Genomic DNA, 57,671 nt, shown 5'->3' with positions numbered 1-57,671 from the left:
GCGGAGGAAACTGCCGAATCCTCCGGCTGGCTCCGCAGGGAGTGGAAACCGCTGACCAGCTTCATAACCGCTTGGAGAAAGAGTGCAAATCGAGCCTGATTTGCGCTCTTTTTTTGCCTTTTTAAGCTTGGATGTCCAGGCTCTGAGCCATGAGAATTTCATGTGAGTTTTATATTTAAAAAGTCATATTGACTTGGGTCCGATGCGGTGTAGAATGAGGTCAAAAGGAAGTTTGATCAGCCCATTTCCGGATTGGGTAGCCCAATATGGTTTTCAAACCGCAGTGGGCATGCTGATGATACTCATCGCTTGGACGGTAGGGCGGAGAGTGCTTCGTGCTGCATAGAAGAACGGGGGCTGCAGAAGCCTTTCATGTCATTCATATTTTATATCATGAACTGAGGGAGGGGGAGAGGTGGGAATGGTTGCACTCGTAGTCGGGGCTACAGGGCTTGTGGGGCGTATGGTAACCGAAGAACTGCTGGGGCGCGAGGAGCTTGAAGAGGTTCGCGTGCTGGTACGAAGTCTTCCTGATATTGCGCATCCCCAGCTGAAGCCCATCTTGGTAGAATGGGATCAACTGGATCGATACAGCGCAGCATTTTCTGGCGTCCATAGCGTGTATTGCTGCCTGGGAACCACGATCAGGAAAGCAGGGTCCCAGCAGCAGTTCCGTAAAGTGGATGTGGATTATGTCATCAAGACAGCGGAGTTGGCTAAGCGGCACGGGGTGAGACAATTTATGGCGGTCAGCTCCGCAGGCGCGAATCCGAAGGTGCGTAACTTCTATCTTCGTACCAAGGGTGAGGTTGAAGAAAAGCTGGCCGGGATTGGCTTTCGGGGGCTGCATCTGTTCAGACCGTCATTATTGCTGGGCGAGCGGCCCGAGCGGCGGTTTGGAGAGCGGGTGGCATCGGTTCTCATGACTTCCCTCGACTTTGCATTCAAAGGTCCGAAGCTGGCTCCATACCGGGCCATACCTGCGCGGAAAGTAGCCAAGTCGATGGTGAATATCGGCTTAACGGATATGAAAGGCCACCATGTATACACCAATGAAGTCATTCATGTTCTCGGAGAGGCCGCTGAATAAATTTGCCAGAGCACCCGTGGCAGATTACAATGTACACAGATAGGAATACATAGAAAGGGTGACAGACCATGAGTAAACATATCATATCGACCAACAAAGCACCGGGGGCTATCGGACCTTACAGCCAAGCTGTAGAAATCAACGGATTCGTTTATACCTCAGGCCAGCTCGGCCTGAATCCGGAAACGGGTGAATTCGGCGAGGGAGTTCAGGAACAGGCGAAGCTGTCTCTTAGCAACGTGAAGGCGATCCTTGAAGCAGCCGGGACAAGCCTCGACCACGTCGTGAAAACCACCGTATTTTTGAAGGATATGAATGATTTTGCAGCGGTTAACGAAGTGTACGGCAGCTTCTTCTCCGAGCCTTACCCTGCTCGCAGCGCCGTTGAGGTTGCTCGTTTACCGAAGGACGGACTGGTTGAGATTGAAGTCATTGCCGTTAAACCATAAGCGAAATTATCACATGTAAAAGGTAGCTTTGCCTGCATTGGTAAAGCTCCCTTTTTTATGTTTAATGGAAATCGTGCGGCATTGAATAATACGAACTTACGTTCTATAATACACATAGAAGCTAGTATGTAGGTCAAACTAATATGGAGGGTATCTCTTGGGGATCGAGCCTAATATTAACAAGGAAATTCGAGGATGGATGAAGCAATATCAGGTACCCGGTTTAAGCATGGTACGGATTGTTGAAGGTCATATTCAGGTGGCAGAAGGCTACGGTACTTTGGAAGCTGGAACCGGCAACAAGGTAACCGGACATTCAATATTTAACGCTTGTTCTATCAGTAAATTCGTTACCTCAATGCTCGTTATGAAGCTGGTTGGTCAAGGGCTGCTGAATTTGGATGAAGATGTTAATGTTAAACTCTCTACCTGGAAAGTTCCGGAGAACGAATTCACCCGGCATAGCAAAGTGACCCTTCGAACATTATTGTGCCATCAGTCTGGAATCATGGACCCTGAAGGCAGCTTTAGCGAATGGGACTCCGCGCATGGTTTCCCCTCTATGGTAGAGCTGTTGGAGGGACGGACGCCATATTGTAATGAAGCGATTCGTGTCACGTATGAGCCCGGGAGTGAATTTGCATACTCGGACGCCGGTTTTTGCATCATTCAATTGTTGATTGAAGACGTGTTCGGTAAGCCATTTCAGATACTGATGAAGGAGCAGGTATTTGAACCGTTAAATATGAGAGGCAGTATAATAAATCCGACCATTTCACAACCCATGAGCGGACAGTTATCATGCGGCCATCACAAGAACGGGGAGTTGGTTGACGGCAAATATCCGATGTACCCCTACGCGGCTGCATCGGGTCTATGGACCACACCATCCGATCTAGCCCTCTTGGCTATCGAATTCATTGATTCTTTAAATGGCAGAAGTAGAATAGGGTTATCCGATGACAGGGCGAAGGAATGGATCACTCCTCAAGGGAGCAAGGAATGGACTGGGCTTGGTGTTTTTTTGGGCGGGTCTGATCAAGAGGTTGAGGTTTCATCACTCGGATGGGGCGTAGGATTTCAATGCATGATGACCATTCGGCCGTATTCAGGGAAGGGCACAATAATTATGACAAATACAGATCAGGGCGTTCATCAATCCAAGGGGATTATAGGAGATATTCTGAGAACTATGGAATAGAACCCTTTACAACCCCCTGGATTAGATCAACAACAGCCTTTATCGTTTAGATCGAGTAGGAAACGAATCGAAAGCAAGAAACTTCTCTTTTGCGTAAGAGCCGGACATGGTTTAATATCGAGATCTTCTCCGATTGCGCGTAAAGAAGAGCCATATGGCATATACAAACAGGACGATAGAGAGTACAAAGGCGGTCATTAAGATGCTGTCGGTCTCCCGATGCTCGGCCGCGATGGCGATGTAAGCCCAGGTGAAGACCAGCGGCACGATGCTGTCCCGGTAGCGCTGGCCGATCCATATGGCGAGTACTGCACCGATGCAGAGCAGCACAATCCCTAAAGTGGTTTCGCGCAGGCCAAAGAGGCTCCAGTCATTCTTCTGAAACACGATCCCGACGTTGACGATAAAGGCGGGGCACACCCAGCCGATATAGAGGCTGAACGGCAATTTCAGACAGAACTTCTCGCCTGACGTCGGATAGTCGATCGTATGCGTGCGGACATATAGAACCCATAGGGTTAACAGCAGCAGGAACATCACCACGACAGACCATTCAATATACAAATAGTGCCACAATATAAGCCATGCCATATTGAATACGCAGCTGAGGATAAACCATGGTCCGATGGATTTTACCGAATCGCGGCTTCCGGTATTACGACGCAGCTGATAGATGACAAAAAAGAACAGCAGCACATAGATGACGGACCATATGGAAAAGGCATATCCTGCGGGAGTGATCGCTGTATAATACATATCCGATATCTCCCCGGTTGTTCTGCCGCCAAGCGGCAGCATGCCTGATAACACATTCACGGCAATTACACCGGCGAAAAACAGCAGATTCCACCAGCGGTACGGGTTGTTGCGGTACATATAATCTCCTCCTGATATCAGTCTGGAATATATAGAATATACCCAAAAGAATGAATATCGAGCCAGCAGCCAAGAAAGGGGCACGGCCCCTTCACTTAACTCATAGGTTTCTTGCGGTATTCGTTCGGCGTGAAACCCTCCATCTTTTTGAATACTTTGCTGAAATATTTCTCATCCTGGTAACCGACCATCTCCGCGATTTGGGCGATCCGGATCTGGGGATTGAGCAGCAGCGTTTTGGCTTTATCGATACGAATCCGCCCGAGAAAATCCGATAGCGTTACGCCGAATTCCTGCTTGAATTTTCGCGAAATGTACTCCCTGCTAAGAAAGAACTTCCCCGCAATTTGCTGAAGGGATATCTCTTCATGATAGTGCTGCTCCAAATAGTGGGCAATATCATGAATGATGTGATTGTCCTTGGAATGAATCTGGGTAAGAACCCGGGATGCTGCATACAGTCTTCCGCTGATCTGTTCGCGCCAGCGATCCCAGCAGATCATTCCCTCCTCGCTGTAAGGAAGCGGGGAGGGAAGGTCCTGCGAGATTTCAGCGTCTTCGACGGGCTCCTGCGTGCTTTTCACTTCATTTTCCGTCCAATGATACTGGATCCAGTCCCACTCCGAATTCCATCTCGCCAGATGCTCCGGCGATACGAGATCTCTCTCTCTCACATCGTGCAGCCATTCTTCCGTGGCTGCCTCAATGCGCTCCTTGCTCCCGCTAAGTGCAGCCAGCTTGAATTTCTCCTCGTAGGAGGAGAGCCGCAGGGTCCGAGAGCCTTCGCTTTCAACGGCACGTTCGCGATGGATACGGGATTTGCCGGTTAATAGATTGCGGCCGCACAAGGCTTGGACGGCATTTAGATAAGCCTTCGGCAGATCATCGGGAAAGGCGCCTGCTCTGGCGGCACCGAAATGGCTACGCCTGCGAAGGGTGGAGAAGAACCCGTCATTGATTCGATCCAGTACGTCGTTAAAGGGAAGCCGCGGATTCCAACAGAGGATCATGATTTCCCCGGGCTTGTCGATATGTCGAAAGGCCACCCCCTGATCCATCAACAGCTCATTGCAAATATTGATGAGCGTGAAGGATAGCAGATGGCGCCTGTTGCGGAATTTGGACAGCAAAGCTTCGTCAAATTGATCATCACGTAGGACGGCAACGTTATAGATCATGCCGGTTACCGGCAGCATCATTCTGTTCCGCAATTGGGAAACCACGCTGTCCCTGTTCCCGTAGCCGTTAACCAGATCCGATAGCAGGCGGTCCATATAGAAAGGGGTCATCTGATTCATTTCGATATTCTGGTTAGTAATCTGCTGCCGCTTCTCTTCCTCGAGCTGCCAGGTTTGAACGGCTTTGGCCAGCGCTTCGTTTAAGCTGTCCGGTTCAACGGGCTTGAGGATATAGTCAATGCCTCCCGAACGGATCGTATGACGCACATATTCAAAATCATCATATCCGCTAATGACGAGCACTTTAATATCGGGTTTCGTCGTATGGAGCCAGGTAAGCAGCTCCAGTCCGTTTTTACGGGGCATTCGCATGTCGGTCATGACGATTTGCGGTTTGTTCTCCTCGATTAAGCGGACCGCTTCCTCCCCGTCAGCGGCCTGATCGATTTCCGTGATGCCATGCCGCTCCCAGTCTGCCAGAAGCCCTATAGCCTCCCGCACATGCTGTTCGTCATCTACGATCAATACTCTCATTCTACTGTTCACTCTCCCATGCGTTGATATCGAGCGTGACCTTGACGCCGTGTGGTACTACATTCTCTATCGTTAATCCGGCCTTGTTGTCGGAGTATAAGTTCAATCGCATCAATACATTTAAGAGCCCAATCGATTCATTGCCGGCATCGTTCAGGTCAGGGTGGCCGTATGCGGTCGCAAGTTTGCTGCGAATCAAAGCGAGCTCGGCCTCTTCGATGGATGACCCGTTATTTTCAACGACGACGATCAAGCGGCGTTCATCCGAGATGCGGGAAGATATGGATATATGGCCGACGCCGGCGTGCGTATTCATGCCATGCTTAAAATAATTCTCAACAATCGGCTGCAGGATCATCTTTGGAACCGGAGTCGTAAGGCTCTCCGGATCCAAATCCCATGTGATGTCCAGTTGGTCACGGAACCGCTGCTTCTGCAGCTCAAGGTACAGCCGCACATGATTGATCTCATCCTGCAGGCTCACTTTGCCCTCGCTGTTGCGCATATTGTAGCGCATCATATTCGCCAGCGATGAGAGCAGGGAATAGATGCGCGGCACATTATGCTGCAGGGCCAAGGTACCGATCGACTGGAGCGAATTGTACAGGAAATGCGGATCAATCTGCGCCTGGAGTGCCTTCAGCTGATTGGTCTTATTGGCGATTTCCAGCCGATACTCACGCAGGATCAGGTTGTTGATGGTGTCCATCATCGTTCGGAAGCGGCGGGAGAGAATCCCGATCTCGTCCGGGCTTGTAACGTCAATGTCCACGTCAAGCCGCCCGGTTTTCACCTGATTCATGTAGCTTGTGAGTTGTTTAATGGGTCTTGTAATCCGAATGGATATCCATAGGGTGCCAAATATGACAACGAACAGTGCTAATATCGCAATAATCGCGTTAATACTCGTGAGTTCTGTCGACTGTTTGTACAACGTTTGATGTGGGATTTGTTTGACAAGCGTCCAAGGAGCGTAAGGCAAGTCGAGCTTCTCGTAGACGATCATCGCGTCTTCGCCGTCATAATATCCATTATCCGCTTGAGCGATTTCGCCCATGAGCACAGGGTCGTCCAAACTTTGCCCTCTCTGCTGCGGATCCGGACCGTAGATGATGCTTCCCTCGTCATCAATCAAGTATAGCTGTTCTTCCCCTTTGGCATACAGCTGATCGCAAATGGCCAAAATACTGTCAAGTTTCACATCGATCGCTATTAGGGCATATTGGTCGGGTGACGGCACGTTGGTGATGGATCGATAGAAGGTGAAAACTTCAAAATTCAGAATGTCCGCAGGCCGCGGAGGGAACCCGTAACTGTGCACCTGATGGACGGGCTCGATGGCCGTATTGCCCGGGCCGAATTCTTCTATTTTACGGTAGGGTGCCTGACGGAATTCCCTTCGAGGGAGATTACTAGATATTTGGGTGGACTGTCCCGTTAAATTATTATGCAGATAAATTTGATGCACGTCCTGCGTGCCCGTTTGAATGGCCTGCAAGGTCGTATACAGCTCGGCTACAACCCGGTGATTATCGGGATCTAAGGCAAGATTGCGCAGAAAATGGGGATCGGAATATACGGACAGGGAGGCGCGGTCGATGCCGCGCAAATAGTTCATCAGATTGGTGGCTCCTTGATAAATCAACCGTATATTTTCATCCACCGTCTGCTCCTTCACGGACTCGCGGGTATGCGTAAACGTAATGAACAGCGAGAGCAGGAGCGGAATGGTTGTGACAGCGAGCATGAACGTGATCAGCCGGGTCTGGATGCTGCGGTACTTCATGTAGGATCACCCCCTGGATTATCGAATGTGCAGAAGCGCGTATGGTCAATATTTTACACCTAACGGTTCATGATTCTCCGTGTTTATTGTTTACAGGTTACCGCATAATGGCTGTACATCATACAACAACTTAACGAAAAGGGGAGATCAAGGGATGAATCGAAAAAAATCTTCGGCGCTGCTGCAGCAGTTTCTTTTCGTGGGACCCTCCACTATTTTTTTCATCCTGATCATGATCATTCCGTTCCTTCTGGGTCTTTATTATTCCTTCACGAACTGGAATGGCGTGTCAAGCAAAATCGACTTTGTCGGCTTTGATAATTTTGTTACCATCTTTACCAATGATGATAAATTCCGTGATGCCTTCTGGTTCACAACCCGGTTTACGGTGCTTGGCGTCATCCTTACGAATCTGCTCGGATTTTTACTGGCGTACTTTCTGACCAAGCCGCTTAAAACACGGAACGTGCTCCGGACGATTTTCTTCATGCCTAACGTGATCGGCGGTCTGCTGCTCGGTTTTATCTGGCAGTTTATTTTTGTCAAAGGGTTTGCAGCGATCGGTAATGCGACCAACCTGGGATTCTTCAATCTGCCGTGGCTCGGCACGAAGGGAACTGCCTTTTGGGCAATTGTAATCGTTTTCGTATGGCAGACGGCCGGTTACCTGATGGTCATCTACATCTCCTCGCTCAACAACGTGCCGAAGGATATTCTGGAGGCAGCCGAAATCGACGGCGCGAGCAGAGGGCAGGTACTGCGGTCTATCATTATACCGCTCGTTATGCCAGCGGTTACGGTATGTTTGTTCCTGGCGATTTCCTGGTCCTTCAAAATGTTCGACTTGAACCTATCCTTAACTAAAGGCGGACCGTTCGGCTCCACGGAGTCGGTGGCCATGAATATTTACAACGAGGCTTATACGAATAACCGTCTCGGGCTCGGAACGGCGAAGGCGGTCATCTTCTTCATCGTGGTTGCCATCATAACAAGTCTGCAGGTTCGATTCACGAAGAGCAAGGAGGTTGAAGCGTAATGGAGACCACGAGAAAATACCGGCTGAACACCATGGCCACCGAGATCATCATGATTATCGTAGCCTTGCTCTTCCTGGTCCCGTTCTACTTCCTGTTCGTGAACTCTGTCAAAACCTTCGGCGATCTGTTGACGGACTCGGCAGGACTTCCGACCACCCTTGAATGGAGGAACTATTCACGGGCGTGGGATATCACCAACTTCCCGCAGGCGTTCTGGAACTCGCTGGCCGTTACGGTAGCCAGCAATCTGCTGCTGGCGATGTTAAGTGCGATGACCGCTTATCAGATGGTTCGCCGGAACACGCGCTTTAACCAGATCATGTTTGCACTGTTTGTGGCGGCAATGGTCATTCCGTTTCAATCGATCATGATTCCGCTCGTGAAAGTGACGGCAACGCTGGGCATTAACAACAGCTTGTACGGGCTCATTATCTGTTACCTGGGCTTCGGAGTTCCGCTAAGCGTATTTCTGTTCCATGGCTTCGTGAAATCGATCCCGATGGAGATCGAAGAAGCCGCAACCGTGGATGGATCCAGCGGATACGGCGTATTCTTCCGGGTGGTATTCCCGCTGATGAAGCCGATGTTCGTTACGGTCATCATCCTGAACACCCTATGGATATGGAATGACTATCTGCTGCCATCCTTGATCCTGCAGTCCGCAGAGCTTCGGACCATTCCGATTGCTACCTTCGCCTTTTTTGGGCAATATACCAAGCAGTGGGATTTGGCTCTGCCGGCGCTGGTGCTGGGGATCATGCCGGTCATTATTTTCTTCCTGGCCATGCAGAAATACATCATTGAGGGCATTACGCAAGGAGCGGTGAAGGGATAGCCGCCAATCGGTCAATTCCTTCCCCCTCACAGATCAATATAATCCCTGATTTAACGAAAAAAGGTTGATTATACTGGAAAAGTAAACGCTATCAACAAATGCAGTACACGATCCTTATAGAAGAAAAAAAGGGAGGATTCACAATGAAGAAATACGGTAAGCTGCTCCTGGTCATGGTTCTGGCTTTCTCTACGCTGCTTGCAGCCTGCGGCGGCAAGAATGAGGACAATCAAGGCGCTGATGGTGGTGCCGAAGGCGGAACGAAAACGATTAAGATTTTTCAATTTAAAGTCGAAATCGCCGAGGCTCTGAATAAACTGAAAGCCGAATACGAAAAAGAGCATCCCGGCATTAAGCTGGACATACAAACGGTTGGCGGCGGCTCGGATTATGGCGCGGCGCTGAAAGCGAAGTTCGCTTCCGGCGACGAGCCGGACATTTTCAACGTTGGCGGATACCGCGATCTTGAAACGTGGTTCGAGAATGTCGAGGATCTCTCGGACCAGCCATGGGTGAAGGATGTTGTTGACGTTGCCAAAGAGCCTATGACCAAAGACGGTAAACTGTACGGACAACCGATGACGATCGAGGGTTATGGATTTATTTATAATAAAGATTTGTTTGAAAAGGCGGGAATCACCGAGCTTCCTAAGACGCTCACAGAGCTTGAGGAAGCAGCCAAAAAACTGCAAGCAGCCGGTATTACACCATTCGTGAACGGATACCAAGAGACCTGGATTTTGGCTAACCACTTGCTGAACATTCCGTTCGCCCATCAGGAAGATCCGAATGCATTCGTCAAAGGAATGAATGAAGGCACGGAGAAGCTGGTAGGCAACGCGAAATTCGACGAATGGATGAGACTGTTCGACCTCACCGTCCAATACGGCCAGAAGAACCCGCTGACGACGGATTACAACACGGAAATCACGACCTTTGCCAGCGGCGAAGCGGCCATGACCCAGAACGGGAACTGGACGCAAGTGCAAATCGACGGCATCAATCCGGATCTGAACATCGGCCTTCTGCCGATGCCGATCAATGAGAATGCCGAAGAGAATGACAAGCTTCCGATCGGCGTGCCAAACAACTGGGTCGTGAACAATAAATCGCAGGTGAAGGATGAAGCGAAGGAATTCCTGAACTGGCTCGTCACTTCGGAGACCGGTAAACGTTACATTACGGAAGAGTTCAAGTTCATCCCAGCACTGACCAGTATCGAAGCAAACAGCGAGACGCTTGGTGATCTGGGGAACGATGTCATGAAATACAGCAAAGAGAACAAAGCGCTCAGCTGGGAGTTCAACAAATTCCCTGACGGCGGCATGAATGAATTCGGCAGTCAGATGCAAGGTTATGTGGCTGGCAATGTGGACAAGAACCAATTGTTCGAAGGCATTCAGAAATCATGGGAAAGCTTGAAGGCGAAGTAAGCACGAGGGTGGCGTTTATAGCAGCGCTATGCCATCGAAATGATCCATTGGCGTAAATAGGCTGTCCCCAAGGAACAGCTTATGCATTATAAAAGGTCGAAGACAGACTCGTTTAGAGCGCTGTTCTTCGACCTTTTTATTTCTTGGTAATCACTACTTTAGCTTTGTGGCACCGTCTCTATCGTTGATAAGCATGCCCTGTGGTCAAGGGGAAGAAGCAGCGGAGCATGCTTATGACTAATAATTATTTCGGATCAGCAAATAAATAATGAGACCAACAACAGGGAAGAACAACAAGCCCAGCACAACCAGAATCGCAAATTCGGGGCTGCGGCCTTTTCGCCGGGCGTCATTATAACCCCATACGCAGACGGCAATGTGAAGAAGGAAGAAGAATAATCCCAGTAATAATGTCAAAATCCCGATAATACCAACGCCAATAAAACTCATAATGAAATACCCTCCCGAACTCTAATCGTATGATCTACATACGGTCGATCGGCATTAGGGTCGCATAAAAACGAAAAAATTTGGAATTTTCCTACTGGTGGTAACCGGAGATTGCATAAGATTAGAGATATTTTATTAACCTATATAGGAGAATTCTGCAATACATAGATCACTACGAAATAGTAAATACATGGTATGATAAAGGTTGACGTTATTTTGGCGTGAGAACGATTTCGCATTCGTTTTGAAATGTTGAAGCTATCGTATAAGATAGTAATAATATCTATAAAGCAGGAAAAGACGGGAGACAACGATGAATCAACCGCTCTATGGCGTATGGTTAGGTGACGTATTCTTTTGTTTTTCCGGTGAGGTTTCGGAACCGAGAGTGGATGCTTGGAGCCGCGTGGTCCGTACCTTTCGCAGACCGGATGGAATCCGTCCCTTCGCTAACGCTTCCCTCCGGCTTGCCGAGCTCCGATATCCGGCCAAAGTTCTCGGATCGAAAAGCGCACGGCGTCCGGAACGGAAGACACTTGGCGGACGGACGATGGAAGGGCTTGCTCTGACACCGGGAGACGCATTTCAATTGCTGATCTCGCTGGATCCTGAGTATTACCAGACTCAGGGCCTAAGCGTTGGCGAAGAAATGGAATATTGGGTACAAGCAAGCAGATTCGCATTGGAGCTGCTCCTGCAAGGGAAGATTGCACCAGGGACGGCCGAGGTGCCTTCCGTAGGCAGGCGCCGGACAACGATGCAAAACATAAAGGCGGTATGGAAGCCGCAGCTGTCTGCCGAGGATGGAGCGCGCTTTCTGCAGCTGGCAGCGAATATCCCGCCCATTGCGATCGGGACGCCGGCAGCTCTTGCCGGATTCGATCCTTCTACCCGTGAGGAAGCAGGGGCTATTGTGCTGTATTCTTTTCTGTGCGGCGTGATCGACAGCCAAGTCCGGGCGGCTGTCCGCGAATCGGAGGATAAGCTGCGGACCTATCTGGCGAACTACCGGCGGGGACAATCTCCGCTGGCCGAGCTGTGGTGGAACAGCCTGTTGACCGTCAGTCGGGACATTCCCATTCAAGGGACGGCTGAGGAAGTGAGCGAGCTGGAGGAAGCCGTTGAACGTGTTGGAGGGACGGCGTTTCCATATGACAGTGGGGAGGATCAGCCTCCCGAGAACGGGACCATTGGACTTGGGCTGCGGCTTGAGCCACCCCTGGATGAGAGCCGGAAGGACTGGAAGGTGTCCTTCTGGGCACGCAGTCAGGAGGATGAAGGCTTATTGATGCCCGTCCGCAGCATTTGGGGAAATCCGGAATCCGATCAGCTGATCCGTGGACGGATGTATTCTAGGGTTCAACTGCAGCTGTTAATGAAGCTGGGAGAAGCGGCAGAGTTGGCACCGGAGCTGGCCGCTGGCTTGTACGGGCGTGCTCCCGAGAGCGTATCGCTGTCGCTTGACCGCTTATCCACATTTATGAAGGAATCGGTTCCGAAATTAACGGCAAGCGGAGTCACGATTCAAATGCCTTCACGGTGGAGCAGGGAAGGGCGCCGCCGCGTCGGCTTATCTCTCAAAATGATGCCGGATGCAAGACCATCCGGTGAAGCGCATCCTCTGCCGGTGCTCGGCATGGAGCATCTGGTCAGCTTTCAAATCTCCGCAGCGATGGGAGGCCAATCTCTGACGCGCGAAGAATTGAAGTTTCTGGCCGAACAGAATCTGCCCTATGTCCAGTTCCGCGGAGAATGGGTTGAGGTGGATCTGAAGGAGATCAACCAAGTGCTCCGGTTCATGAAGCGCCATGAAAAGGGCGAGATGGAGCTTGCGGAATGGATGCATCTTAGCGCTGATATGGATGGAGAACGCATGTGGAAAGGTCTCTTTATCGAAGAAGTGGAGACAACCGGTCTGCTATCCTCCTTACTGGATGGCGAAACGGCCCGCAAGCTGCCGTCTCGCCCGATTCCTTCCTCGCTTCACGGCGAACTGAGACCGTATCAGGAACGGGGGTACCAGTGGCTTAGCGTGATGCGCGATTTAGGATTTGGTGTTTGCCTTGCCGACGATATGGGACTTGGAAAAACGGTACAGGTTATTACCTGTCTGCTGGAGCGTCTCAATACGGAATCGGCTGGCGGTCCGGTGCTGATTATTTGTCCGACTTCGCTTCTGGGTAACTGGCAGCGGGAAATTCAGCGATTTGCACCGGATCTGACCTTGCATGTGCACCATGGCGTTCGACGTCTACGTGGAGAAGACTTCCTGCAGGAAGCAGCCAATCATGATATCGTGCTGACCACCTATCATTTGGCGGGAAGAGACGGCGGTGATTTATCCGCAATCCAGTGGTCGAGTGTGGTGCTTGACGAAGCGCAATATATTAAGAATTACCGTACGAAGCAGGCGCAGAGCGTCATGAAATTATCCGCGCCTCACCGTATTGCCATGACCGGAACACCGGTGGAGAACCGTTTGGCGGAGCTGTGGTCGATCTTTCATTTTCTTAATCCGGGATATCTCGGCTCCTTTAACACCTTCCGTCAGCGATATGCGCCGGGAGAGGGGCAGCAGGAGAGATTCCGCGAGCTTCATAAGCTCGTATCTCCGTTCATGCTGCGCAGACTCAAGAGCGATCCGGATATCCGCAAGGATCTGCCGGAGAAACTGGAATTGAAATCGTATTGCCCGCTTACCGAGGTTCAAGGTGCGATGTACCAAGCGGTTGTCGATGAGATGATGGGACAGATCGAAAGCCGGACGGGCATGGCGCGCAAGGGACTTGTGCTCTCATCCCTCACCAAGCTGAAGCAGATATGCGATCATCCGCAGCTGCTTCGACGCGACGAAGGACGCGCGGTGCGTGCGGAGTCCTCGGGCAAAATGGAGCGCATGCTTGAAATTCTCGACAGCATTGCGGATGTTGGAGAATCCGCACTGATTTTTACCCAGTATGTGGGCATGGGTGAATTGCTGGTAAGCATGCTTGGGCGTAAATATGGGAAGGAGCCGTATTTCCTTCATGGCGGGGTGCCCAAACGGGAGCGGGATGAGATGGTGCGGGCGTTCCAGGCAGGCGAGGGGACCGAGTTTTTTGTTCTGTCGTTAAAAGCCGGGGGCGTAGGTCTGAATTTGACCCGTGCAAACCATGTGCTCCACTATGACCGTTGGTGGAACCCCGCAGTTGAGAACCAGGCGACGGATCGTGTATTCCGGATCGGCCAGCATCGCAACGTTCAGGTGCACAAGCTGATTTCTCAGGGAACGCTGGAGGAACGGATTGACGAGCTGATTGATCAGAAGAAGGCGTTGTCCGAGCAGGTGGTCGGGTCGGGCGAAACATGGCTGACGGAAATGTCGGACGGTGAGCTTCGCCAGTTGATCGAGCTGCAAGAGCAGGATTGGATGTAAACGGATTGCATACGGCGCGTGAAGCAGCGTAAAAAGGCATACAAAAATGGACGCCAGGAGGTGTGGGTTATGGAATCTGCGGAATCGGCCGAACGGATCGGGTTGGTGATCGAACCCGGATGGTTAAAAGGGAAAGTGGATGGAGCGCCCGAATCTTCGGGGACCTATGAGGTCAGCGTTCAGGTAAAGACGCTAAGCCCTGCTGCCCGCGAGGCCGTGCTGGCTTATCTGGAGGAGGACCCGCAGGCGCTGTACCGCCTGCTTGCAGGGCAGGACGCCCCTTGGCTGGCCGAGCTGGCGCCGTCCCCCCTGCATGGCGAAGAGCCGGCCGCCGCTGCCCGCTGCACCTGCGGCCAAGCGGCCTGCGGGCACGCCGCAGCCTTGCTGGCTGCTGCGGCCCTGCGGCTTGCGGTTGAGCCGCTCCAGCAGCTGACGCTGCTGGGGCTGCCGCAGGAAGCGCTGCTGGCCGGCGTGTTCGACGCCTGGGCCAAAGCAGCTCCGCCGCAGGCAGGCGGCTCTGCCGCTGAGCAGGCCGCCCGCGCGAAGGAGAAGGGGCCGTCCGGCCCTTCTCCGGGCGAATGGGTGGCCGAAGCGGCGGCCGAGGGCCGATTGCACCGGCCCGGCCCGCAGCTTAGCGAGCTGGCGGTGCAGCTGTCACCGCCGCCTCCGGCAGATCAGCTGGGCCCAGTCGGCGACTGGACAAGCTTACTGCCTGGTGTTCGCGGCGCGTCCAAAGCGCTCAGCGTGATTGCCCGCAGCGCGGCCAAGCAAGCCGAGCAGAAGCGCCGCAGCTTGAAGTCGCCGTAAGGTTACCAATCCATCACAGAATTGTAATGAATTTGATAGATACGGCGCCATAAATCGGGGCAATCTGCCGGATTTCTGACGTAAACGGAGATTATCCGGGATGTTGCGACAGCCGCTCGTTTGTTCTGCTCATTCTGAATAAGGTACAATGGAAGCAGGACAAACCGTGGGAAAGGAAGAAGCCATAGATGAATGCATTTTCGGGAAAACGAACACGATTTACAAGCGCAATGCTGTCATCCTTGCTGTTAGCAGGAGCCATTCTGGCAGGCTGTCAATCGGATGATGCGGGTTCCGGTAAGGAACAGGGTCAGGAATTGCAGTCGCCGGCTGAGGGCCAGGAAGGAAACACGCTTCCCGAGGGCGGCGCGGGCAATGAAGAGACAGGGGCGGAGAATCAGCCGGCGGATCCGGTCATGGCGAAGCGGAGCGAGAATGCGCTTCAGGCCACGATCCAGGAAAGCGGCGGCAAGCAGGTTGTAACCAACGCAGAGGCGATGACGGTGGTTGTGAATAAGCAGCGCAGCTTGCCGGATGGTTATGAACCAAGTGACCTCGTGGAGCCGGATGTTCCATTTTCTTTTGATGAGCCGCACGAAAAACGGCATCTGAGAAAAGAAGCGGCGGACGCGCTCGAGGAATTGTTCGCTGCGGCCAAAGCAGACGGCATCGAGCTCCGGGCTGTATCGGGATACCGTTCTTATGCCCGTCAAAAAACGATATACGAGAATAATGTTCGTACCAAAGGGGAAGCCGAGGCTAACCGTGTAAGCGCGGTGCCGGGTACGAGTGAGCATCAGACAGGCCTTACGATAGACGTGTCCAGCCCTAGCGCAGGCAATGCGCTGGAGGAAGCGTTCGGTCATACGGAGGAAGGGCAGTGGCTGGCGCAACGCGCGCCGGAATTCGGCTTTATCATTCGTTATCCGGAAGGGGCCGAGGATATTACCGGCTATGTATACGAGCCGTGGCATATCCGTTATGTAGGCAAGGATCTGGCGCCGGATATTGCCGATAGCGGCTTGACGCTGGAGGAATACTTCGATGAGGCGAACATTAAACTGTAAGCTGTGCTAATAGTCGTGGGATAAACGGGACTTTTTATCCTTGTACCCTGGCTTGCGAATCTATAAAGTAGAACAGGACCTGCGCAGGACCGGGCGATGTTCTTGTTATACGAATGAATCCCGGGGCGGCTTGGCTCCGGGATTCATTCGTATTTTAAGAGATAAGAGAGCATAAACTTCAGAGGCTTACCATCCTGATCTCGCAAGAAAAACTTCCGCTAAATGCGGTCGGTCTTTACTTATTTAATGGCGAGTCCTCATAACCGGGATCATCGTAGCCGGTGTCGGTCAGCTTGCTGATGATGTTCATGTCCTCAATGGTTTTGCGGGTGCGTTCATCTCCATGTTCATGGAGAAAGTGGTAGAGATTGATCGTTCGTTCGTCGTATTGCTCGGCAGCATCGTCATGATCTGCCGACTTGTAAGGGACGAATGTGCGTTTAAACGCATACCGATCGCTGCTGCTGACTTCATAGAGCAGCCCCCTCAGCTTTGAGACCTCTTCATCATCCATATATACAACATATTCGTTCGTATCGTTCGGTACATCCTGGATCAGGTTGTGATTGACTGAAACATAATACGTCTTTTTATCGTTTGTCATATTAAATCCCTCCAGACTTCGGCAGCTAAGGGCTGCACGGCATAGGATGCGGCTGAGCCGACAGTATCCGGCATTGTACTGTCCAGTTTTCTAATCATATACACGTTCGGGGCCGGGATGAATCAGCCGTGCAGTTGGAAGGGGCTTCCTTTTTCACATGGGGCAAGGAATTTGGTATGATAGAATCACCATGGCGGCAGTATACTGGACGATGAGGAGCATAGATCATCACATCGAGTAGTATGCGAACGGTAAAAATATGGGATGGCCGGTTTATGGCTAGTTAAAAATCGTTAATAACCTTAATGAAGTGATATGACAATGTGCCGGCGGCCCGCCGGTGAATCGGGATATGAGAAAGAGGAGGATTCATAAATGAATATTTTACAAAAGCTTAAGGACGGAGCCAACCGCGCAACGGAAAAGGCGCAGCACGTGGTGGAAGTGAATAAACTCAACAGCCAAATTTCCGAAATCGAACAGCAGAAGAACTCATATTACTTACAGATGGGTAAAGTGTTCTATGAGGGCTACCGTCAGCAGGACATGACGATGGCAGAAAAAGAAATGGTTGAGCTTGCGCAAACCTGCGATGGATTGCAGGAGCAAATTGAAGCGATTCGGAACCGCATTGCGGTCCTCAAGAATGAGCGGGTCTGTGAATGCGGGCGGGTGGTCGCGCTGGATGCGAATTTCTGTCCGTACTGCGGAAACAAGCTTGCTAATTTGATTCACCCTGAGCAGTCAGCATCGGATGAACCAAGGGAGTCTGAACGTAAGATCGTATTTGATAAACATGAATATGCAGCGGCTGAAGAACAACAACAGGAACAGGATGAATTGCCTACCTACGATTACCGTTCGAATCCGGATCCATACGAGCCGGACATGTATGAGCCGGAGCCGGAACGGCAGTACGAGGAATTGGATCTCTCTGAACCTGAGGTTGATCCGGAACAGCTGCGTATCGAGCAGGAAGAGCAGGAGAAGGAGCGCCGTCACTGGGAAGAACTCGAGCGGGAGCGGGAGAGGCAGCTGGAACTGGACCGCCGCATTCGTTTCTGGCAGGAGAATAACCAAAGTCAGGACTATGTTGGTGATGATGAGGCGACGCGCGATATGGTGAAGTGCCAGATTTGCAGTGTCGACCTGCCAAAAGGCTCGAAATGGTGTCCGCGCTGTGGAGCTGAACAGATTTAAGATATAGGGATTCGGACGATCATGCCCTTGCGCGAGTGTGAATAAGACAGTGTGAATGATAGAGCAAGCGTTCGAGCATCTTGGGAGGACTAATATTATGGAACAATTGCTGCATCATTTGCGGAATTTGGGATTTACGGAGATTGAATCGAAAATTATGGTAGACCTTGCCGAGTATGGGCCGGCGGGTGGTTATGAGGTAGCAAAACGACTTGGAGCTTCACGTTCTAATGTCTATGCAGCCATGCAGCGTTTGGAGCGGCAAGGGGCACTTGAGCGAATGGACGGGGAACCCGTCCGTTACCGTTCGCTGAAACCGGAGGAATTGACGAGGATGATATCCGGCCGTGTGGAGGCATCACTCGCTTTTGTTGAGAAGAGCTTGCCGCGAGGAAGCGGCACGGCCGCTCCCTTCCTCAGTATGGAGGGAGATCAGGCGGTGCTTGATGTTCTCGCCCGGGAATTGAAGCGAGCGAAACAGGAGATCGTGGTTGACGTCTGGCGTGAAGAAGCTTCGCTTCTGCGTGAACCGCTGGCTGAGGCGGAGGCTAGGGGAGTCAAGGTGCTGTGGGCTTGTGACGGCCCGGACCAAGGCCTCTCAAGAACGCTGGCGTGGCCTGGGTGGAACGGACTTGCGGAGCGCCGGGGAGGCGGCCGGAAATTCTCCTTTGTTGTGGATCGGCAGTGGTGCATACTAGGGATGCGCGGCGGGGAATATGATACAGGAGCGGTCATCACGGAGCATCCGGTACTGGCGGAGCTGTTGCTGCACCATTTTACTCAGGAGATGGTATTGTTCCAGCTTGAACAGGACATGGGTGAGCAGCTGGAAGCCCGTTATGGAGAGCACTTTGGTCTGATTCAGAGCCAGTACCTTAATGCGGAAGCCGACGCTGAAGCTCAGGAAGACAAGGCTGAATCCAAATCCAACTCACCAGCGGATGATGAAGCTGATTCTGACCCAATGGACGAGGATAGCAATCGTAATACGGCCTAGGGTTCCGACTGGTACATGAGGAGGCCCGCCCAGAAGTGACTTTTATCACAGTTAGGCATCATGGTTCATCGTACAATGTAATAAACATAAAGATAAGGAACGCCGGGATTTATCTTGGCGTTTATTTGCTTAAGAACCGCAGGCAGGTGGGAATGAATGTTGTAGCTGGCAAGAGTATGAATGAAGCGGTCTTCAATCGCAATCATGACAACCAAGAGAAGGGGGATGAATGAGCATGGAATGCATCGTTCATTTTACAGTGGGACATAAGGAGGGACCCAAGAAGCTCCGAGGATTGATTTTTGTTGATAAAGGAGAGAATCCTACAGGTCAGCAGCTGCTCGATATGTTTCATGAAATGGAGTATAAGGTGGTACCTGACCCGCATGATGAGCTTCTATTTAAACCGGAAAATCCCACGGAAAGTTATACTTATATACGTGTGAACGAACTCGATATGGGTCAAGAAAAATATACGGAAGACCGTAATCTGAAATCGCTGCTGAACGAGCTGCTGCCTAAACAACGCACGGGCTTATAACGGCTTGCTGGAGATCATTATGATACTTGGAAAGAAATGAACAACCCCATCTGCCTTTCGCTAGCGTCCGCTGGGATTCGTGAAATCCGCTTGTTATAATGGATGTACGGAAGGGGATGGAGATGTTTATTTTTGCAGGAATCGTAGCATTATTGATTTACGGCTTGCTGGTTTATTATATTGGCCGAAGCGTATGGAGCTGGATGAAACCGGGTTCGTCCATTATGCTCAAATGGATATACATAGTCGTGCTGACCGTTGTTTCGACATCGTTTATTTCAGGGCGGTTCTTCGGTAACCTCACGGTGCTGAGCGTGATAGGATCGTATTGGATGGCTATTTTCTATGTCCTGATCATCCTGCTCCCGTTGATGCACATCATGCTGTGGCTGTTAAGATTGACGGCATTGCGAAGAGAGGGCCTGAAGAAGGCGGCGGGATTTATCGTGTTGGTGCTATTGGTCGTTGTGATCGGCTTCGGTTCTTTTAATGCTTATAGTCCAACGGTTCGCGCATATGATATTCGCGTGGACAAGGACGCCGGCACACTTGAGGAGCTGAATATTGTCATGGCGTCCGATATGCACTTCGGCGTTCTGTCAGGTAAAGCCCACGCTGCCCGCATGGTGAAGGAGATCAATGACTTAAAGCCGGATCTGGTATTGTTTCCAGGCGATATCATCGATGACGATCTGGATGCCTATTTAAGCCAGGGGATCGATCAGATCCTGGCCGGTATCCAGGCAACGTATGGCGTGTATGCCTCGCTTGGCAATCATGACCGATTCGATGGCGAAATGCCGGAACTGATCGCGGCTCTTGAGCATAGCGGCATGACCGTGCTGTATGATGAGAAATTGACGGTCGAGGGACTGACGCTGGTTGGCAGACGGGATAAACAGGATCAGGAGCGGGCCGAATTGTCCACGATCATGGATGGGTCCGATCTATCCAAGCCGATCTTTGTGCTCGATCACCAGCCGAATGCGCTGGAGGAAGCACAGCAGCAGGGCGTAGACCTTATCGTTTCTGGGCACACGCACCGCGGGCAGGTATTCCCGGCACATCTGATTACGGAGGCCATGTTCGAGAATGATTGGGGGTATCTGCAAAAAGGCCAGATGCATTCCATCGTGTCCTCGGGCTACGGTTTCTGGGGACCGCCGATTCGTCTGGGCTCCCGCTCCGAGATTGTACAGATCCATGTTACATTTCAATAGATGATATTGAGGGGTATACCGGGTGAACGCAGGTTTAACGGCCGGGGACATGGATCTGGAAGGGAATGGGAGTGATATCCTGTTCCGCTGGCAGCAAGCTCACGTTGGAACATATACGCTTCGAATCCAGCTGGTTGATGTGAGCGGCGATGTACCCCTGTCCATCGGTGATTCCCTGGAATGGATAATTGAAGTTATACCTACAAGTTAATTCAGCTAGGAAGGCTATCCCATGAAACATATGGGGCAGCCTTTTTTTCGTTTAATTGACCGGTAGTTTATTATTTCCGTAAATTTTCACTTTATTTTTTCATAGGGAATGCGTTATACTTCATTCATTCGGAAATATACCATGTACACGCAAGCATTCCAAGGAAATTGGATATCATACATTTTCTCGTATAGGTGCAGGAATTGGCCTGCATGTCTCTACCCGATCACCGGAAATGATTGGACTACGGGTTATAACAGCAGCAGCGGACAAGCCAGGTCAATTCCATTGACGTGATGTCACGGTGCGTTTTTGCTGCTTATGCCCACTTGTTTCTTTCCCGGCGATTCGGTGAAAGGAGGAAGTGGGCTTTTTTTTGCTTGGAATGTGAACAAATTTTAAGGGGGAGCATCATGCAATTACTGCAGAACAAAGTGAAAGAGGAAGGCATTGTATTAAGCGGACAGGTACTGAAGGTGGATTCGTTCCTGAACCACCAGATGGATCCGGTATTGATGAAAGAGGTAGGAAAGGAATTTACACGGTTGTTCAAGGAAGCGAACGTGACTCGTGTATTGACCATCGAATCCTCCGGCATCGCGCCCGGCATTATGACCGCGCTTGAAATGGAAGTGCCTCTCATCTTTGCACGGAAGCAGAAGTCGCTGACGCTCCGTGAGGATATATTCGTGGAGAAGGTATACTCCTTCACCAAGCAGGAGACAAACGAAATTACGGTCGCGAAGAAATTCATCAAGCCCGGCGATAAAGTGCTGATCGTGGATGACTTCCTTGCCAATGGCGAAGCGGCATTCGGACTTGCCCGCATCGTAGAGCAGGCGGGTGCCGAAGTGGCAGGCATCGGGATCGTCATTGAAAAAGCGTTTCAGCCAGGAGGACGTTTGCTGGCCGAAGCGGGATACCGTGTAGAATCGCTCGTACGTATTGCGTCACTTGAAGATGGCGTAGTGACATTCGCATAGAACGAAAGCCAACAACATATTGGGAGGAATCAAGAAGCCATGGAACAACAGAAACAAGCGGTGCAAGAACCGATTTTTGATAAAAATCGGAGTCCAGGTAAAACCTTTTCACTAGGTTTGCAGCATGTATTGGCAATGTACGCAGGGGCGATCATCGTACCGCTTATCGTTGGTGGTGCACTCGGTCTAACGACAGAGCAGCTGACTTATCTCATCGCCATCGACCTGCTTGCATGCGGGGTCGCAACCTTGCTGCAGGTGTTCGGCAACAAGTACTTCGGTATCGGTCTTCCGGTCATGCTCGGCTGCGCGTTCCAGGCAGTAGGTCCGATGATCATTATCGGACAGCAGCACGGGATGTCGGCTATTTACGGAGCGATTATTGCTTCCGGTTTATTTGTCATTCTGTTCTCCGGTTTATTCGGCAAACTGATTAAGGTATTCCCGCCTGTCGTTACAGGCTCTGTTGTTACGATTATCGGTTTGACACTGATTCCCGTAGCTTTGAATGACCTTGGCGGCGGTCAAGGCAGCGAGGATTTTGGCAGCGCATTGAACATTTCCCTCGGCTTCGGCGTTCTTGCATTCATTATTATCATGAATCGGTTTGCCAAAGGTTTCTGGCGATCGATATCGGTTCTTCTGGGTCTTATTCTAGGCACCGTGGTAGCCGCATTCTACGGTGGAGTGGATTTAACCCCGCTTCGCGAAGCCGGCTGGTTCCGTGCTCCGCAACCCTTCTATTTTGGTACGCCGGAGTTTAAAATCGTTCCGATCATGACAATGATACTGGTGGCAATTGTCAGCGTTGCCGAATCGACGGGCGTATTTATGGCGCTTGGCAAAATCGTGGATCGCGACATCACCTCCAAGGATCTGTCTCGTGGTTATCGTGCGGAGGGTCTTGCGATTGTGGTCGGCGGTATTTTCAATTCATTTCCTTACACCACTTACTCTCAAAACGTTGGTTTGATTCAGATGAGCCGCGTGAAGACGCGCGACGTGATCGTTGTGGCAGGCGGCTTGCTCGTATTGATCGGATTTGTACCGAAGATTGCCGCCATGACACAGCTTGTACCGACTTCGGTTCTCGGTGGAGCGATGGTAGCCCTGTTCGGCATGGTTGTATCTTCCGGTATTCGGATGTTAGGAGATCAAGTAGACCTTAACCGTCACGAGAACCTGTTCATTATTGCGTGTTCCGTCGGCATGGGCCTTGGTGTGACAACCGTACCGGGTCTGTTCGCAAGTCTGCCTGACAACCTGCGCATTCTTGCGGATAACGGCATCGTGGCGGGCAGCTTGACCGCGATTGTGCTGAACCTGATCTTTAACGGCTTGAAATATACGAAGCCCACTCATACAGAGCAAGGTGATACAGCAGAAGGGCATGCTGCATAAGCAATGCCCACTGAAAGCAGCCGGGTGACCTCCGGCTGTTTTTTTAGTTGATAAGAAAGTAACAATTTCAGAGGCTAACCCTCCTTATCTCGTAAGAAAAACTTTCTCGACTAGCGGTCTGGCTTCTGCAGACAGGACGTCGATAGACGTTTTTCTTTTGAATTAGTCCTGTTGGATCCAACCCAAAACGGCTGCCTCCATAGAGTGGAGGCAGCCGTTTTGCGTGATGTATAAGCTTTAGACGCGCTGCATTTGTTTCTCTGCAATATTGCCGATCCAGGGCAGCTTGAACCATTTTCCCTGAATGGCGTTTGCCATAAGCACCAGCCACATCAAGACGCCGACCAGCGCCAGAAGGGCGGAGGCCAGAAGGCCGATGATGGGCACCGCGCTCGACAGCAGGTGAGCGACGGCCAGGACGCCAAAGGCCAGCAAGGACTGCAGAGCATGAAATATGACGTAGCGGCTTCTCTTTTCTAATGAAAGAAACAGAATTCCTCCGACCATGGGAAAAAGATAGCACAGCGTAGCCGCCAGATTCTCGGGAAGTCCTGTGGACGATTTGAAAGGGGACATCTCATCAACTCCTTGTCTTAGACCGGTTCTGGGGTAGGGCAAGCTTTATACCTTACCTTATGAGCCGATGGGACAAAGTATGATGGTTAAATCCCGAACTTATTTCATTTTCAATTGCAGCAGATATTTCACGAGAGCATCCTGCTGCTCCTGCGTGAACCCGCTGCTTTCGTCCACCCAGAACTCATGTCCCTGACCGGTGACATGGGTGTCTTTCAGTCTTGAATCCTTGCGGTTCGCCTCGACGACCTGCAGTCTCAGCTTACGGTCTATCAGGGCTTTCAGGCTGTTGTAAGGGTCTGGTTGAATCCCTTTCATAAGCGTGTGTGATACGCCGGTTTGCGTCAGCTTAGGCCCGACCGCTACGCCGCCGTCGTGCAAATACGGTGCGGACCAGCGAAGACCGATCAACCCTTTGACCTTATAACCGCCGCCCGATGTATGGCCGAAGCCCAACTTGATCTGCTCCGGGTCGATATCATCCAGCGGAATTTTGGTTATTTTGGCACCCGGAGGGATTGGGACAGGCGTGTCGGGCGGGTAGAACTCCGCATCGCCAAAAGCATTCTGCGTGCGCTGGAAGGCTTTTGCCCTTGCGGGCTCGGTACCGATTTCTGCCGCGCGCATAACGCGGTTATTCGTATAGAAGTCACCAGCGTGGCACGTAATGCATTGCGCTTTTTTGAATACTTCCGCTCCGAGGTTGATCGTCTTGGCGTCGGAGATATCCTTGGTATCCGTTTCCGGCGGACGGATCGTATTCTGGTAGGCGGACATGGCGTTCACCTGCTCCCCGGCTTTGAAGCCCGGCGAGCTGATGTACAGCCCGTTCGGTGCGATGGCTGAAACCTTCGGGAAATTCGGAATCTTCACAACCTTATTCACGCCGGGGGTGCCGGGATTGGGATCCAGCCGGTTAAAGAATTCGATGGGCTTCAGCCCGCTGCCCGGATCATAGCGAAACTTGCGATGGGCTGCATTTTGCAGAATGGTGCCCACATAAATCTCTTTGTCGATTCCCCACATCGGTTCGCTAACCTCGGTTTGACTCAAGGTATCCGTGTTCTGGGCGTGAACATTGTTGCTGAAGGTGCTAAGTCCCTTGAAGGGCCCCGCGGCAGCGAAGCCGCTCCAGCTGTATGGATGATCGCCCTTCGTAAACATATCGGGAATTTGGGTCACGTCACTGACCAGATCCGCGGTTGTATCGAACGTGCCGGGCATCCATTTAACCAGATTTTCGTCAACGGCTTTTTCCAGCAGGGCGGAATCCGGCAGCGCTTCGGTTTTTCCTTTGGAGTTTACAATCGTACGCTGCTCGTTCTTTACATAATCGACCAGGCTCGTAATGTCCGTATGATTAAAATAAGCCGCGCTATTCGGGGCCAGTGCCAGCATTAAACCGAGGTTCAGATCGGAGTTGGGCGCGCCCTCGACGATCATTCCCGTTTCACGGTTGACGGTCGCATGGCAGGCCATGCAGCTAACACCGATGCGGGCTTTGCCTTCGGCATATTTAACCGTAACGCCAATGGGGGCATAGGCGCCTTTGGCTACATCGAAGCCTGTATCAATCTTATCTCCCTTGCGGAAGGATTTGTCGCCGATCGTCACATCCTGATCGAGTTCAACGCGTAAATTGGTTGTTCCCCGTCCCTTCAGCTCGGCGATAGCTTTTGCAACGTTTTTTAGCTTCATCGGACCATCGACGATCCCCAAGATATCAGTTAAAAACACCTCATTGCCAAAGGATTCCTCATATAGTGTACGACGCCCTAGGGCAAGCAGTTCTTTTGTCACCTCAACGGCGCCATGGGCGGCTGTTAAGCGGGGATCCTGATCCTTCAGGGCGGTACCGGGAACCGTAAGCGTCTTTCCCCAGATATCATACTGGCGAATAAAACCCGTTTGCTGGGCTTGGATTTGCGTAGCATTTTCCAATTTATGTGCAGGCGGTAAATAGGCGTATTCCGGCTCCATGAAATAAGCAGCAAGCCATAAGGCCCCTACAACGGTGATCGGGATCAGCCATAGCAGGAGCCGCTTCGATTTTCGCATGTCATATCACCCTTTTTTATAAGCAGATCTGATGAATCATCTCTTCACTGCCGATATACAAGGGCTTTAGTCTACATGCACATCATGGCGCAGCGGTGATTCGGCATTAACTTGCTTATCAGGACCTTTCTCTTTTGGAACCAGGCGCTCGTCTGTCATGCCTCGATGGTGGTTTTCAAAATCATACTCCGCCAGCCGCCACTCCGTGGAGCCCTTCTGCGGATCGAACGGAAATTCCTCGCCGCGTTTTAAATATTCCTCCCGTCCCCATTCATTCGTGTATGTTCCGTCTACTTCAACCTCTTCTCGCGAAATAGGGTGGAGATCCTTGTCTTTTCCGGACATGTCGCATGCTCCTCTCAGGCTTGATTTTAGAAATGATTCATATCGCATAAAGTAACCAGAAAGAGGAGGTACTATCCGCTGAAATTTGCATGTAAGTCAGATACGGTCTCGGGAAAGAACCGAGTGCTCCTAAGTGCAGGGAGGACCTAAGTTGACGATCTGTCAGCTGCCTGAGGATAATGAAGCAGGTTTTGACTTTAAGTCATCAAGAATATAGCGCTCCAGCAGAGAGCGTGGGTTCTTCCAGCGGCTGACCTTGCTGTCGGCAGTAAATACGACGACCGTATCCAATTGGGGAAAAAGGTAGATTTGCTGTCCTCCATGGCCGTGTGCAAGAGCGAAGGGAGTCCCGTTCTGAATGCCGGTCCACCACTGGAAACCGTAATCCCCAAAGGCGGGATAGCCCTTGACCTGCGGAGCGAGGGCTTGCTTAAGCCATGATTCCGGGATGAGCGTGGTGCCTTGCCAACGTCCCCCATTCAGGCAGCAAAGCCCGAATTTGGCCATGTCGCGGGAGGTAAGATAGAGGCCAACGTGACCCATGCTGTGGCCCTCGGGACTTGGGGACCAGGCGGCATGGCGAATGCCGAGCGGCTCGAATAAATATTGTCTGGCATAGGTGTAAGCATCCATTCCCGTAGCCTCGCTAATGGCAACGGAGAGCAGATGGGAATCCGTGCTCCGATATTGGAAGAGGCCCATTTCCTGTTCCATGACAGGGAGGGATAGCGCGAAGCTTGTCCACTTCCGGTTGCGGTGGAATCGGTGAATGAGCGGTTCCCCTAGCTTTTTACCGGTTTGCCACGCAAAACCTGAGGTCATCGTCAACAGATGATGAAGGGAAACCTTGTGTAATAGCGGATGGGCTCGTTCGGGAACATATCGATGGAAAATATCCATTACAGAGGAATTCAGATCAGGTAACTCGCCGCGTGAGTGGGCGATGCCGCATAACGCTGACGTAAAACTCTTGGTAGCGGACCTGAGATCGTTCAGCGAGGAAACGCCATGACCGTTGTAATAGCGTTCATAGATGAGTTTGCCGGCATACAGCAGGAGAAAGCTGCGCATTTTCGGATATTGTTTCTGAATGATCAGGTCGACCTGATCAAGCGAATCGAGGTGCAGCCCTGCCTCATGAGGCTCAGCGGCAGGAATAGGTGATCCTAAATCGACAGGGGAATGCAGGATAGACTGTGAGTTCGGCATGAGCTGTAGGCCTCCTTGTATCTAGAATATGTTATTCTGCGTATCCATTTGTGATATTCGCTGATTTCTGGAGCGCGGGAGGTTCGTTTGAATGTATCTTAACCAATTCCGGGGATAAAGGATGATCTGATGAAAAAACATAGACCAAAAAACATTTTTTGGGAAAGATGAAACAAACAGAAGAATATGATATAATATATTAATGATTCAGTTGCATGCTGTTAGGGTATGTATAGTGTCAGGTGCATTGGTAAGTTGCTGAATATCAACCTAATGGTCACCGTAAGAACTGCAATATGGCTTCAACTTAATGAGGTAGATCTTTTCGGCATTCTCTTTAAACGGAGTAATTTTATTCCACACGTTTTGGGAGGGATCCATCATGGCAACGAAAGGTCACAATGAGGTTAAGGAAAGTCTGCGGGAAATGACACGAATTTTCCGGCCTAAAGATCCGAAAAAATTTGTAAAGGAGTATGTCCGGAAGTACCATATTATGGGGGGCTATGAAGAAGAGCTTACACTTGTTGTTGAGCATGAACTTGGCAAGCTGAATTCCTCCGTTTCGTAACCTGTAATAGCACCTGGTCTATAGAAATAACCAACACGCATCGCATCTTCACCTTGTTAATGACTAATGATATGAACCATTTAGAGTTTATGGTTAAACCGTTTTTGGGGCAAATGTCCCGAAAGCGGTTTTTTTGCGTTTGCCAGTCCCCGTTAAGTCAACAGGCTCATCTCCTCGGAAAGTCTATTTCCTGGGGGAATTTTGCATCTGTCCCTACATATATTGTTAGCAATCGATCCGATAAGGATATAAGGGAGTGGACAGATGTGAGGACACAGCTCAGACGGAAGGAAGAAATCGGATATATCCGCGAGGCGGGACGTATACTGGCTGCGTGTCACCATGAAATAGCGAAAGTCATCAAACCGGGAATCACAACGAGCGAGATCGATGCCAGGGTCGAGAGATTTTTGGAGAAGAATGGGGCTTTGCCCGAGCAAAAAGGATATAAAGGATTTCCATACGCAACTTGTGCATCGGTCAATGAGGTGGTGTGCCATGGATTCCCCGATCAGCGGCCGCTGCAATCCGGGGATGTTGTGACCATTGATATGGTGGTGAATAAGAACGGGTGGCTGGCGGATTCCGGCTGGACCTATGCGGTAGATCGGGTTTCAAGGGAAGTATACCAGCTGATGCAGCACACCCATGAAGCGCTGTTTAAAGGGATCGAGGCCGCTCGACACGGCGCAACCTTGGGCGACGTAGGTTATGCCATTGAACAGGTTGCCAAAAGGGAAGGCTACGGGATCGTCAAATCGCTTGTCGGTCATGGCATCGGCCGCGCCATCCACGAGCCGCCCGATGTCCCGAACTATGGCATTCCAGGAAGGGGACTTAAACTCAAAGAAGGAATGGTCATTACCATTGAACCTGTTTTTACCCTGGGCCCCTCGGGTGCCGTGTTCTGGGGGGATGACGGCTGGACCATTTCCAGTGCGGACGGATCGGTGGGCGTCCAGTATGAGCATACGATTGCTATTACGCGTGGAGAAGCTGTTATCCTGACGGATTAAGATGCCGAAAAATATACCATAATAATAGGAGGTTTTCTTCGTGAGGCATCAGGGCTTTTCGAAGGAGACCTCCTTATGTCATGGGTGTCCAGATAAATGGGGGGCGGCTGCATATAGATTCAAAAAGGCGGAAATGACTGTATATATAGCTATGAAGGCTGTCGCAGACAGGGTGTGAAGAATGTCGAATGATGGGTCACGGGATGGCGGATACGGTTTGAAAGCGATTGCAAAATCAGTAACGGCGCGACTTTGACGACTTTTCGAACAATTTGTGAACTCCCTGTGAATGATTGACAAAAGCAACCCATGAACTTATATTTAATAAGTGATTGCTTTAATTGACAGGATTACTTCATCCGTGATTGTGCAGGTAGATTACCGCTGTTTGCGCCGGATGGTAGTCTACGAAAATCGGAAAAGTGGGGTAGATCAATGATGAAACGGTGGCAGGCTGTAAAGCGTCTTCTTCCTTTGATGGCCATGTTTGCTTTGGTGTTATCCGGCTGCGGCCGAGAGGATTTGTCGGTCTTAAGACCACAAGGTCCGGTAGCACAAGGTCAACTGGATTTAATTAAGCTCTCCATTTCGATTATGATCGTCGTAATGGTTGTGGTATTTGGAATCGCCGCATACGTGCTTGTTAAATTCCGTCGAAAGAAGGGACAAGATGAAATTCCTGAGCAAGTAGAAGGTAACCATAAGCTGGAGATTATTTGGACGGCGATTCCGCTGCTCTTGGTACTCGTGCTTGCAGTTCCTACTATTCAAAAGGTATTTGCTTACGGAGAGAACGACTGGAACAATCCAGATGCAGTTAAGGTGGAAGTTACTTCTCATCAGTTCTGGTGGGAGTTCAATTATCCAGACTACGGCGTAAGAACCGCTCAAGAGCTGGTTATTCCTGTAGGCAAGAAAATTGCTTTCCAATTAAAAACGAATGATGTGCTTCACTCCTTCTGGGTACCATCGCTCGGCGGCAAGATGGATACAAACACAGAAGGCAGCGTTAACTACATGACTCTGGTTGCTGACAAAGCAGATACATACATTGGTAAATGCGCAGAGTTGTGCGGTCCTTCTCACGGATTCATGGAATTCCGGGTGAAAGCGGTTGACGATGCGACATTTGACAAATGGGTTGCGGCATTTAAAGAACCTGCTGTGCTCCCTGCCGATGCGGCACTCGCCGAGAAATTCAAGACCAACTGCCTTTCTTGCCACGCTGTGGGCGACCAAGGCGGAGCCATGGGTCCTAACCTGACGGGCATTGGATCACGTGAGACGATTGCGAGTATCTTGCTGAACGACATAAGCGGCAAACCAGGCACGAAGCCAACGAAAGACAACCTGGTGGAATGGCTGATGGAGCCTCAGGCTGTAAAACCTGGCAACACGATGCCAAATCCGAAGGATCTCGGCTTCAGTGACGAAGAAATCGAGCAGATTGCCGATTACTTGGCCAATTATAAGTTGGATTATTAATACAGCAGCAAGAACTTTAAAAGGGGGTACAAACCTTGGCTCACGCTCATGCTCAAAGCCATAGCGTCAAACGCTACACGGGGTTAATGGATTGGCTTACAACCGTTGACCACAAGAAAATCGGGATATTATACCTGATAGCGGGCGGCTTCTTCTTCGGGATTGGCGGTATTGAAGCGATTCTGATTCGCTTGCAGCTGATCAAGCCGATGAACGATCTGGTATCGGCTCAAGTATTTAACGAATTGATTACAATGCACGGAACGACAATGATTTTCCTTGGCGTTATGCCAGTTATCTTCGCCTTGATGAACGCGGTTATTCCGCTTCAGATCGGTGCACGTGACGTCGCATTTCCATTTTTGAATTCGCTAGGATTTTGGACGTTTTTGTTCGGTGGACTTTTGCTCAATCTTAGCTGGATTATGGGCGGCGCGCCTGATGCGGGCTGGACATCGTATACACCGCTTTCCACAAATGACTACTCGTCCACGCACGGTGTAGACTTTTATACCATAGGTCTTCAGATTGCAGGTCTGGGTACATTGATCGGTGGTATCAATTTCCTGGCTACCATCATAACGATGCGTGCACCTGGAATGTCCTTCATGAGAATGCCAATGTTTACATGGACGGCTTTCATTACATCGGCCATGATCCTGTTCGCATTCCCTGCAATTACGGTAGGTCTTGTATTGCTTAGCTTTGACCGTTTGCTCGGTGCCAATTTCTTTGATGTTGCGGCTGGCGGTAGCTCCGTATTGTGGCAGCATATTTTCTGGATCTTTGGTCACCCTGAAGTCTACATTCTGATTTTGCCGGCATTCGGTATTATTTCAGAAGTTATTCCGACATTCTCCCGTAAACGTTTGTTCGGATACAGCTCCATGGTATTTGCAACCATCCTGATCGCCTTCTTGGGCTTCATGGTTTGGGCTCACCATATGTTTACGACAGGTCTTGGTCCTGTAGCGAATGCGCTCTTCTCCATCGCAACGATGCTGATCGCCGTTCCTACCGGTATCAAAATCTTTAACTGGCTCTTTACGATGTGGGGCGGTCAAATCCGCTTTACCAGTGCAAATCTGTTCGCGATCGGTTTCGTACCGACGTTCGTAATGGGCGGAGTTACCGGCGTCATGCTGGCATCTGCTCCGGCAGACTTCCAGTTCCATGATACGTACTTCGTTGTAGCTCACTTCCACTACGTTATCGTTGGTGGTCTGGTATTCGGTTTGTTTGCCGGATTGCATTACTGGTGGCCAAAAATGTTCGGTCGCGTACTGAACGAAACGCTTGGCAAATGGACGTTCTGGTTGTTCGCAATCGGCTTCCATATGACATTCTTCGTACAGCATTTCCTTGGATTGCTGGGTATGCAGCGGCGGATTGTCTCTTATCTGCCGAATCAGAATTTTGACGAACTTAACTTTATCAGTACCATCGGCGCAATCTTGATGGGGATCGGCGTTTTGGCCTTCTTGGCAAACGTTGTGATCACTTCGAGAAAACCGGTTGGTGCTCCGGCCGATCCATGGGAAGATGGCCGTACGCTCGAGTGGAGTATTCCTTCTCCACCGCCAGAGTACAACTTTAAGCAAATTCCGCTTGTTCGCGGCATTGATGCTTATTGGAAAGAGAAGATGGCAGGCAATAAAGAGATGACACCATCCGAACCGGTTGGTCCGATCCACATGCCTTCACCAAGTATCCTTCCGTTTGTGATGTCACTGGGTCTGTTTATTGCGGGTCTTGGTTTCATGTTTAGCACGGAGGACTTCTCGAATTCGTTCATGAGCTTAATCTTCAATAAATATATCGTTCTGATTGTTGGTCTTCTGATTACGTTCGCTGCAATGATCGCTCGTTCCCTGTACGATGATCATGGATATCACATCGAAGTTGAAGAACTGGAAGGGGAGGGTAAAGCATGAGTCACGCTGAACATGTAAACGGCGAACTTCCTCACGAGCCGGAGAAGGCAACACTCGAAGGCCGTAATAAGGTTCTTGGTTTCTGGCTCTTCCTCGGTGGAGAGGCGGTGCTCTTCGGTACGTTGTTTGCAACGTTCCTGGCGCTTCGCGGACAGAACAACGAAGGCCCAACCGCAGCTGAGCTGTTCTCTCTGCCGATTACGGCAGCGGCAACGCTGATATTGCTTGTCAGTTCCTTGACCAGTGTGTTCGCTATTCAGGCGCTCCACCGTCACAATATCGAGAAGCTGAAGTTGTGGCTGATCGTAACCGTTGTTCTGGGTCTTGGGTTCCTTGGCCTTGAAATTTATGAGTTCTATGAATATGTTGTGCATGAATCGTTTAACATGAAGACGAGTGCATTCTCGTCTGCATTCTATACGCTGGTTGGCTTCCACGGTGCCCACGTTGCTTTCGGGGTTGTGTGGATCAGCCTGTTGATCGCTCAGCTGTACAGAAAAGGGTTAACCGTAGTTACAGCACCTAAGGTATATGTTTCTGCCATGTACTGGCACTTTATCGACGTTGTATGGGTGTTCATCTTCTCGGTCGTATACCTTCTTGGAAAGGTGGGCTAAGGAATGACTGCGAATCAACAATCTAATGAGGGGCCTACAGTAAAACACCGCCATCGTGTGGAAGGCCCTGAGAAACACATTGTTGTCTTTATTTTCTCGATCGTCCTGACTGCGATTGCTTTTGCGGCCGTCGCAGCCGGTGGCATCAACACAGCATTTACGATCATCATTTTGCTGGTTATGGCTGTGTTGCAGGTGTTCGTGCAAATGGGTTACTGGATGCACTTGAAGGACAAAGGGCATCTGATGCCAATCCTGTTTATGATTGGCGGGTTCTTCGTAGCTAGTACCTGTATTGTCATGGCACTGTTCTGGGTTTGGTGGTAGAATGAAAAAGAGGTGGGCTACTTCAGCCCCCTCTTTTTTTAAATCGTAGGAAGGTGTCACAATTTCGACAGAATTTAACCCGTTAAGGGGAGGTTTTTGCATGCTGGGCTTAGAATATTTTAGTTTTGCAGATAAATGGAGTCCCTTGTTCCTGGCATTTATGCTGCTCGTAACAGCAGGCTACTTCCTGTTGACCGGGCCGCTGAGCAGTAGATTCGAAGGGAGCGCTCCGGTTTCCGCAGGAAGGAAAACACTGTTTGTAGGCGGTATGTTTACGTTCTATCTTGCGCAGGGTGGACCTATTGAACTGCTGGGGCATACGATGTTCTCTTTTCATATGGTCAGTATGGCCATGTCCTATTTAATGGCGATGCCGCTCTTGATTCTGGGTATTCCTGTCTGGATGTGGCGCTCCTTCGATAAGGTCAACCCGTTTAAGAAGCTCGGTTTTCTTGCGCGTCCGATCGTTGCCGCGGTTCTGTTTAACGGCTTGTTTTCTTTTTATCACGTCCCGGTTATCCATGACTTTGTCATGTTGAACTTCTGGGTGCACCGTTTGTACTATTTGATCCTGTTCATCGCCTCACTGTTGATGTGGTGGGCTATCATTAACCCGATTCCGGAGAAGGACAAGTCCTCAGGTCTTTTGAAAATGGGATACATCTTTCTCAACATGGTATTGCTAACTCCGGCGTGTGCGCTCATTATTTTCTCGAGCGAGCCGATGTACGCAACCTACAGCGATCCGGTGGTATGGGCGAAGGCGATGGGGTACTGCGTGGCTAGTGATACCTCGGCATTGCTCAGTCAATTTGGCGGACCAGAGTTCTTCGGTTATCTGGAGCCTGCGATTGATCAGCGAGTGGGCGGGATCATCATGAAGTTTTTCCAAGAGATTATTTTTGCCTCGATGCTGGCCTATGTGTTCTTTCATTGGTACAAACGAGAAAATCAGGAAGACGATCCTTTGCCTAGCGAGATTCCTCCCGGCAAGCTCAATCAGGCGTAAGGGGATTATTGAAGGGGGATCCATATGGATTGGTTTTTTATATTTCCCACGGTCAGTACAACGTTTATTGTTATCAGCGCCGTGCTGGTAGCGATTGGCTGGGGTCTTATCATTAAGGGGAAGCGCGAAGCCCACAAGAAAGTGATGATCTGGGCGGCCGTCGCCGCCGTCATTTTCTTTATCATCTATTCCTCGCGCACCGTATTCATCGGCAACACGTCATGGGGTGGTCCTGATGATCTGCAACCGTACTATCAGGTATTCCTGGTCTTCCACATTGTGCTGGCTACCGTAGCAGCGGTCTTCGGGATTACGACATTGACCCTCGGCTTCAAGGAGAAGTATTCCAAGCACCGCAAGTGGGGCAGAGTCACGTCAATCATCTGGTTCTTTACCGCCATTACCGGCGTAGCCGTGTATACCTTGCTGTACCTGTTATATCCGGGCGGGCATACCCAGCCTGTATGGAAAGTGATATTTGGAATGTAAGCGTGGGAGAACACCCGTCAGAGCAATCTGGCGGGTGTTTTTTTATTGGGCAGGCGGCTCATTTGTGAGGGCAGAAGTGGGGAGTTTATCCACTCCGGTCGCTGTTGAAACCAGGAAACTGGGATTAGACGAGGTGGATGTTTCCCGGTTTCAAAAGCGAACGCCAGGTCTCCTCCACGGCTACACTCCCCTGGTACAGGGAAGCTCTTGCATGAGCCGCCGCAGAACAGGGATGGTGACACCGGTCAGGAAGCCTCGGACGGGTGTTTAGGGAGTGTGAGGGCAGAGGTGGTGGGGGGGTGTATCCGCTCCGGTCGCTGTTGAAACCAGGATCATCATAAAATTTTACAACTTCCATTGACACTGTTTATATACACACTATATACTGTGTATAAAGATATACACAGTGAGCACAGTAATCACACTAAGCACAGTGAAACTTAAACTGCGATGATAACGAAATGAATACATGAAGAAATGAAAGGGTGAGCCGCATTGCAACAAGTTCTCCATAATGCGATGAAGATCGTGAAGAAAGACTTCGCTAGCGACAAGCTCCAAATTGTATGGACCATGCTGTTTATGGTGTATATGGGATTTGCCACCAGCGTTATCATTGACAATCAGTTTGAACATTTGGATGAGTACATCAATCCACTGATTGACTTTCTATTGGTATTCTACGCTCCGTTGTTGGGATTCCTTTTTAGCAGGAGGTCTTTCCGGTATCTGAACGAGGATTCATACACCAGGATGCTGTATTTTTACCGGAGTATACCGGTACCGGCCTCGGCTATCTTCGTAAGCCGGGTCATGAACTCGCTGATCGCTTTCATAATAAACGGCAGCGTATTATTTGGAGTCATTTATGCGATAGGCAATCATATTAGAGCCGCGATGGATATCCCGAGCTATATTGCATTTATACTGACCTGGATCGGCATCGGATTTTTAATAACAGGACCCTATATTTACTGGGAAAATATGTGCAGCGGTAAGAGGTACTTCGGGATTTCCCTTCTGGTGATGGTGCTAACCTCCGGAACGGCCGTTATGCTTAGCTTGCTGGGCTACAGTACTTTCGATTTTGTTGTGAGAGCCGCCATGAAATGGAGCCTGTTATCTCCGGTGATGTGGGGTTCGCTGATTGCGGGATTGGCGTCCATGCTGCTAATGAGCAAATTAACCTACACCCGGCAGCAGACCAGGGATTTATCATGAAGGAGATGAAGATGAATCCGTATGGAATTGCAATAGCACGGGTCTATGTACAAGAGAAAAGTGAGGTGATAAAAGGTGCGAATTCCGATTCAGATCAACGAAAATAGCGCAGAGCCTTTATATCACCAGATTGAAACACAGCTGCGCTCGCTCATTATTAGCGGTCAGATTGAGGAGGGAATGTTATTGCCGTCCATTAGGGAATTTGCCGGGAATCTGAACTGTAGTGTCATTACGGTACGCAGGGTGTATCAGGATCTTGAGAATGAAGGATTGCTGCGAACGAGGCAAGGTACGGGAACCTTCGTTGCCGGTGTCGGGGATCAGGCCCGTGAACAGTATAAACGCGATGCGGTTATAGAGGCGTTAAAAATAGCAGTCGAAAAAGGGCTTGCCGTTCAGTTTAACGAGGATGAATTGAAGGAGCTGTTCATGGAAGTGATCCGGGAAATATTCGATGCAAAAGGAGGTCGTTAATTACGCCATGGAACCACATATCATTGAATTTCGTAATGTCATTAAACGACGGAGAACGAAAACCATCGGTCCGATCCAATTATCGATCCCCCAAGGATATATTGTCGCTCTGGTGGGACCCAACGGCTCGGGAAAAAGCACCCTGCTGAACATGATGATGCAGACCGTGTTTCCGGACGAAGGCGAAATCACCTGGTTCGGCGAGTCATACCGGGGAGAGCTTCCGGTCTCGATCCGTAAACAAATGGGCTTCGTTCCTGAACAGCTAAGCGTAGAGGAACAGCATTTGACGGTAGATGAAGCGGCCAGCTTTCGCGCATCCTGGTATGACACTTGGGACGGTTATTTTTTCGATGAGCTGCTATCCCGGTTCGATGTCCCGCGGGGCGTAAAACTGCGCAAGATGTCCAAAGGGGAACGACGCAAGTTCGAGATCGCCGCTGCACTTGCACCAAGGCCCAAGTTCTTGCTGCTGGATGAACCTTCTTCCGGTCTCGATCCTTTCGCTTGGAAGCTGATGATCGATCAGCTGCACAAAGTGATGAAGTCCATGGACACAACGATCGTGCTCTCAACCCATGTTGTGGATGAAATCCGGCGCCTGGCGGACTACGTCATTCTCATTCATCATGGGAAGCTGCTGGGCATGGTGGAGAAGGACTCGCTGCTGGATAACTGGAAGGAGTGCTGGATACAAGGGGATGCCTCCATTGTCGAGGAGCTGCCGGGTATTCTGAGTTACAAACAAGAGACAGCAACAACGATTTCTTTTATAACGACGGAATGCTTGGAAGTGGAGAAGATCCTGCAGTCTGCAGGCATGCCGTTTATTCAGACCCGTTCCCTGGAGCTGGATGAAGTGCTTCGATTATGGATTGACGGAAACATTCCTGCCAACGTGCAGAACTAGGATAGAGAGGGGTTTTTACGATATGCAACGCTTGCAATTAGACAATGTAGTTAAGATTTATGCGGACAAAACGGCGGTAAACCGGATTTCGCTTCAGGTTGAGGAAGGTGAGATCTACGGGCTGCTCGGGGCAAACGGCGCCGGCAAAACAACCACCATGCGGATGGTGCTTGGGCTGATCTACCCGGATGACGGAACGATTCTGTATAACGGCAAGCCGTATAACAAAGAATTGCGTCACATTATGGGTTACTTGCCGGAGGAGCGCGGGTTATACCCGAAAGTGAAAGTCAGCGAGCAGATTTCCTATTTGGCACAGCTGCGGGGCATGTCCGCGAAAGATGCGGATAAGAGTCTGAAATATTGGCTGGAACGGTTTGAAGTACCTGACTATTACGATAAGAAGATTGAAGAACTATCTAAGGGTAACCAGCAAAAAATGGGCTTTATCGCAGCAGTTGTTCATGACCCGCAAATTCTGATTTTGGACGAAGCCTTCAGTGGTCTGGATCCGGTGAACGTCGAACTTCTGAAATCAACGGTAAAAGAACTCCGCGACAAGGGCACGAGCATTCTGTTCTCCACCCACCGGATGGAACATGTCGAGGAATTGTGCAAAAACATTACGATTCTCCATCGCTCCAATACGGTGGTAAAAGGGAATTTGAAAGATATCAAATCCAAGTATCCTCGTGAAGAGGTGGTGCTAGGTACGTCCGGTGAAGTTAGGGGGCTTGAAGCACTGGCCGGCGTAACGGCTGTGGAGCGGACAGAGGACGGCTACTCCATCCGGATCAGCCAGGTTGATGCAGCGCAAGAGATTTTGAATACAGCCATGTCGCAAAGCACGATCCATCGGTTTGAAGTGAAGGAGCCGACACTCAATCAAATCTTCATAAAGGCGGTAGGTGAATCCAATGAATAATATGTGGACCGTTATCCGATTTACGTTCATGAATAAAGTAAGAACGAAGTCCTTTCTTGTTTCAACCTTGATTTTTGCACTCATTATTACGATCGGGATTAATCTTCCTTTTCTGATTCAAATGTTTACGGGAGATAAGGCGGGCTCCGAAGAAACTACACGCATCGGTCTGGTTTATGGACAGGAGCAGACGCTCGCCGAACAACTGGAGACTACCTGGAGTAACCTGCCGTCGACCTCCTATGAATTCGTCAAATACGAAACGGCAGATGAAGCAGCTCTGAACAAGGACATTGAAGCTGGCGTAATCGAAGGTTATTTGAAATTTGAAGCGCAAGAAGGCAATACGTTCCCGACCGTGGTTTACACCTCTGAAGACGAAGCCATGAGCCCGGAACTGCAATCCAATCTGCAAGCAGCCTTGCAAGTGGCGAAGACTCGCAGCATCGTAGACGGATTGGATTTGTCCGAAGCGCAGATCAATGAGCTGAATACGCCGGTTCAAATCGACGCTCGGGGTATTGATCCTACAGAAACAAGTAACGCGGGCGGAGCTTCCGGAGAGAAGGAAGGGGCCTCCGAGGTTATTAACTACATCGTCGTGTATGCACTGATTATTCTCTTCTTCTTCACTTTGATGGGGACAGGTAACATGATCGCTTCGGAAGTAACGACGGAGAAGAGTTCCCGCATTATGGAGATCTTGATTACAAGCGTATCTCCGCTGAGCCAAATGTTTGGTAAGGTTATCGGCATGTTCCTGCTGGGACTGTCACAGATCGCGGCATTTGGAGTTGTAGCCGCCGTGAACTTGATGCTGCCGCACAATATGGATACATTGAAGGACATGAATCTCGACCTGACGGCGATCGATCCGATGCTGCTGGTGTTTGGTTTGATCTTCTATATCCTTGGCTATTTCTTGTATGCGATGCTCTACGCGGCCATTGGTTCGATTGTCAGTCGTACCGAGGATTTGGGGCAAGCCGTTATGCCGATTACGATGCTGTCGCTGGTGGCGTTCTATATCGCAATCTTTAGCCTGAGTGCGCCGAACTCGATGCTGATGAAGGTGTCTACTTACATCCCGTTCATCTCGCCGACCACGATTCTGGTTCGCATCGGACTTGGTGATATCCCAGTATGGGAGATTCTTCTCTCGCTGGCGATCTTGGTCGTAGCCATTCTCATTTTCGGCTGGCTGGCAGCGAAAATCTATCGTACCGGCGTCCTGATGTACGGCAAGCGCCCTACATTTAAGGAGCTTAGAAAAGCGATGAAGGCATATAAGATGTAAGTATAAGCAGCACAAGTGATTTCAATTTTAATGGCTGTCGTTAAATCTGATACTGATCCTTAATAGCGAGGTTGTTAAAATGACCAAAAGTACTAGCTCGAAATTATTAATGTTTTTAAGCGCTGCTGCAGTCGTGATTTTGTGCGGCTTCATGTTCAACACGGAAGGTTCTGCGCTAAAGGTTGCCATGCAAGAAGGATTAATGGGAGCAGTTGCCGTGATCGCTGTAGCAGGCTTATGGGCTGCTGGAGCAAAGAAGTAGAAGATATGGGGGGCGCCATGCCAATATCAGTATGGCGAACATAACCCCATAAAATAAATAGCATGATGCACGGCTGTTCTTAATCGCACCCGATTACACCAACATAAAGGAGATTACATAAATGAAAAATTGGAAAAAAATGATATTGTCACTCACGATTTCGGTAGGTTTGCTTGCTTCGGCAGTACCTGCCATGGCTGCTCCACAGCAGCCAGCAGTAAAAGTGGATAACGAAGTAGTTGAATACTCCCGTGGCACACCGGTTATAGATAAGGGCACAACGCTCGTTCCGCTCAGAACAACGCTCCAGGCGATGGATGTGAAACTGACGAATGCTGCAGATGACACGATCCATGTGGTTGTGGACGGCAAAACCATTACGCTGAAAAGCAAACTGAAACAAATCAATGGCGTAACGTATGCGCCAATTCGGGTTGTTGGGGACGCTGCGGGCTATAAGGTTAGCTGGGATGCGAAAACTCGCACCGTTGTGCTGGTTTCCAAAGAAACGGAGGTCGCACAAACGGGTGGCCGCGGCTTCATGTGGGAAGTGGAGAGCAACGGGAATACAGTTTATCTGGTAGGTTCCATGCACATCGCGGATGACAGCTTCTACCCGCTGCGTCCGGAGTTTGAAGAAGCATTTGCCGAGGCTGATTATCTGGGCGTCGAGATTGATATCAGCAAAGCGGCGGATGAGGAGCAGCAGAAACTGATCATGGATCTGGGAATGTATCAGGATGGGACAACCTTGAAGGACCATGTATCCAGTGAGACCTATGCCAAGCTTGGTGAAATTCTGAAGCAAAGTGGCATGCAGCCGAACGCACTTGATGCATTCAAGCCTTGGGTTGCCGAAACCACAATTAGTAGCCTGAAATCCGTGAAAGCCGGGTACGACGCATCAGCTGGAATCGACCTGTATTTCATCCAGAAGGCCATTGAACGCAAAGTGCCGATTCTGGAACTGGAGACTTATGGATCTCAGCTGGGCATGTTTAATAGCTTCTCCAAGGAGCTGCAGGAGAAAAACCTCAATACCGCCCTCGATAACTTCGACGTGCTGGATGAGAGCGTGAACCAGATGGCCGAAATGTGGAAAACGGGGAATGACGAGCAGCTGCTCGAGTTCACCAACAGTATATCGGGTGACGAGGAATATAACAAAGCGATGCTGATCGACCGCAACATCGGCATGGCAGACAAAATCGACGGATATTTGAAAAACGGCAAAAACGAAGAGTATTTCATTGTTGTTGGGTCAGCCCATTATCTGGGTGAGCATGGCATCGTGAAGCTGCTGCAGGATAAAGGCTATACTGTCGTCCGCAAATAGATAGCTGCAGGGTTGTAGTCTTCTAGAATCTGAGAAACGGAAACCTTCCAATGATCGGCATTCGATCACTGGAAGGTTTTTTAATTGCAAAACAGGGAGCATGTCGAATCTGTATTTATGCCCATCTCGTAGGGGCGGTGCTTTTGTTAAATTAGCTTCGCGGCCAGGCCTCCGTGCATGTATACTAGTGTTAAGTCAATGTAAACGTACGGAAAATATGCCGCAAGGAGTATAAACAATGAAGGTTAGTATATTTGACGTAGCCAAAAAATCAGGACTGTCCGTCGTGACGGTTTCACGTGTCTTAAACGGTGCCGAATCCGTTCGAGAGAAGAACAGACTAAAGGTTCTGGAAGCCATCAAGGAGCTTGATTACCGTCCCAATGCGGCTGCCCGGAGTTTAGCACGCGGTAAGACAGGAATCGTTGGGTTGATCGTAACTACCCTTCAGGACTCTTTCTTCGACGCTGTGGTCAAGGAGCTGAATGAGGTGCTGGCATTGCACGGTTATTTCCTGGCCATTTCGGTCTCTACGGGTATAGGCTCCGACGAGGCCCATTATCTGATTCAGGAAGACCGCGTGGACGGACTGATTCTGCTCTCGCCGCTAGAAGAAGACAACTATATCGTGGAAATGAAACGCCGAAATATCCCTTATGTCCTGATAGACAACCAGAAGCCGGATAATGACGCTTATTCCGTCACCATAGACAACTACAAAGGCGGCTATACCGCAACGAAGCACCTGCTCGATCTCGGCCATACCTCCATTGCGCATATCAGCGGGCAGGATATGTTCCGCAGCACGAGGGAACGTCGCAGCGGCTTTCTGCAGGCGCTTGAGGAAAAGCGCCTGGCGCCGTTCGAAATGATTACGGGCGATTTCGAAATCGACTTTGGTTATGATGTCTGCTGCAAATGGCTGCGGGAAGGACGACTTCCTGCCGCCGTATTCGCAGGCGATGACAATATCGCGCTCGGGGTCCTGAACGCTCTTTTGGAAGAAGGCATCCGGGTTCCGGAACAGGTAGCCATTGTCGGCTATGACGATCAGTATATCTCATCCAAGCTGCGCCCCCATTTGACAACGGTCCGGCAGCCTACTGACCGGATTGGGCTTGCGGCAGCGGATATGCTGCTGAAGCGCATGGATGGTACGATGAAACGCGGGGGCAATGTTCGAATTGACCCTGAGCTCATCGTGAGAGAATCTACGGTTAGACCTGTGCAAGATGCGCCTGAATAAACAGAAATACACTTTTATATAGAAATAACGAAGAGTGCCTGGTCCCCGAATTAACGGGGACTTTTTCTTTTTTATCGACTGTATGCATAGATGAGCATGAATGGTTGACGACGACAATAATGCATTCGCAAGCCGTCGGCCCGCTTACGCCCCAGCAGCTTCAAATACCATACATCGGTTAATAGAACAATGACCCGATAGAGTGATTTTCTTGTTTTTCACCGAGTTGTCGGAAAGATTCGATTGTTTATTGAACGAGAGGCTTTCGTGATTCATTTGAGATATTCCTTCGTTATAATAACGTTTAAATATCGGGTATGTACTTATTAGGGTTAATCCCGATAAACGAATGAACAGGGTTTGAAAGGAGGCAGGATCTCGTGGTTATAGATACGGTGCTGTGGAGCAAATGGCTGACGGGGCTAACCTTGGCGTTTCACGTCATTTTTGCCACGGTTGGCGTCGGTGTTCCGTTAATGATTGCCATTGCCGAATTCGTTGGTATACGTAAGAAGGATCTCCATTACACGCTCATGGCCAAAAGGTGGACACGAGGGTTCGTTATTTCGGTGGCGGTTGGCGTGGTGACTGGAACGGCGATCTCCCTGCTGCTTGCGCTTGTTTGGCCGAACTTTATGCAAGTGGCGGGGAATGTCATTGCGCTCCCGTTATTTATGGAGGTTTTTGCGTTCTTTTTTGAAGCCATTTTCCTGGGGATATATATGTACACGTGGGATCGGTTCCGCAACCCGTATATCCATTGGCTGCTGACGATTCCGATTGTTGCCGGGGCAGGCATGTCCGCTATTTTTATTACGACGGTGAACGGATTCATGAATCAGCCTGGAGGCTTTGTCATGGAGGCAGGCCACTTTACGGCGGTTAACCCGCTGCAAGCGATGATGAATACGGCGACGCCTTCAAAAGTATTCCATGTACTAACCTCGGCCTATTTAACGGGCGCTGCCCTGCTGGCGGGTATCGCAGCCTACGTTATTCTGAGAAAAGGGGCTTCGGCATATTACAAAAAAGCATTGAAACTTATGATGGGGGTTGTTCTGGTGTTCAGCCTGCTGACAACCTTAGCCGGGGATATGTCGGCCAAGTTTCTGGCAGAGCATCAACCGGAGAAGCTGGCCGCTGCAGAATGGCATTTTGAAACGGAAAGCGGTGCGGATTTAATATTATTGGGCTGGCTCAATGCGGAGCAGAAGGTCATGGGAGCCATTCATATTCCGAAAGCGCTCAGCTTCCTGGCTTTTGGAGACTTTGGTGCCGAGGTAAAGGGGCTGGAGGAGTTTCCGATGGATGAAAGACCGCCGCTGCTTGTCCACTATTTGTTTGATTTCATGGCCGGGATCGGTTTTGTTCTGTTGGCCGTTGCGGTCCTGTATTTCCTGTTTTTGTTCTGGAAGAGACGCAATGAGCTCAACAAGTGGCTGCTTCGGGCCATTGTTTTTAGTGCGCCCCTTGCATTTTTGGGCGTTGAAATGGGCTGGTTCTATGCGGAGCTCGGGCGGCAGCCGTGGATAATCCGCGGATATATGCGCGTAGAGGAGGCAGCTACGACTTCACCGAATGTGAGGATTCTCTTTTTCCTCTTCCTGCTGCTGTATTTTGTACTGGGGACCATGTGTGTCTTTGTACTGAGACGGTTGTTCCGTAATAAACCGGCAGAAGCCGAGCTGGACGAGATTGTAAAAGAGAAGCGCGATCAAACCACGGGAAAGGGTGAGCCGGTATGATCGATTACGAGTTGATAGGCATCTCCGTCCTTTGGCTGTTTTTATACGGCTATTTAATTATAGCTTCCATTGATTTCGGCGCTGGTTTTTTTGCCTTCTATGCCCGTCTGACGAAGCAGGACCACCTGATCAATCGATTGATATCCCGTTATTTATCGCCGGTGTGGGAGATTACCAATGTGTTTTTTGTCTTTTTCTTTATCGGCATCGTCGGTTTTTTCCCGGACACGGCCTATTATTATGGCTCTGCGCTGCTTATACCGGGAAGCATCGCCATTATTCTGCTGGCGATCCGCGGCTCCTTTTACGCGTTTGAAAATTACGGCTCCAAAGAAAATATCGTGTATCTGTTTTTATATGGGGCCACAGGTTTATTGATTCCGGCTTCCTTGTCGGTAGCATTAACGCTTTCCGAAGGCGGTTTTATTGTGGAAAGAGGCGGGGCTGTTTCTTTGGAATATTGGACGCTCATCACCAGTCCGTTGTCGTGGAGCATTGTTGCATTGGCCATCGTATCGGTGCTGTTTATAAGCGGATCGTTCCTGGCCTTCTACGCCTCCCGGGCGGACGATCAGCCAGCGTTAAAGCTGGTGCGCACCTATGCCCTGTTTTGGAGTACGCCCACCATTATTGCCGCGCTCACGGCATTTATTTTCCTCAGTCAGCATAATGAGCGGCATTTTCAAAACATGATGGATTTATGGTGGCTGCTGGCGCTTTCCGTTGGTTTTTTCATGGCAGCCATATGGCTGCTGTACAAAGGACGCCGCTACGGACTGGCTTTTATTTGTGTCATGCTGCAATTTTTCTGTGCATTTTTTGCATACGGCATCGGGCAGTATCCTTATATTCTGGATCCGTACATTACCATTCAGAGCGGGGCCACGCATGAGTCGATGGGCGCTGCGCTTGTGGCAGCCTTTATCGGTGGCCTATGCCTGCTGATTCCGTCCCTTATACTGGTCTTCAGGCTATTTCTGTTTGATGCGGATTATGTAAAAGGCAAAAAATAATCGGGGCTTGGGTATCACTTATGTAGGGGTACTTGCATCGGTTTTGTACAAAGGAGGGGAGTTTATTTGAAGGGGAAAACCACTCTGCTGTCCCAGCAAATGTCTTCACAAAGGAAACGGTTGATTCTCTTGGGGTTTATGTCGCTTGCGCTCGGTTCAGCCATGACAGGCCAGGCTGCGCTGCTCGCCGAAGCGGTCCAGCGGATTTTTGTCCAGCGAGCTTCCTTTTCGTCGATTGTTGCCATACTTGGCGCATTGCTGGCTGTGATGACTGTGCGGACGCTGCTGTCTTATGGAAACGGGATCATCGGCTTGCACATGGCTGCCAGTGCCAAGACGGAGATGCGAGCAGCGGTGCTGAAAAAGCTGGCTAACGCTTCCGTAGCTTCAACGCTTCGCGGACAAACAGGCGGAAAGGTCAGCGTGGCGCTGGATGCCGTGGACGAGGCAGACAGTTATTTCAGCCAATATATACCGCGTATGATAGAAGCCGCCATCATTCCTGTCTTGATTCTGGTCATTGTTTTTACGGAGCATATGAATTCCGGCTTGATTATGTTGGTTACCGCCCCCTTTATCCCGATATTTATGGTGCTTGTGGGGCTGAAAACAAAGAACAAATCGGAGGAGAAATTCGCACAGCTGGCCGAGTTTTCCGGTACGTTTCTCGACTCTCTTCAAGGGCTGGTTTCGCTGAAGCTGTTTGGTCGGACGGATCATCAGCAGCAGGAAATTGAACGCAGTAGCCTTGGTTATCGGGATGCAACCATGGGCATTTTGCGGATTGCATTTACCAACACCTTTATGCTGGAATCCATCGTCATGCTTAGCATTGGCGTTGTCGCGCTTGAGCTGGCGCTGCAGCTGCTGGTTTTCAAATCGCTTTCCTTCCACACCGCCTTTTTGATCCTGCTGCTGGTGCCCGAATTTTACAGCCTGTTAAAAAACACGGGAACTGCTTTTCACAGCGGTCGTACCAGCATGGGGGCCATCCGAAAAGTAGAGGAGATGCTTACGGAAACAAGGGAAGCAGGAGCAGTGACAGATGGGCAAGGGGAGGCCGGGAAAAAGGACAGAACACACCAGGCCGATCCGATAGATATGGCGGATAAGCCTGGGACAGCCGATTTGGGTTTGATTCGGATGCCGCCAACCATCGAATTGAGGGATGTCCGCTTTCGGTATGGGACGGATTCGTTCGAGCTTACTGCCGGCTCCATGTCGTTTGGGCCAGGGGAGCAAATCGCCATCGTCGGTAAAAGCGGATCCGGCAAAACCACCTTGCTGCATCTCATTGCCGGGCTGCTTGCGCCAACGTCGGGAGAAGTACTGGTGAACGGACGTCCGCTTGCGCATTACGATGAGGCTTCATGGTTTGAACATGTCAGCTACATTACCCAGCATCCGTATATTTTTGCCGGCACGTTTGCCGACAATATTGCGATTGGCGCTGGCAGGGACGTCACCAGGGAAGAAGTTGTACAGGCGGCGGAGGCCGCCGGACTTGCTGCGGTTGCAGCCGAGTTGGAGCAGGGCTATGACACCTTTGTCGGCGAAGGGGGCCGGGGATTGTCAGGCGGAGAGAAGCAAAGGCTGGCGCTGGCCCGTGCTTTTTTGATGCGGCCTTCCGTTATTTTGTTTGATGAGCCCACCGTCGGATTGGACCTGCACACCGAACGTGTTCTGCAGCGGTCCATTGCCGAGCTTGCAAGCAAGGCGACCATGATTACCGTGGCGCACCGCTTGTACACGATACGGCATGCCGATCGGATATTGTTTATGGACAACGGAGCGCTGCTGGACAGCGGGCGCCATGATGAGCTTCTAGGGCGTCTGCCCCAATATGCTGACCTGGTGGATGCGCAGCGGAAAGGGGGACTCGCATGAATGAGCTGGCTATTTTAACCAAGGCGATGATTCAGGAACGGAAGGATATTGCCATCGCCATCCTCGGAGGATTCGTTGCCGGCATCGCAGGTGTATGCCTCTTCGCCGCAAGCGGGTATCTGATCTCCCAGACTGTATTTGCTCCGCCGCTTTATACCTTGATTGTGCTGACGTCCCTGGTAAAAATACTGGGTCTGCTGCGGGCGGCAAGCCGCTACGCGGAACGCTTGTATTCCCATCGGGCGACATTCTCTCTGCTCAGCCGTTTGCGGACATCCTTTTTTGCCAAGCTGGTTCCTTTGACGCCGGGGATATTGGGTAAAAAGCGGAGCGGGGAGCTGCTCGCACGGATCGTCGGGGATGTGGAGAGCTTACAGCATTACTTTCTGCGCGTTGCCTATCCGCCTGTCATTGTTGTTATGGTGTTTCTGGCTACGGTTTTGTTTACGTCCGCCTTTTCATTCTGGATTGCCTGTTTGTTTGTGCTGGGGATGCTGGCAACGGCTTTTGTGGTTCCCGGGCTTGTTCTCCTCGGACAGAGAAGGATACATGGCCGCGTGCGCCAAGAACGAGCGGCGCTTTCCACAGAAGTGACCGAGCTGCTATACGGATTCCGCGATTTGAAAGTATACGGGCAAATGAAAAAGCGGAAGCGGCAGCTGCAGCGTACCTCCGCCGCATTGGCAGCGGAACAGCAAGCGGCAGCCCGGCATTTGCTGCGCGGGCAATCGATGCATGTTTTTGTAACGTATCTGATTTCATGGGGCGTACTGATTCTTGGCGCCTATTTAATAATGGATGGCTCGCTTGCCGGCGTATTTCTAGCCATGCTGGTCATGGCTTCGCTTACGGTGTTTGAAGAAGCTGCGCCAATGGCCACATTGCCTGCTTATAAGCTGGATAGCGAACATGCGGCAGCTCGGCTTGCGGAAACGGTTCATGCCGCAGATAAGCAGTCGCCGCAGCCAAGCGGTGTCCTGCCTATCGAGAAAGCCGTTTCCATTGAGCTGAGCGGTGTTTCATTTCAATATGAAGATGAATGGCGCCCAGTGTTGAAAGACATTACCCTCTATCTACCGCCGGGATCTAAAACGGCCATTGTCGGGCCGAGCGGATCAGGGAAAACCACCCTCATCGAATTGCTGCTCAAGCTGCGCACGCCGACAAACGGCCAGATTCGTTTAAATGATACGTCGGTTAAGGAACTGGATGAAGCGAGCATTTGGCGAGCCTCAAAGGTAGTTCTGCAGCACAGCCATTTCTTTCGGGGCACCATTCGGGACAACCTGCTGCTGAACGAGGAACATCATTCTGATCAAGCGTTGCTGGATATACTGGATAAAGTGCAGCTGCCGAATAAGTCCCTGGACGATAGGGTGTATGAAAAAGGGGAGAACTTGTCCGAGGGAGAGAAGCAGCGCTTAGCCTTGGCCCGAGCGATGCTTCGAGAAGGACGGTTATGGCTGCTGGACGAACCGACGTCTTCACTGGATTACGTTACGGAGCAGCGTGTTTTTCGGCATCTGTTGGCGCAAGCGGTTAACGATACGCTTGTTCTGATTTGCCATCGGCTGACCGGCTTGGAAGAGATGGACCGGATTCTGGTCATGGACCAAGGCAGGGTCATTGAAGCGGGCACGTATGCAGAGCTGATGGAGCAGCAGGGATATTTTTATGAAATGAAACAAATAGAGCTGCAACTGATTGGCGAAGTAGGATAAAACGAATGTGTTCAACTGGAAACGTTGCTTCAGATGACTGACTGGCATGTTGTGTCGGACGATAAGAACATATAGACTTTGAAAGCCGCATAAAGGGCAGCCTCTACAGCAATAGAATGGCAGCACCAATCATTGGGGTAAGGACCATGCAGGTTTTTAGCCAGACAACAGGTACCCGCTTCGTAAACTTTGCCCCCACATACGAGCCGGACATCGTACCGATCACAACAGCAACGAGCAGTTGAACATCCAGGTACCCGATCGAGAAGTACCCGGCTCCTCCGGCCAGTGCGATTGGCATAATGACCAGCATGGTCGTGCCGGCGGCAAAACGCATCGACATACCGAGGATCAGCATAAGCCCGATCTGGATGAAAGGGGTGGAGCCGATTCCGAACAGCCCCGATAAGGCGCCGGTTATGAGTCCGATTAGCAGCGCCTGCAGCCAGTATCGGAAGTCATGGATGACGGGTGGCACCGAGTCCCCGGAAGCCTTCGACCGACGTGAGACGTACAGCATCCTGAACCATAAGGCTAGTCCAGAGGCGAACAGCATACCGGATGTCATGAAGCCCAGCTTATCCTCGGGAATAAGCGAGGACCAGCCTGAGCTGACCCATGCCCCTGCCGCACCGGCCAAGCCGACGACGGCCCCCGTCTTCAGTGCCATGTTCCCTTCCCGGTAATGGCTGACAGAACCGGAAAGCGACGAGAAGAACATCGCCGCCAGTGCGGTACCCAGCGCGGTATGAATGGGATAACCGAATACGACGGTTAGGATGGATATAATGAAACCTGAGCCGCCTGCACCTACAAAACCGAGAAGGAGTCCGAGCAGCACCATAACCAGGGCAATATCGACCAACTGCATCAGAACATCCTCCAAACCTGATGAGGAACGCCGATCCCGGCCGGAACCGGCAGGTCATCGCGAACGGAGAAAATCTTGTCCAGAACCATGGTGGCGTACCTGTTTCCATAGACGGGCCAAGCCGGCAGCGCAGGGATATTCGGATCTCCGCTTTGTACAAATGCAACCCATGCTTCCCGCATGGCGTCTGCCAGTGCATAACTCTCAGCTGTTACAGCATATGGATCCTCATTGATGGGCATTTCGGACATGGGATTGCGAGTTAACGCCGCATGGATGAGACTGCCTTCATAACCGTGTATCGCGCCGAGTGTGCCGCCGCATTGAAGCCGATACATCCATACCGATGATCCGGACGATGCTACGGCTTCTGCGAACTGCATCGCTCCAATCGTATATAGATGCTCGGTTAATGCTTTGTTCCACGCATCACTCGATGACATCGATTGGTTATAACGACCATAAGCATCCCACACGACAGCGGCATTCGCGCCGAAGAATCGTTCGAGCGTCTCGAAGGCCGGTGATTGGAGCACGGGATCATCCTGAATGAAGATGGCTGCTTCATCCTCATTCGTGCCGATCAACAGCGGCGGCAGACCGATGCTGCCGGTTAGGCTCGCCAGGGGATCTACGGGGATAACATGGCCATCGGATACCGGGCCGAACATATGCAGGCTGCGCGAGGTATCGGAACCGATCGTTGACTGTGCTTCGATTATTATTTCCGCAGGAAGTTCAAGCAACTGATGCGCCTGCGCTTGGGATAATCCCAGCTCTTCAAGCAGCCGGATAGTCGTGACATTGGCGGTTTGGTTATCCCGTATCGACTGCGTTGCGCCGCTTTGGGCAATAGCCCGGTGAAATAAGCCTTGTGCCGCTTCCATCACGTAGAGGGTGGCGGTACATTTGGCCCCGGCAGAATTGCCGATGACGGTTACTCGCGACGGGTCGCCGCCGAAAGCAGTAATATTCAACTGAACCCATCGGAGGGCAGCCGTGATATCGAGCATGCCATTGTTTCCGGAGGTTTCATACCCTTTGCCGAGCAGGTCTCCCAAATACAAAAAACCTAACGCACCAAGACGATAATTGATCGATACGTAGACGATCCCATCCTCTGCTGCGTAACGGGCTCCATCGCACTCCGCTCCGTTCCCCGACACGAACCCGCCGCCATGGATATAGACCATGACGGGCTTTAATTTTTCACTTGCGCCTGATGTCCATACATTTAAGTTTAAGCAATCTTCGGACTGCACAAGCTCCGGCATGAAGCCTTGCGGATTATGCTTCTGCGGTGCGATAGGTCCGAATGGATTGCACTGCCTCACGCCCGGCCAGGAGAGCGGAGGTGCCGGAGGCTTGAATCTTCGCTTACCTATTGGCGGGGCTGCATAAGGGATGCCCCGGAATACATACGAACCTTTTAATTTTACGCCTGCAACTTTTCCTGATAATGTCTGTACGATCAAGTTGATCGTCTCCTATCCTTACGATTTGAGACTATTATATCTTGTATATTTTATGAACCCTAATATATATTGATTTATATTCATTATAACTTTTAGGTTATGTATTGTAGAAAGTGGGGATCGGAATGGAACTGTTGCAATTAAAGTATTTTCAGACTGCCGCCCGAATGCAGCACATGACGAAAGCAGCCCATAGCCTACATATCTCTCAGCCGGCACTAAGCAAAATGATTGCGTCGCTTGAAGCCGAGCTGGGAACCAAGCTGTTCAAAAGGGAGCATAAAACGATACGTCTGAACGAGCACGGCAAGCTGTTCCTCCATCAAGTGGATATCGCGCTGCAAGCGCTGGAGGATGGAAAGCTGCGGCTGCAGGATGCTAATGGCTGCGTCTCCGCCGCCATCACGTTTGATGTTCGCGTCTCCTCGCATTTACTGCCGGATCTACTGGCCGATTTCCGCAAAGAATGGCCGAATGCAGAGTTTCAATTGCAGCAGCACGTTTCGTCATCCGAAGGTATGCCGAGCTTCGATTTGTGCCTATCCGATGGCGCAACACCACCAAAGGGAACAGCGTCGGTCTGCTTGCTCGAAGAGGATATCGTGGTTGCCGTTCCCGCCGAGCACCCGCTCGCGGATCGGAACCATGTCAGCTTGCAGGAGCTCAAGGAAGAGAGCTTCATTACCCTGCCTCCGGGTAAATCGCTGCGTGAAACAACCGATGCGTTCTGCCGCCTTGCCGGATTTATCCCCCGTATCCGATTTGAGAGCGACGATCCCGCCACCGTCCGAGGATTAATTCGAGCCGGTCAGGGAGTTGCCTTTCTGCCGGCCGTTACGTGGGGCGGGTCAACCGGACCTGATGTCGTCCAGCTGCGGCTCGAAGAAAGCTGGTGCAAACGCTCAATCTCCTTGTCTTGGCCCGAGGACCGATACCTCATGCATACTGCGGTACTGTTCCGGGATTTCATCATTCGATACTTCGCAAGGCTGGCCGAATCGCATCGGCAGGACATCGCCCGAACAGGATTCTAGCCTGTTCGCCCTTATCCGTGTTGGAGTTATTGTGAAATCAAAAGCGAAAAGGAGCATCTTAAGTGGCAACCAAGCAGCCTCCCAGGCTAACCAATGAGGATTACCAATTACAGCCCCACGCGCCTGTTCAGGTATTTCACGGCATTCATCCGGGGACGATTCCGCTGCATTGGCATGAATTTTACGAGCTGAGTTATGTGGTTTCCGGAAAAGGCGAGCACAGACTCAATGGCTCCTCGTATCCGCTGTCTTCCGGAACTTCGAGTTGGAAGCGGGAGAATGCTCGCTTCACGATTCGCGCATCATTCACGGCGCGGCTCCGAATACTAGCCCGTACCGCCGCTGCGGCTACACCATGCGGTATTTCTCGACGGAAGCGCTGGTCTATCCGGATAAGAACCCCGGCTTTAAGGTATGGCTGGCCCGCGGGAAGAATATAGCCGGAACGAAATTCGTCAACGAATAACCTGAGAAGGGAGAATTCGTGAATTGAACATTCAGCTGTATAAGGCTCTATGGGGCATGGAAGGAAGCTACAGGGACCAACTGACACGGGCTGCACAAGCCGGTTATGCGGGGATTGAAGCCCCGCTGCCTCCTCGGGATCTGGAACGCGAATTCAAAAACCTGCTTGTCGAACTTCAGCTTCACTATATTGCCCAGGTGGTCACTTCCGTTCCCCATCAAGAAACCTTCGCTGAGCAGGTACGCCGGGCTGCTGATTTCGATCCGAAACTGATTGTGTCCCATAGTGCCCGTGATGGCATGAAGATAGAGGACCAGTTGCGTTTTTTCGAAGCCGCGTTAAAGATCGAGCAAGAGGTCGGATCACTATCGGCCATGAAACCCACCGATCGCGGGCGATGTTCACGCCATGGATGACGCGAACCCTGCTTGAGGAGTTGCCCGAGCTGAGCATTACAGCCGATTTCAGCCATTGGTGCTGCGTAACCGAGTCCTTGCTGGAAGATTATGCGGAAGACATGGAGGTCGCTATTCAACGGACCGTCCATATTCATGCGCGCGTAGGCTATGCTCAGGGACCTCAGGTTCCCCATCCCGGGGCGCCTGAATATGGCCGGGAGCTTGCGGCCTTTGAAACCTGGTGGAAACGAATTGTCCAATACCGGAGAGAGCAAGGGTTCGGTTATACCAGCATGACGCCTGAATTCGGGCCTGCCAATTCCGGTTACATGCATACGCTGCCCTTCACAGGAGCTCCCGTTACGGATCTATGGGACGTAAACGAGTGGATGGCCAAACGAATTTCTGAACGGATGACACCATAGAAAAAGAAACGAAAACAAGCCGGACCATGAAGGTTCCGGCTTCTTATTCATGCTTTGGAAAGTCATCCTTGTCCAATCCTTTACACACGGCCGACAGCCATCCAACTTATTAGAATAAAACAATACCTGCAGCACCGGCCATGAGGAGAATCAACAACGGGTGAAGTTTGTATTTCAGCAAGAGAAATAAACAGGCTCCGCAAATTAGCAGCGTAGGAATCAGGCCCTGCATGAGCCCTTCACACTCATCAGGATAACCAAAGTAAATGGCTGCATATACAATGAGTCCTGTCGTTACGGGACGCAGACCGTATAGAGAAGATTGGACCCATGGATTGCTCCGCATGCGATAGAAGAGGGCGGAGAGCAGCACGATGACGACCAGCGACGGCAGGATGATGCCAGCGGTGGAGACGGCGGCTCCGATATAGCCGGCGGACTGATAGCCAATCAGCGTAGCGGCATTGGTGGCGATCGAACCGGGCGCCATGCCGGCCAGCGCCACGGTTTGCTGGAATTCTGCTGCAGTCAGCAGCCCTTTTTCCGTTACCTCCTTCTGAATGACCGGGATTACTGCATAACCGCCGCCAAAGGACACGAGGCCTACACTGATGAACATTATGAACAAGTCCCAATACATGTTTCAATCGCCCCGATTCGTTTCGCTCAAATGTAATATTCCAATTCCGGGTGACTGTTGGACGCAGCCTTCTTCTCCGTATTCGCTTGAAAGCCCAGCCGTTTTTTGATCGGAATGACGGCCATTCCGCATAGTAAGCTTAGAGCAATGAGATAGAGGGGGTGCAGGCCTGTAAACAGCATCACCGATACGGTGGCAAGCGCGGTTATCGTTGTTGTCGCATCAAAGACGGCATGTTTGGCCATCCGGTAAGCAGCGACGACGATTAACGCAATAACGGCGCCATGCATCCCCTTTAAAGCGGCTTCAACCTTGGGTTGATCCCGAAAAAAAACGGCACCTGCGCTGATCAGAATCACGATCAAAAAAGTGGGGCATGTCACTCCAAGCACAGCCGAAACAGCCCCGGCAATACCGGCTTGCCGGTGGCCGATCATCGCGGCCGCATTCACGCCGACTCCGCCGGGAGCGGAACCGGCAAGCGAGATAAGCTCACCGATTTCCTCCTCGTTTACCCACTTTTTCTTGCCTACCACTTCGCGCTCAATAATGGGCAGCATGGCATACCCGCCCCCGAAGGTAGAGGGTCCGATGCAGCAGAAGGTCCAAAATAGCCGGGCCAGCAGCGTCAATCGTTTTTTCAGACTGCTAAAATATGCGTTTGTCCTTTTCATCAGGCGTGATGAATTCTCGGCATCGGCATCGGCTCCTTGCCAAGCTCGGCCCAGATGTATTTGAGCAGAAGCTCCGCCTTTAGCTGCTCGTACCCCGGTTCATCCCATAAATTGCGCAGCTCGCCGGGATCCGCTTCTAGGTCAAAGAGCTCGCCGTAGATTTGATTGTAATAAACGGTGATCTTATAGCGCTGCTCGATGTACGTTTTTTGATGAATCGTCGAAGGCTCATGCCGGAATTCGCAGAGAGCATGCTGCCGCGCTGCGTCCGCGTTACCGAGCCACACATCCTTTTGGTCGATGCCAGTCATCGCTGGCGGTATCGGTATATTGCAGAAGGATAGGAAGGTTGGGGCCAGGTCGACCAGAGACTGCATCGCATCTGTCCTTTTTCCGGCAGGCACCCGTCCTGGATACCGTGCAATGAATGGAAGCTTGATTAAATCCTCGTAATGGAACCCGCCCTTGGCTTGAAGGCCGTGCTGGCCGAAGAAATGTCCGTGATCGGTGGTGAAAACAACGATCGTATCCTCGGATAGCCCCTGTTCATCCAGTTTATCGAGAATGCTGCCGATATATTTATCCATCATGCTGATCATGCCGTAATACACGGCGACCAGCTTCTTCTTGTCATACTCCGTTAACCTGGATTTCGAGCCGTATTCGTAATAATGATGGGAACGGTAGCCGTGAATGCCGAACCCGGTTTCAGCGAGATGCGAAAAATCCGGATTTTCTTCCTGCGTTAAGCGGAAGTGCGGCGGATTGCGGTCATGCTCACCAGGCGTCAGGGATGGGATCGTGAGTTGTTCCGGATCATACATCGAATCCCATGGTTCCGGCACCAGGTATGCCGGGTGCGGGTCGAAAAAGCTCGCCCACATAAAGAAGGGGTCATCCGCCTTTTTAAATTGCTCCAAAAGAGAGTTGGTTCGCTCGGCGATCCAGGTATTGTAGTGGTATTGTTCCGGTATGGGCCATGTGTACGTTTGGGTAGGATCCATAGTTCCCGTAGGGGGCAGGAAGTATTCCCGCCAATTGGCACATCCTTGCTCCTCCAGCCATAGGGCATAATGTTGTCCGACATGGGCCTCATTCGTATGGTTTCTGGCCAGTTCGACGTGATCGAATCCGTAATAAGGTCCGTTAAAATTCCGCCAATACTCCAAATCCTGAAGAATCGGGTAGGCCTCCACGGATGGGTAATCTTCCGTAGATTTTAACGGCTGGAAATGCGCTTTTCCCACCAGTGCGGTTCGATAGCCTGCGTCTTGAAAGCTCTCGCCCACGGTATGGCGGTCTTCCAGCAGCTTTGTCCCCAGGGTCCATGCTCCATGCTGACTCGGGTACTGCCCCGTAATGATGGATGCCCGGCTTGGCGTGCAGGTGGGATTGGGGCAATACGCCCGATCGAACGTCGTTCCTTGACGCGCAAGGCGGTCCAGGTTGGGCGTAGAGATTTCAGGCTGAAATGCTCCGATTGTATTCCAATGCTGCTGATCGCTTGTGATTAGCAAAATGTTAGGTCTTCTCGACAAGTGTAATCGCCTCCTAGTATGATAATATTGAAAATATCAGGTTATAAAAATAGCGGGGTGTTATATTTTTATTGTCATTTTGTTATTCTTGATAGAAAAAATGATGAAAAAGGAGGGAGCCATCATGCAGGAATACGAATATGAGTATGCGGAGTTCATCTATTACACGCCTGGATATTTGGATAAAGAGGAACAGATCTGGCCTGTCCGGGCGGGACGAAGCATAGCCAAGCCCAATTACAGGGTCGGACCGAAACGAATCGAGTGTTACAGCTTGCATTTTGTACATGAAGGCATGGTGCGGCTGGAGTTCGATGACAAACGAGTGGATCTGCAAAAGAATGATCTGTTCTGCCTGTTTCCGGGCCGGACATATTATTATCACATGCTGCCTGCGGATACCTCGCTTCAGATGAGCTGGTTAGCAGTGGACGGGAACAGGGTCAAGCCATTGCTGGAGCTGGCTGGCTTATTTCCGGACAACCCGTTCGGCAAACAAATGATATCCTCTAAGGTCAAGGAATCCTCCGAACGCGTGATTGATGCCCTGGCCGGAGTCGAGCGCTGGAAACCGGCGGTATCGCTGGAGCTGCACGGCTTGATTTATGGACTGCTCGCCGGCATGGTCCCGGATATGGCCTCCGCGAAGCCGACGGAACTTGCGGGATGGATTCACGAGTGTTTGGATTATATGGAGCTGCATGCCACCGAGGGGATATCCGTACAGCAGGTTGCCGAATTCGCCGGGGTGCATCGGTCATACTTCTCCAACATGTTCACCCATCAGGTTGGAATGCCGCCGTTAAAATACCTTCAGCGCATTCGAATGGAAAAGGCGAAACGGTTGTTACAAGAAACGGACGCAACAATTACCGAGATTGCCTTGTCTCTCGGCTATCCGAATTTATATTCGTTCACCAGGGCTTTCAAAATCTACTATAAGGTGCCTCCCATAACCATGCGCGGAGCTCGATGCTGACCGTACGGACGGCATTGGCGTTTTTGTAAACGTTTACGATCTGGTTCTTCTGATCTGGAAAAAGGAGACACGCGCCATGAAATTCTCTACGATTCAAAGGTGGATATCACCGAGGCGAAGTATTCAGGGGAAAATCTTTATTGCGTTCAGTGCAGTAACGCTTGTGTCCATCGTCTCCAT

The 57,671-nt window shown here is 50.8% G+C and carries 57 protein-coding genes, 1 pseudogene and 1 riboswitch (2 of these 59 running past the window's edge); of the genes and pseudogenes, 44 read left to right on the top strand and 14 right to left on the bottom strand.

Features of this window, described 5'->3' with window-relative positions; genetic code table 11:
• From ACQKPA_RS10905 to ACQKPA_RS10890, 4 genes are all read left to right on the top strand, one after another.
• Window positions 1-99, top strand: the 3' portion of a protein-coding gene (locus tag ACQKPA_RS10905) for a hypothetical protein (protein WP_427492080.1). It extends 177 nt beyond the left edge of the window; 99 of the gene's 276 nt are visible here — the last part of the coding sequence; its start codon lies off the left edge, out of view; it ends in the stop codon at window positions 97-99.
• 316 nt (window positions 100-415) lie between these two features.
• On the top strand, window positions 416-1,090 hold the full coding sequence (locus ACQKPA_RS10900) for an NAD(P)H-binding protein (protein WP_427492078.1): 675 nt from the start codon (window positions 416-418) through the stop codon (window positions 1,088-1,090).
• A gap of 68 nt (window positions 1,091-1,158) precedes the next feature.
• The gene (locus ACQKPA_RS10895) at window positions 1,159-1,539 is read left to right on the top strand and encodes a RidA family protein (RefSeq protein ID WP_071222088.1); all 381 of its coding nucleotides are present in this window, start codon (window positions 1,159-1,161) and stop codon (window positions 1,537-1,539) included.
• Window positions 1,540-1,696: 157 nt separating this feature from the next.
• Window positions 1,697-2,740, top strand: a complete 1,044-nt coding sequence (locus ACQKPA_RS10890) for a serine hydrolase domain-containing protein (RefSeq protein ID WP_427492075.1) — start codon at window positions 1,697-1,699, stop codon at window positions 2,738-2,740.
• A gap of 111 nt (window positions 2,741-2,851) precedes the next feature.
• On the opposite strand, the gene ACQKPA_RS10885 is transcribed toward ACQKPA_RS10890, so the two are convergent.
• From ACQKPA_RS10885 to ACQKPA_RS10875, 3 genes are all read right to left on the bottom strand, one after another.
• Entirely contained in the window at window positions 2,852-3,616 is a 765-nt protein-coding gene (locus tag ACQKPA_RS10885) for a tryptophan-rich sensory protein (RefSeq protein WP_427492073.1), read from the bottom strand.
• A gap of 95 nt (window positions 3,617-3,711) precedes the next feature.
• A complete protein-coding gene (locus tag ACQKPA_RS10880; protein WP_427492071.1) occupies window positions 3,712-5,328 on the bottom strand; it encodes a response regulator transcription factor in 1,617 nt (538 codons plus the stop codon).
• A 1-nt stretch (window position 5,329) separates the two neighbouring features.
• Window positions 5,330-7,114 (bottom strand): cache domain-containing sensor histidine kinase, encoded by a 1,785-nt coding sequence (locus ACQKPA_RS10875; protein ID WP_427492069.1) that lies wholly within the window; start codon window positions 7,112-7,114, stop codon window positions 5,330-5,332.
• A 154-nt stretch (window positions 7,115-7,268) separates the two neighbouring features.
• Between ACQKPA_RS10875 and ACQKPA_RS10870 the strand changes: the two genes are divergently transcribed.
• The 3 genes from ACQKPA_RS10870 to ACQKPA_RS10860 all read left to right on the top strand — a co-directional run bounded on the left by ACQKPA_RS10870 (window position 7,269) and on the right by ACQKPA_RS10860 (window position 10,419).
• Window positions 7,269-8,150, top strand: coding sequence for a carbohydrate ABC transporter permease (locus ACQKPA_RS10870; RefSeq protein WP_071222084.1), 882 nt, complete (start codon window positions 7,269-7,271; stop codon window positions 8,148-8,150).
• The gene (locus ACQKPA_RS10865; protein WP_427492066.1) at window positions 8,150-8,986 is read left to right on the top strand and encodes a carbohydrate ABC transporter permease; all 837 of its coding nucleotides are present in this window, start codon (window positions 8,150-8,152) and stop codon (window positions 8,984-8,986) included. The genes ACQKPA_RS10870 and ACQKPA_RS10865 overlap by 1 nt, the downstream gene beginning before the upstream one ends.
• 143 nt (window positions 8,987-9,129) lie before the next feature.
• Entirely contained in the window at window positions 9,130-10,419 is a 1,290-nt protein-coding gene (locus ACQKPA_RS10860) for an ABC transporter substrate-binding protein (protein ID WP_427492064.1), read from the top strand.
• A 237-nt stretch (window positions 10,420-10,656) separates the two neighbouring features.
• Here the strand turns inward: ACQKPA_RS10860 and ACQKPA_RS10855 are convergent, their stop codons facing one another.
• Window positions 10,657-10,869 carry a PLDc N-terminal domain-containing protein gene (locus ACQKPA_RS10855; RefSeq protein WP_427492062.1) on the bottom strand — a complete coding sequence of 71 codons (213 nt, stop codon included), beginning with the start codon at window positions 10,867-10,869 and terminating at the stop codon, window positions 10,657-10,659.
• A gap of 313 nt (window positions 10,870-11,182) precedes the next feature.
• On the opposite strand from ACQKPA_RS10855, the gene ACQKPA_RS10850 reads away from it, so the two are divergent.
• The 3 genes from ACQKPA_RS10850 (at window position 11,183) to ACQKPA_RS10840 (ending at window position 16,158) form a co-directional block, all read left to right on the top strand.
• Entirely contained in the window at window positions 11,183-14,284 is a 3,102-nt protein-coding gene (locus ACQKPA_RS10850) for a DEAD/DEAH box helicase (protein WP_427492060.1), read from the top strand.
• 69 nt (window positions 14,285-14,353) lie between these two features.
• On the top strand, window positions 14,354-15,091 hold the full coding sequence (locus ACQKPA_RS10845) for a hypothetical protein (RefSeq protein WP_427492058.1): 738 nt from the start codon (window positions 14,354-14,356) through the stop codon (window positions 15,089-15,091).
• A 188-nt stretch (window positions 15,092-15,279) separates the two neighbouring features.
• Window positions 15,280-16,158 (top strand): M15 family metallopeptidase, encoded by an 879-nt coding sequence (locus ACQKPA_RS10840; protein ID WP_427492056.1) that lies wholly within the window; start codon window positions 15,280-15,282, stop codon window positions 16,156-16,158.
• A 235-nt stretch (window positions 16,159-16,393) separates the two neighbouring features.
• On the opposite strand, the gene ACQKPA_RS10835 is transcribed toward ACQKPA_RS10840, so the two are convergent.
• Entirely contained in the window at window positions 16,394-16,762 is a 369-nt protein-coding gene (locus ACQKPA_RS10835) for a hypothetical protein (RefSeq protein ID WP_427492054.1), read from the bottom strand.
• A gap of 375 nt (window positions 16,763-17,137) precedes the next feature.
• Here ACQKPA_RS10835 and ACQKPA_RS10830 point away from each other — a divergent pair, with 375 nt between their 5' ends.
• The 7 genes from ACQKPA_RS10830 (at window position 17,138) to ACQKPA_RS10800 (ending at window position 23,315) form a co-directional block, all read left to right on the top strand.
• Window positions 17,138-17,962 (top strand): zinc ribbon domain-containing protein, encoded by an 825-nt coding sequence (locus tag ACQKPA_RS10830; protein WP_427492052.1) that lies wholly within the window; start codon window positions 17,138-17,140, stop codon window positions 17,960-17,962.
• A gap of 97 nt (window positions 17,963-18,059) precedes the next feature.
• On the top strand, window positions 18,060-18,959 hold the full coding sequence (locus tag ACQKPA_RS10825; protein WP_427492050.1) for a TrmB family transcriptional regulator: 900 nt from the start codon (window positions 18,060-18,062) through the stop codon (window positions 18,957-18,959).
• A gap of 235 nt (window positions 18,960-19,194) precedes the next feature.
• Window positions 19,195-19,500 carry a hypothetical protein gene (locus ACQKPA_RS10820; RefSeq protein ID WP_427492048.1) on the top strand — a complete coding sequence of 102 codons (306 nt, stop codon included), beginning with the start codon at window positions 19,195-19,197 and terminating at the stop codon, window positions 19,498-19,500.
• Between the two features lie 122 nt (window positions 19,501-19,622).
• Complete coding sequence (locus ACQKPA_RS10815; RefSeq protein WP_427492046.1) at window positions 19,623-20,720, top strand: metallophosphoesterase; 1,098 nt, start codon at window positions 19,623-19,625, stop codon at window positions 20,718-20,720.
• A gap of 22 nt (window positions 20,721-20,742) precedes the next feature.
• Window positions 20,743-20,931: a hypothetical protein gene (locus tag ACQKPA_RS10810; RefSeq protein WP_427492044.1), complete on the top strand. Its 189-nt coding sequence runs from the start codon at window positions 20,743-20,745 to the stop codon at window positions 20,929-20,931.
• 166 nt (window positions 20,932-21,097) lie between these two features.
• Window positions 21,098-21,198, top strand: a riboswitch (purine riboswitch).
• Window positions 21,199-21,344: 146 nt separating this feature from the next.
• The gene (locus ACQKPA_RS10805; RefSeq protein ID WP_427492042.1) at window positions 21,345-21,914 is read left to right on the top strand and encodes a xanthine phosphoribosyltransferase; all 570 of its coding nucleotides are present in this window, start codon (window positions 21,345-21,347) and stop codon (window positions 21,912-21,914) included.
• A 39-nt stretch (window positions 21,915-21,953) separates the two neighbouring features.
• The gene (locus ACQKPA_RS10800) at window positions 21,954-23,315 is read left to right on the top strand and encodes a nucleobase:cation symporter-2 family protein (RefSeq protein ID WP_427492040.1); all 1,362 of its coding nucleotides are present in this window, start codon (window positions 21,954-21,956) and stop codon (window positions 23,313-23,315) included.
• 237 nt (window positions 23,316-23,552) lie between these two features.
• Here ACQKPA_RS10800 and ACQKPA_RS10795 read toward each other — a convergent pair whose 3' ends face one another.
• The 4 genes from ACQKPA_RS10795 to ACQKPA_RS10780 form a co-directional block, all read right to left on the bottom strand.
• Complete coding sequence (locus ACQKPA_RS10795) at window positions 23,553-23,891, bottom strand: DUF4870 domain-containing protein (RefSeq protein ID WP_100540077.1); 339 nt, start codon at window positions 23,889-23,891, stop codon at window positions 23,553-23,555.
• Window positions 23,892-23,990: 99 nt separating this feature from the next.
• On the bottom strand, window positions 23,991-25,949 hold the full coding sequence (locus ACQKPA_RS10790; RefSeq protein ID WP_427492037.1) for an electron transport protein: 1,959 nt from the start codon (window positions 25,947-25,949) through the stop codon (window positions 23,991-23,993).
• A 66-nt stretch (window positions 25,950-26,015) separates the two neighbouring features.
• Window positions 26,016-26,294 carry a transposase gene (locus ACQKPA_RS10785; protein WP_071222066.1) on the bottom strand — a complete coding sequence of 93 codons (279 nt, stop codon included), beginning with the start codon at window positions 26,292-26,294 and terminating at the stop codon, window positions 26,016-26,018.
• Between the two features lie 162 nt (window positions 26,295-26,456).
• Window positions 26,457-27,503: a serine hydrolase domain-containing protein gene (locus ACQKPA_RS10780; RefSeq protein WP_427492035.1), complete on the bottom strand. Its 1,047-nt coding sequence runs from the start codon at window positions 27,501-27,503 to the stop codon at window positions 26,457-26,459.
• Window positions 27,504-27,885: 382 nt separating this feature from the next.
• Here ACQKPA_RS10780 and ACQKPA_RS10775 point away from each other — a divergent pair, with 382 nt between their 5' ends.
• The 20 genes from ACQKPA_RS10775 to cydC all read left to right on the top strand — a co-directional run bounded on the left by ACQKPA_RS10775 (window position 27,886) and on the right by cydC (window position 48,991).
• The gene (locus ACQKPA_RS10775) at window positions 27,886-28,074 is read left to right on the top strand and encodes a hypothetical protein (protein WP_006208082.1); all 189 of its coding nucleotides are present in this window, start codon (window positions 27,886-27,888) and stop codon (window positions 28,072-28,074) included.
• A gap of 266 nt (window positions 28,075-28,340) precedes the next feature.
• Complete coding sequence (map, locus tag ACQKPA_RS10770) at window positions 28,341-29,090, top strand: type I methionyl aminopeptidase (protein ID WP_427492033.1); 750 nt, start codon at window positions 28,341-28,343, stop codon at window positions 29,088-29,090.
• Between the two features lie 435 nt (window positions 29,091-29,525).
• Window positions 29,526-30,575 carry a cytochrome c oxidase subunit II gene (gene coxB / locus ACQKPA_RS10765; RefSeq protein ID WP_071222063.1) on the top strand — a complete coding sequence of 350 codons (1,050 nt, stop codon included), beginning with the start codon at window positions 29,526-29,528 and terminating at the stop codon, window positions 30,573-30,575.
• An 86-nt stretch (window positions 30,576-30,661) separates the two neighbouring features.
• On the top strand, window positions 30,662-32,509 hold the full coding sequence (ctaD, locus tag ACQKPA_RS10760; RefSeq protein ID WP_427492778.1) for a cytochrome c oxidase subunit I: 1,848 nt from the start codon (window positions 30,662-30,664) through the stop codon (window positions 32,507-32,509).
• The gene (locus ACQKPA_RS10755) at window positions 32,506-33,126 is read left to right on the top strand and encodes a cytochrome (ubi)quinol oxidase subunit III (protein ID WP_009590523.1); all 621 of its coding nucleotides are present in this window, start codon (window positions 32,506-32,508) and stop codon (window positions 33,124-33,126) included. Before ctaD ends, ACQKPA_RS10755 begins: the two co-directional genes overlap by 4 nt.
• A 3-nt stretch (window positions 33,127-33,129) precedes the next feature.
• Entirely contained in the window at window positions 33,130-33,453 is a 324-nt protein-coding gene (locus ACQKPA_RS10750; RefSeq protein WP_071222061.1) for a cytochrome C oxidase subunit IV family protein, read from the top strand.
• 100 nt (window positions 33,454-33,553) lie between these two features.
• Window positions 33,554-34,462, top strand: a complete 909-nt coding sequence (gene ctaG / locus ACQKPA_RS10745; RefSeq protein WP_427492030.1) for a cytochrome c oxidase assembly factor CtaG — start codon at window positions 33,554-33,556, stop codon at window positions 34,460-34,462.
• Window positions 34,463-34,486: 24 nt separating this feature from the next.
• Window positions 34,487-34,951, top strand: a complete 465-nt coding sequence (locus ACQKPA_RS10740; RefSeq protein ID WP_098741840.1) for a DUF420 domain-containing protein — start codon at window positions 34,487-34,489, stop codon at window positions 34,949-34,951.
• Between the two features lie 495 nt (window positions 34,952-35,446).
• Complete coding sequence (locus ACQKPA_RS10735; RefSeq protein ID WP_427492028.1) at window positions 35,447-36,172, top strand: hypothetical protein; 726 nt, start codon at window positions 35,447-35,449, stop codon at window positions 36,170-36,172.
• A 75-nt stretch (window positions 36,173-36,247) separates the two neighbouring features.
• Window positions 36,248-36,649, top strand: a complete 402-nt coding sequence (locus ACQKPA_RS10730; RefSeq protein WP_427492026.1) for a GntR family transcriptional regulator — start codon at window positions 36,248-36,250, stop codon at window positions 36,647-36,649.
• Window positions 36,650-36,656: 7 nt separating this feature from the next.
• Complete coding sequence (locus ACQKPA_RS10725; protein WP_427492024.1) at window positions 36,657-37,559, top strand: ABC transporter ATP-binding protein; 903 nt, start codon at window positions 36,657-36,659, stop codon at window positions 37,557-37,559.
• A gap of 22 nt (window positions 37,560-37,581) precedes the next feature.
• A complete protein-coding gene (locus ACQKPA_RS10720; RefSeq protein ID WP_427492022.1) occupies window positions 37,582-38,484 on the top strand; it encodes an ABC transporter ATP-binding protein in 903 nt (300 codons plus the stop codon).
• Entirely contained in the window at window positions 38,477-39,781 is a 1,305-nt protein-coding gene (locus ACQKPA_RS10715; protein WP_427492020.1) for an ABC transporter permease, read from the top strand. Before ACQKPA_RS10720 ends, ACQKPA_RS10715 begins: the two co-directional genes overlap by 8 nt.
• A 79-nt stretch (window positions 39,782-39,860) precedes the next feature.
• A complete protein-coding gene (locus tag ACQKPA_RS10710; RefSeq protein ID WP_427492018.1) occupies window positions 39,861-40,043 on the top strand; it encodes a hypothetical protein in 183 nt (60 codons plus the stop codon).
• 121 nt (window positions 40,044-40,164) lie between these two features.
• Entirely contained in the window at window positions 40,165-41,379 is a 1,215-nt protein-coding gene (locus tag ACQKPA_RS10705) for a TraB/GumN family protein (RefSeq protein WP_427492016.1), read from the top strand.
• A 238-nt stretch (window positions 41,380-41,617) separates the two neighbouring features.
• Window positions 41,618-42,625 (top strand): LacI family DNA-binding transcriptional regulator, encoded by a 1,008-nt coding sequence (locus ACQKPA_RS10700; protein ID WP_427492014.1) that lies wholly within the window; start codon window positions 41,618-41,620, stop codon window positions 42,623-42,625.
• Window positions 42,626-43,005: 380 nt separating this feature from the next.
• Window positions 43,006-44,370, top strand: coding sequence for a cytochrome ubiquinol oxidase subunit I (locus tag ACQKPA_RS10695; RefSeq protein WP_427492012.1), 1,365 nt, complete (start codon window positions 43,006-43,008; stop codon window positions 44,368-44,370).
• A complete protein-coding gene (locus ACQKPA_RS10690; protein WP_427492010.1) occupies window positions 44,367-45,383 on the top strand; it encodes a cytochrome d ubiquinol oxidase subunit II in 1,017 nt (338 codons plus the stop codon). Before ACQKPA_RS10695 ends, ACQKPA_RS10690 begins: the two co-directional genes overlap by 4 nt.
• Window positions 45,384-45,449: 66 nt before the next feature.
• The gene (gene cydD, locus ACQKPA_RS10685; protein ID WP_427492009.1) at window positions 45,450-47,270 is read left to right on the top strand and encodes a thiol reductant ABC exporter subunit CydD; all 1,821 of its coding nucleotides are present in this window, start codon (window positions 45,450-45,452) and stop codon (window positions 47,268-47,270) included.
• The gene (cydC, locus tag ACQKPA_RS10680; protein ID WP_427492007.1) at window positions 47,267-48,991 is read left to right on the top strand and encodes a thiol reductant ABC exporter subunit CydC; all 1,725 of its coding nucleotides are present in this window, start codon (window positions 47,267-47,269) and stop codon (window positions 48,989-48,991) included. Before cydD ends, cydC begins: the two co-directional genes overlap by 4 nt.
• Window positions 48,992-49,094: 103 nt before the next feature.
• On the opposite strand, the gene ACQKPA_RS10675 is transcribed toward cydC, so the two are convergent.
• Both ACQKPA_RS10675 and ACQKPA_RS10670 read right to left on the bottom strand, forming a co-directional pair.
• Window positions 49,095-49,862, bottom strand: a complete 768-nt coding sequence (locus ACQKPA_RS10675; RefSeq protein WP_427492006.1) for a sulfite exporter TauE/SafE family protein — start codon at window positions 49,860-49,862, stop codon at window positions 49,095-49,097.
• The gene (locus ACQKPA_RS10670) at window positions 49,862-51,337 is read right to left on the bottom strand and encodes a carboxylesterase/lipase family protein (RefSeq protein ID WP_427492004.1); all 1,476 of its coding nucleotides are present in this window, start codon (window positions 51,335-51,337) and stop codon (window positions 49,862-49,864) included. Before ACQKPA_RS10670 ends, ACQKPA_RS10675 begins: the two co-directional genes overlap by 1 nt.
• Window positions 51,338-51,462: 125 nt before the next feature.
• Between ACQKPA_RS10670 and ACQKPA_RS10665 the strand changes: the two genes are divergently transcribed.
• The 5 genes and pseudogenes from ACQKPA_RS10665 to ACQKPA_RS10645 all read left to right on the top strand — a co-directional run bounded on the left by ACQKPA_RS10665 (window position 51,463) and on the right by ACQKPA_RS10645 (window position 53,660).
• Window positions 51,463-52,371 (top strand): LysR family transcriptional regulator, encoded by a 909-nt coding sequence (locus tag ACQKPA_RS10665; RefSeq protein ID WP_427492002.1) that lies wholly within the window; start codon window positions 51,463-51,465, stop codon window positions 52,369-52,371.
• A gap of 62 nt (window positions 52,372-52,433) precedes the next feature.
• Window positions 52,434-52,640, top strand: a pseudogene (locus tag ACQKPA_RS10660) (AraC family ligand binding domain-containing protein); the annotation flags it as partial.
• Window positions 52,637-52,837 carry a hypothetical protein gene (locus ACQKPA_RS10655; protein WP_427492000.1) on the top strand — a complete coding sequence of 67 codons (201 nt, stop codon included), beginning with the start codon at window positions 52,637-52,639 and terminating at the stop codon, window positions 52,835-52,837. The pseudogene ACQKPA_RS10660 and the gene ACQKPA_RS10655, both read left to right, overlap by 4 nt.
• A 23-nt stretch (window positions 52,838-52,860) precedes the next feature.
• Window positions 52,861-53,253, top strand: a complete 393-nt coding sequence (locus ACQKPA_RS10650) for a hypothetical protein (RefSeq protein WP_427491998.1) — start codon at window positions 52,861-52,863, stop codon at window positions 53,251-53,253.
• Complete coding sequence (locus ACQKPA_RS10645; protein WP_427491996.1) at window positions 53,250-53,660, top strand: hypothetical protein; 411 nt, start codon at window positions 53,250-53,252, stop codon at window positions 53,658-53,660. The genes ACQKPA_RS10650 and ACQKPA_RS10645 overlap by 4 nt, the downstream gene beginning before the upstream one ends.
• 109 nt (window positions 53,661-53,769) lie before the next feature.
• On the opposite strand, the gene ACQKPA_RS10640 is transcribed toward ACQKPA_RS10645, so the two are convergent.
• Genes ACQKPA_RS10640 through ACQKPA_RS10630 form a run of 3 tightly spaced genes read right to left on the bottom strand, consistent with a single transcriptional unit; the run spans window position 53,770 to window position 56,512 of the window.
• Window positions 53,770-54,300: a chromate transporter gene (locus tag ACQKPA_RS10640; RefSeq protein ID WP_427491994.1), complete on the bottom strand. Its 531-nt coding sequence runs from the start codon at window positions 54,298-54,300 to the stop codon at window positions 53,770-53,772.
• 26 nt (window positions 54,301-54,326) lie between these two features.
• On the bottom strand, window positions 54,327-54,974 hold the full coding sequence (locus tag ACQKPA_RS10635) for a chromate transporter (RefSeq protein ID WP_427491992.1): 648 nt from the start codon (window positions 54,972-54,974) through the stop codon (window positions 54,327-54,329).
• Window positions 54,974-56,512, bottom strand: a complete 1,539-nt coding sequence (locus tag ACQKPA_RS10630; protein WP_427491989.1) for a sulfatase family protein — start codon at window positions 56,510-56,512, stop codon at window positions 54,974-54,976. Before ACQKPA_RS10630 ends, ACQKPA_RS10635 begins: the two co-directional genes overlap by 1 nt.
• 124 nt (window positions 56,513-56,636) lie before the next feature.
• Between ACQKPA_RS10630 and ACQKPA_RS10625 the strand changes: the two genes are divergently transcribed.
• Both ACQKPA_RS10625 and ACQKPA_RS10620 read left to right on the top strand, forming a co-directional pair.
• Window positions 56,637-57,491, top strand: a complete 855-nt coding sequence (locus tag ACQKPA_RS10625; RefSeq protein ID WP_427491987.1) for an AraC family transcriptional regulator — start codon at window positions 56,637-56,639, stop codon at window positions 57,489-57,491.
• A 76-nt stretch (window positions 57,492-57,567) separates the two neighbouring features.
• On the top strand, window positions 57,568-57,671 hold the beginning of the coding sequence (locus tag ACQKPA_RS10620; protein WP_427491984.1) for a sensor histidine kinase. Its footprint extends 1,696 nt past the window's final position; the window shows 104 of its 1,800 coding nt (coding positions 1-104); the start codon lies at window positions 57,568-57,570; the stop codon falls past the right edge of the window.

The sequence above is a fragment of the Paenibacillus sp. NPDC093718 genome, assembly GCF_050279985.1.
Taxonomy (GTDB): domain Bacteria; phylum Bacillota; class Bacilli; order Paenibacillales; family Paenibacillaceae; genus Paenibacillus_AQ.
Note: the sequence above shows the minus strand (reverse complement) of the source record. Positions and strands in the feature narration are given on the sequence as shown.

Coding starts and splice junctions, on each gene's coding strand:
- ACQKPA_RS10895 (WP_071222088.1), top strand. CDS start 1,159: ATGAGTAAACATATCATATCGACCAACAAAGCACCGGGGGCTATCGGA.
- ACQKPA_RS10885 (WP_427492073.1), bottom strand. CDS start 3,616: ATGTACCGCAACAACCCGTACCGCTGGTGGAATCTGCTGTTTTTCGCC.
- ACQKPA_RS10880 (WP_427492071.1), bottom strand. CDS start 5,328: ATGAGAGTATTGATCGTAGATGACGAACAGCATGTGCGGGAGGCTATA.
- ACQKPA_RS10875 (WP_427492069.1), bottom strand. CDS start 7,114: ATGAAGTACCGCAGCATCCAGACCCGGCTGATCACGTTCATGCTCGCT.
- ACQKPA_RS10870 (WP_071222084.1), top strand. CDS start 7,269: ATGAATCGAAAAAAATCTTCGGCGCTGCTGCAGCAGTTTCTTTTCGTG.
- ACQKPA_RS10865 (WP_427492066.1), top strand. CDS start 8,150: ATGGAGACCACGAGAAAATACCGGCTGAACACCATGGCCACCGAGATC.
- ACQKPA_RS10860 (WP_427492064.1), top strand. CDS start 9,130: ATGAAGAAATACGGTAAGCTGCTCCTGGTCATGGTTCTGGCTTTCTCT.
- ACQKPA_RS10855 (WP_427492062.1), bottom strand. CDS start 10,869: ATGAGTTTTATTGGCGTTGGTATTATCGGGATTTTGACATTATTACTG.
- ACQKPA_RS10850 (WP_427492060.1), top strand. CDS start 11,183: ATGAATCAACCGCTCTATGGCGTATGGTTAGGTGACGTATTCTTTTGT.
- ACQKPA_RS10845 (WP_427492058.1), top strand. CDS start 14,354: ATGGAATCTGCGGAATCGGCCGAACGGATCGGGTTGGTGATCGAACCC.
- ACQKPA_RS10840 (WP_427492056.1), top strand. CDS start 15,280: ATGAATGCATTTTCGGGAAAACGAACACGATTTACAAGCGCAATGCTG.
- ACQKPA_RS10835 (WP_427492054.1), bottom strand. CDS start 16,762: ATGACAAACGATAAAAAGACGTATTATGTTTCAGTCAATCACAACCTG.
- ACQKPA_RS10830 (WP_427492052.1), top strand. CDS start 17,138: ATGAATATTTTACAAAAGCTTAAGGACGGAGCCAACCGCGCAACGGAA.
- ACQKPA_RS10825 (WP_427492050.1), top strand. CDS start 18,060: ATGGAACAATTGCTGCATCATTTGCGGAATTTGGGATTTACGGAGATT.
- ACQKPA_RS10820 (WP_427492048.1), top strand. CDS start 19,195: ATGGAATGCATCGTTCATTTTACAGTGGGACATAAGGAGGGACCCAAG.
- ACQKPA_RS10815 (WP_427492046.1), top strand. CDS start 19,623: ATGTTTATTTTTGCAGGAATCGTAGCATTATTGATTTACGGCTTGCTG.
- ACQKPA_RS10805 (WP_427492042.1), top strand. CDS start 21,345: ATGCAATTACTGCAGAACAAAGTGAAAGAGGAAGGCATTGTATTAAGC.
- ACQKPA_RS10800 (WP_427492040.1), top strand. CDS start 21,954: ATGGAACAACAGAAACAAGCGGTGCAAGAACCGATTTTTGATAAAAAT.
- ACQKPA_RS10795 (WP_100540077.1), bottom strand. CDS start 23,891: ATGTCCCCTTTCAAATCGTCCACAGGACTTCCCGAGAATCTGGCGGCT.
- ACQKPA_RS10790 (WP_427492037.1), bottom strand. CDS start 25,949: ATGCGAAAATCGAAGCGGCTCCTGCTATGGCTGATCCCGATCACCGTT.
- ACQKPA_RS10785 (WP_071222066.1), bottom strand. CDS start 26,294: ATGTCCGGAAAAGACAAGGATCTCCACCCTATTTCGCGAGAAGAGGTT.
- ACQKPA_RS10780 (WP_427492035.1), bottom strand. CDS start 27,503: ATGCCGAACTCACAGTCTATCCTGCATTCCCCTGTCGATTTAGGATCA.
- ACQKPA_RS10775 (WP_006208082.1), top strand. CDS start 27,886: ATGGCAACGAAAGGTCACAATGAGGTTAAGGAAAGTCTGCGGGAAATG.
- coxB (WP_071222063.1), top strand. CDS start 29,526: ATGATGAAACGGTGGCAGGCTGTAAAGCGTCTTCTTCCTTTGATGGCC.
- ctaD (WP_427492778.1), top strand. CDS start 30,662: ATGGATTGGCTTACAACCGTTGACCACAAGAAAATCGGGATATTATAC.
- ACQKPA_RS10755 (WP_009590523.1), top strand. CDS start 32,506: ATGAGTCACGCTGAACATGTAAACGGCGAACTTCCTCACGAGCCGGAG.
- ACQKPA_RS10750 (WP_071222061.1), top strand. CDS start 33,130: ATGACTGCGAATCAACAATCTAATGAGGGGCCTACAGTAAAACACCGC.
- ctaG (WP_427492030.1), top strand. CDS start 33,554: ATGCTGGGCTTAGAATATTTTAGTTTTGCAGATAAATGGAGTCCCTTG.
- ACQKPA_RS10740 (WP_098741840.1), top strand. CDS start 34,487: ATGGATTGGTTTTTTATATTTCCCACGGTCAGTACAACGTTTATTGTT.
- ACQKPA_RS10725 (WP_427492024.1), top strand. CDS start 36,657: ATGGAACCACATATCATTGAATTTCGTAATGTCATTAAACGACGGAGA.
- ACQKPA_RS10720 (WP_427492022.1), top strand. CDS start 37,582: ATGCAACGCTTGCAATTAGACAATGTAGTTAAGATTTATGCGGACAAA.
- ACQKPA_RS10715 (WP_427492020.1), top strand. CDS start 38,477: ATGAATAATATGTGGACCGTTATCCGATTTACGTTCATGAATAAAGTA.
- ACQKPA_RS10710 (WP_427492018.1), top strand. CDS start 39,861: ATGACCAAAAGTACTAGCTCGAAATTATTAATGTTTTTAAGCGCTGCT.
- ACQKPA_RS10705 (WP_427492016.1), top strand. CDS start 40,165: ATGAAAAATTGGAAAAAAATGATATTGTCACTCACGATTTCGGTAGGT.
- ACQKPA_RS10700 (WP_427492014.1), top strand. CDS start 41,618: ATGAAGGTTAGTATATTTGACGTAGCCAAAAAATCAGGACTGTCCGTC.
- ACQKPA_RS10690 (WP_427492010.1), top strand. CDS start 44,367: ATGATCGATTACGAGTTGATAGGCATCTCCGTCCTTTGGCTGTTTTTA.
- cydC (WP_427492007.1), top strand. CDS start 47,267: ATGAATGAGCTGGCTATTTTAACCAAGGCGATGATTCAGGAACGGAAG.
- ACQKPA_RS10675 (WP_427492006.1), bottom strand. CDS start 49,862: ATGCAGTTGGTCGATATTGCCCTGGTTATGGTGCTGCTCGGACTCCTT.
- ACQKPA_RS10665 (WP_427492002.1), top strand. CDS start 51,463: ATGGAACTGTTGCAATTAAAGTATTTTCAGACTGCCGCCCGAATGCAG.
- ACQKPA_RS10645 (WP_427491996.1), top strand. CDS start 53,250: ATGACGCGAACCCTGCTTGAGGAGTTGCCCGAGCTGAGCATTACAGCC.
- ACQKPA_RS10640 (WP_427491994.1), bottom strand. CDS start 54,300: ATGTATTGGGACTTGTTCATAATGTTCATCAGTGTAGGCCTCGTGTCC.
- ACQKPA_RS10635 (WP_427491992.1), bottom strand. CDS start 54,974: ATGAAAAGGACAAACGCATATTTTAGCAGTCTGAAAAAACGATTGACG.
- ACQKPA_RS10625 (WP_427491987.1), top strand. CDS start 56,637: ATGCAGGAATACGAATATGAGTATGCGGAGTTCATCTATTACACGCCT.